The organism is Salinicoccus halitifaciens (assembly GCF_021026095.1).
Taxonomy (GTDB): Bacteria; Bacillota; Bacilli; order Staphylococcales; family Salinicoccaceae; genus Lacicoccus; species Lacicoccus halitifaciens.
The window spans coordinates 1-41,312 of the sequence record NZ_JAJNCU010000006.1 but is presented as its reverse complement, the minus strand read 5'-3'; the positions used below and the strand labels follow the sequence as shown (position 1 = coordinate 41,312).

49 protein-coding genes, 1 pseudogene, 1 riboswitch and 1 other annotated feature are annotated in these 41,312 nt (G+C 51.3%); of the genes and pseudogenes, 37 read left to right on the top strand and 13 right to left on the bottom strand.

What is annotated here, in order from left to right; genetic code table 11:
- Positions 1–90: 90 nt before the first annotated feature.
- Positions 91–642: a M15 family metallopeptidase gene (locus LPW40_RS11565; protein ID WP_230822407.1), complete on the bottom strand. Its 552-nt coding sequence runs from the start codon at positions 640–642 to the stop codon at positions 91–93.
- Between the two features lie 201 nt (positions 643–843).
- On the opposite strand from LPW40_RS11565, the gene LPW40_RS11560 reads away from it, so the two are divergent.
- A complete protein-coding gene (locus LPW40_RS11560; RefSeq protein ID WP_230822406.1) occupies positions 844–1,170 on the top strand; it encodes a GRAM domain-containing protein in 327 nt (108 codons plus the stop codon).
- A 54-nt stretch (positions 1,171–1,224) separates the two neighbouring features.
- Complete coding sequence (locus LPW40_RS11555; RefSeq protein WP_230822405.1) at positions 1,225–1,785, top strand: thioredoxin family protein; 561 nt, start codon at positions 1,225–1,227, stop codon at positions 1,783–1,785.
- A 221-nt stretch (positions 1,786–2,006) separates the two neighbouring features.
- Here LPW40_RS11555 and LPW40_RS11550 read toward each other — a convergent pair whose 3' ends face one another.
- Genes LPW40_RS11550 through LPW40_RS11540 form a run of 3 tightly spaced genes read right to left on the bottom strand, consistent with a single transcriptional unit; the run spans position 2,007 to position 3,955 of the window.
- On the bottom strand, positions 2,007–2,480 hold the full coding sequence (locus LPW40_RS11550) for a hypothetical protein (RefSeq protein ID WP_230822404.1): 474 nt from the start codon (positions 2,478–2,480) through the stop codon (positions 2,007–2,009).
- A gap of 9 nt (positions 2,481–2,489) precedes the next feature.
- Positions 2,490–3,254 carry an ABC transporter permease gene (locus LPW40_RS11545; protein WP_230822403.1) on the bottom strand — a complete coding sequence of 255 codons (765 nt, stop codon included), beginning with the start codon at positions 3,252–3,254 and terminating at the stop codon, positions 2,490–2,492.
- The gene (locus tag LPW40_RS11540; protein WP_230822402.1) at positions 3,254–3,955 is read right to left on the bottom strand and encodes an ABC transporter ATP-binding protein; all 702 of its coding nucleotides are present in this window, start codon (positions 3,953–3,955) and stop codon (positions 3,254–3,256) included. Before LPW40_RS11540 ends, LPW40_RS11545 begins: the two co-directional genes overlap by 1 nt.
- Positions 3,956–4,005: 50 nt before the next feature.
- On the opposite strand from LPW40_RS11540, the gene LPW40_RS11535 reads away from it, so the two are divergent.
- The 5 genes from LPW40_RS11535 (at position 4,006) to LPW40_RS11515 (ending at position 9,425) form a co-directional block, all read left to right on the top strand.
- Positions 4,006–4,854, top strand: coding sequence for a DUF72 domain-containing protein (locus tag LPW40_RS11535; RefSeq protein WP_230822401.1), 849 nt, complete (start codon positions 4,006–4,008; stop codon positions 4,852–4,854).
- A 12-nt stretch (positions 4,855–4,866) separates the two neighbouring features.
- A complete protein-coding gene (locus tag LPW40_RS11530) occupies positions 4,867–5,688 on the top strand; it encodes a sulfite exporter TauE/SafE family protein (RefSeq protein ID WP_230822400.1) in 822 nt (273 codons plus the stop codon).
- Positions 5,689–5,700: 12 nt separating this feature from the next.
- Positions 5,701–7,020 (top strand): bifunctional metallophosphatase/5'-nucleotidase, encoded by a 1,320-nt coding sequence (locus LPW40_RS11525; RefSeq protein WP_230822399.1) that lies wholly within the window; start codon positions 5,701–5,703, stop codon positions 7,018–7,020.
- A 45-nt stretch (positions 7,021–7,065) separates the two neighbouring features.
- Positions 7,066–7,230: riboswitch (Lysine riboswitch) on the top strand.
- 65 nt (positions 7,231–7,295) lie between these two features.
- Complete coding sequence (locus LPW40_RS11520; RefSeq protein ID WP_230822398.1) at positions 7,296–8,882, top strand: Na+/H+ antiporter NhaC family protein; 1,587 nt, start codon at positions 7,296–7,298, stop codon at positions 8,880–8,882.
- A 120-nt stretch (positions 8,883–9,002) separates the two neighbouring features.
- A complete protein-coding gene (locus LPW40_RS11515; RefSeq protein ID WP_230822397.1) occupies positions 9,003–9,425 on the top strand; it encodes a YutD family protein in 423 nt (140 codons plus the stop codon).
- A 40-nt stretch (positions 9,426–9,465) separates the two neighbouring features.
- Here the strand turns inward: LPW40_RS11515 and LPW40_RS11510 are convergent, their stop codons facing one another.
- Positions 9,466–9,753: a DUF3055 domain-containing protein gene (locus LPW40_RS11510; RefSeq protein ID WP_230822396.1), complete on the bottom strand. Its 288-nt coding sequence runs from the start codon at positions 9,751–9,753 to the stop codon at positions 9,466–9,468.
- Between the two features lie 132 nt (positions 9,754–9,885).
- Between LPW40_RS11510 and LPW40_RS11505 the strand changes: the two genes are divergently transcribed.
- The 5 genes from LPW40_RS11505 to LPW40_RS11485 all read left to right on the top strand — a co-directional run bounded on the left by LPW40_RS11505 (position 9,886) and on the right by LPW40_RS11485 (position 12,957).
- Positions 9,886–10,260, top strand: coding sequence for a DUF86 domain-containing protein (locus LPW40_RS11505; protein WP_413776008.1), 375 nt, complete (start codon positions 9,886–9,888; stop codon positions 10,258–10,260).
- Position 10,261: 1 nt separating this feature from the next.
- Positions 10,262–11,020: a TIGR01457 family HAD-type hydrolase gene (locus tag LPW40_RS11500; protein ID WP_230822409.1), complete on the top strand. Its 759-nt coding sequence runs from the start codon at positions 10,262–10,264 to the stop codon at positions 11,018–11,020.
- 1 nt (position 11,021) lies between these two features.
- Entirely contained in the window at positions 11,022–11,981 is a 960-nt protein-coding gene (locus LPW40_RS11495) for a 2-hydroxyacid dehydrogenase (protein ID WP_230822394.1), read from the top strand.
- 22 nt (positions 11,982–12,003) lie between these two features.
- Entirely contained in the window at positions 12,004–12,321 is a 318-nt protein-coding gene (locus tag LPW40_RS11490) for a cupin domain-containing protein (RefSeq protein WP_230822393.1), read from the top strand.
- 93 nt (positions 12,322–12,414) lie between these two features.
- Entirely contained in the window at positions 12,415–12,957 is a 543-nt protein-coding gene (locus LPW40_RS11485) for a biotin transporter BioY (protein ID WP_230822392.1), read from the top strand.
- 6 nt (positions 12,958–12,963) lie between these two features.
- On the opposite strand, the gene LPW40_RS11480 is transcribed toward LPW40_RS11485, so the two are convergent.
- The gene (locus LPW40_RS11480; RefSeq protein ID WP_230822391.1) at positions 12,964–13,248 is read right to left on the bottom strand and encodes a DUF1462 family protein; all 285 of its coding nucleotides are present in this window, start codon (positions 13,246–13,248) and stop codon (positions 12,964–12,966) included.
- Between the two features lie 115 nt (positions 13,249–13,363).
- Between LPW40_RS11480 and LPW40_RS11475 the strand changes: the two are divergent.
- From LPW40_RS11475 to mnhG (LPW40_RS11410), 14 genes and pseudogenes are all read left to right on the top strand, one after another.
- Positions 13,364–13,588: pseudogene (locus LPW40_RS11475) on the top strand (NifU family protein); the annotation flags it as partial.
- Between the two features lie 61 nt (positions 13,589–13,649).
- Positions 13,650–13,913 carry a DUF1450 domain-containing protein gene (locus LPW40_RS11470; protein WP_230822390.1) on the top strand — a complete coding sequence of 88 codons (264 nt, stop codon included), beginning with the start codon at positions 13,650–13,652 and terminating at the stop codon, positions 13,911–13,913.
- A 62-nt stretch (positions 13,914–13,975) separates the two neighbouring features.
- Positions 13,976–14,335 (top strand): HesB/IscA family protein, encoded by a 360-nt coding sequence (locus LPW40_RS11465; RefSeq protein ID WP_230822389.1) that lies wholly within the window; start codon positions 13,976–13,978, stop codon positions 14,333–14,335.
- A 133-nt stretch (positions 14,336–14,468) separates the two neighbouring features.
- A complete protein-coding gene (locus tag LPW40_RS11460) occupies positions 14,469–15,680 on the top strand; it encodes an NAD(P)/FAD-dependent oxidoreductase (protein WP_230822388.1) in 1,212 nt (403 codons plus the stop codon).
- Between the two features lie 63 nt (positions 15,681–15,743).
- Entirely contained in the window at positions 15,744–16,064 is a 321-nt protein-coding gene (locus tag LPW40_RS11455) for a YuiB family protein (RefSeq protein WP_230822387.1), read from the top strand.
- 13 nt (positions 16,065–16,077) lie between these two features.
- Positions 16,078–17,559 carry a leucyl aminopeptidase family protein gene (locus LPW40_RS11450; RefSeq protein ID WP_230822386.1) on the top strand — a complete coding sequence of 494 codons (1,482 nt, stop codon included), beginning with the start codon at positions 16,078–16,080 and terminating at the stop codon, positions 17,557–17,559.
- On the top strand, positions 17,556–17,942 hold the full coding sequence (locus LPW40_RS11445) for a PaaI family thioesterase (protein WP_269063326.1): 387 nt from the start codon (positions 17,556–17,558) through the stop codon (positions 17,940–17,942). Before LPW40_RS11450 ends, LPW40_RS11445 begins: the two co-directional genes overlap by 4 nt.
- Before the next feature lie 308 nt (positions 17,943–18,250).
- Complete coding sequence (locus tag LPW40_RS11440) at positions 18,251–20,668, top strand: Na+/H+ antiporter subunit A (RefSeq protein ID WP_230822385.1); 2,418 nt, start codon at positions 18,251–18,253, stop codon at positions 20,666–20,668.
- Complete coding sequence (locus tag LPW40_RS11435) at positions 20,665–21,096, top strand: Na(+)/H(+) antiporter subunit B (protein ID WP_230822384.1); 432 nt, start codon at positions 20,665–20,667, stop codon at positions 21,094–21,096. Before LPW40_RS11440 ends, LPW40_RS11435 begins: the two co-directional genes overlap by 4 nt.
- Entirely contained in the window at positions 21,096–21,434 is a 339-nt protein-coding gene (locus LPW40_RS11430) for a Na(+)/H(+) antiporter subunit C (protein ID WP_230822383.1), read from the top strand. The genes LPW40_RS11435 and LPW40_RS11430 overlap by 1 nt, the downstream gene beginning before the upstream one ends.
- Complete coding sequence (locus tag LPW40_RS11425) at positions 21,427–22,911, top strand: Na+/H+ antiporter subunit D (protein WP_230822382.1); 1,485 nt, start codon at positions 21,427–21,429, stop codon at positions 22,909–22,911. Before LPW40_RS11430 ends, LPW40_RS11425 begins: the two co-directional genes overlap by 8 nt.
- A gap of 5 nt (positions 22,912–22,916) precedes the next feature.
- A complete protein-coding gene (locus LPW40_RS11420) occupies positions 22,917–23,393 on the top strand; it encodes a Na+/H+ antiporter subunit E (RefSeq protein WP_230822381.1) in 477 nt (158 codons plus the stop codon).
- Positions 23,393–23,668, top strand: coding sequence for a Na(+)/H(+) antiporter subunit F1 (locus LPW40_RS11415; protein ID WP_230822380.1), 276 nt, complete (start codon positions 23,393–23,395; stop codon positions 23,666–23,668). The genes LPW40_RS11420 and LPW40_RS11415 overlap by 1 nt, the downstream gene beginning before the upstream one ends.
- Complete coding sequence (gene mnhG, locus LPW40_RS11410) at positions 23,655–24,035, top strand: monovalent cation/H(+) antiporter subunit G (protein ID WP_230822379.1); 381 nt, start codon at positions 23,655–23,657, stop codon at positions 24,033–24,035. Before LPW40_RS11415 ends, mnhG (LPW40_RS11410) begins: the two co-directional genes overlap by 14 nt.
- A 54-nt stretch (positions 24,036–24,089) precedes the next feature.
- On the opposite strand, the gene mnhG (LPW40_RS11405) is transcribed toward mnhG (LPW40_RS11410), so the two are convergent.
- From mnhG (LPW40_RS11405) to LPW40_RS11375, 7 genes are read right to left on the bottom strand one after another with little or no spacing between them, the layout of a single operon-like run.
- Positions 24,090–24,461: a monovalent cation/H(+) antiporter subunit G gene (gene mnhG, locus LPW40_RS11405; RefSeq protein ID WP_230822378.1), complete on the bottom strand. Its 372-nt coding sequence runs from the start codon at positions 24,459–24,461 to the stop codon at positions 24,090–24,092.
- Positions 24,454–24,753 carry a Na(+)/H(+) antiporter subunit F1 gene (locus LPW40_RS11400; RefSeq protein WP_230822377.1) on the bottom strand — a complete coding sequence of 100 codons (300 nt, stop codon included), beginning with the start codon at positions 24,751–24,753 and terminating at the stop codon, positions 24,454–24,456. Before LPW40_RS11400 ends, mnhG (LPW40_RS11405) begins: the two co-directional genes overlap by 8 nt.
- Positions 24,750–25,229, bottom strand: coding sequence for a Na+/H+ antiporter subunit E (locus LPW40_RS11395; protein WP_230822376.1), 480 nt, complete (start codon positions 25,227–25,229; stop codon positions 24,750–24,752). Before LPW40_RS11395 ends, LPW40_RS11400 begins: the two co-directional genes overlap by 4 nt.
- A complete protein-coding gene (locus tag LPW40_RS11390; RefSeq protein ID WP_230822375.1) occupies positions 25,230–26,723 on the bottom strand; it encodes a Na+/H+ antiporter subunit D in 1,494 nt (497 codons plus the stop codon). It abuts the gene before it with no gap.
- Complete coding sequence (locus LPW40_RS11385; protein ID WP_230822374.1) at positions 26,716–27,060, bottom strand: Na(+)/H(+) antiporter subunit C; 345 nt, start codon at positions 27,058–27,060, stop codon at positions 26,716–26,718. The genes LPW40_RS11390 and LPW40_RS11385 overlap by 8 nt, the downstream gene beginning before the upstream one ends.
- The gene (locus LPW40_RS11380; protein ID WP_230822373.1) at positions 27,060–27,557 is read right to left on the bottom strand and encodes a Na(+)/H(+) antiporter subunit B; all 498 of its coding nucleotides are present in this window, start codon (positions 27,555–27,557) and stop codon (positions 27,060–27,062) included. The genes LPW40_RS11385 and LPW40_RS11380 overlap by 1 nt, the downstream gene beginning before the upstream one ends.
- Positions 27,541–29,943, bottom strand: coding sequence for a Na+/H+ antiporter subunit A (locus tag LPW40_RS11375; protein ID WP_230822372.1), 2,403 nt, complete (start codon positions 29,941–29,943; stop codon positions 27,541–27,543). The genes LPW40_RS11380 and LPW40_RS11375 overlap by 17 nt, the downstream gene beginning before the upstream one ends.
- Positions 29,944–30,134: 191 nt before the next feature.
- Here LPW40_RS11375 and LPW40_RS11370 point away from each other — a divergent pair, with 191 nt between their 5' ends.
- The 11 genes from LPW40_RS11370 to trpA all read left to right on the top strand — a co-directional run bounded on the left by LPW40_RS11370 (position 30,135) and on the right by trpA (position 40,911).
- Positions 30,135–30,725, top strand: coding sequence for a peptidylprolyl isomerase (locus LPW40_RS11370; protein ID WP_230822371.1), 591 nt, complete (start codon positions 30,135–30,137; stop codon positions 30,723–30,725).
- Positions 30,726–30,909: 184 nt separating this feature from the next.
- Entirely contained in the window at positions 30,910–31,113 is a 204-nt protein-coding gene (locus LPW40_RS11365) for a hypothetical protein (RefSeq protein ID WP_230822370.1), read from the top strand.
- Between the two features lie 257 nt (positions 31,114–31,370).
- The gene (gene ygs / locus LPW40_RS11360) at positions 31,371–31,751 is read left to right on the top strand and encodes a S1 domain-containing post-transcriptional regulator Ygs (RefSeq protein WP_097042494.1); all 381 of its coding nucleotides are present in this window, start codon (positions 31,371–31,373) and stop codon (positions 31,749–31,751) included.
- A 259-nt stretch (positions 31,752–32,010) separates the two neighbouring features.
- On the top strand, positions 32,011–33,204 hold the full coding sequence (locus LPW40_RS11355; protein ID WP_230822369.1) for an ornithine--oxo-acid transaminase: 1,194 nt from the start codon (positions 32,011–32,013) through the stop codon (positions 33,202–33,204).
- 79 nt (positions 33,205–33,283) lie between these two features.
- On the top strand, positions 33,284–34,528 hold the full coding sequence (locus tag LPW40_RS11350; RefSeq protein WP_230822368.1) for a Glu/Leu/Phe/Val family dehydrogenase: 1,245 nt from the start codon (positions 33,284–33,286) through the stop codon (positions 34,526–34,528).
- Positions 34,529–34,680: 152 nt separating this feature from the next.
- The gene (locus LPW40_RS11345; RefSeq protein WP_230822367.1) at positions 34,681–35,925 is read left to right on the top strand and encodes a Glu/Leu/Phe/Val family dehydrogenase; all 1,245 of its coding nucleotides are present in this window, start codon (positions 34,681–34,683) and stop codon (positions 35,923–35,925) included.
- 61 nt (positions 35,926–35,986) lie between these two features.
- Positions 35,987–36,211: a binding site (T-box leader), on the top strand.
- A 282-nt stretch (positions 36,212–36,493) separates the two neighbouring features.
- Complete coding sequence (gene trpD, locus LPW40_RS11340) at positions 36,494–37,555, top strand: anthranilate phosphoribosyltransferase (RefSeq protein ID WP_230822366.1); 1,062 nt, start codon at positions 36,494–36,496, stop codon at positions 37,553–37,555.
- Entirely contained in the window at positions 37,552–38,316 is a 765-nt protein-coding gene (gene trpC / locus LPW40_RS11335; protein ID WP_230822365.1) for an indole-3-glycerol phosphate synthase TrpC, read from the top strand. The genes trpD and trpC overlap by 4 nt, the downstream gene beginning before the upstream one ends.
- Positions 38,313–38,924: a phosphoribosylanthranilate isomerase gene (locus LPW40_RS11330; RefSeq protein ID WP_230822364.1), complete on the top strand. Its 612-nt coding sequence runs from the start codon at positions 38,313–38,315 to the stop codon at positions 38,922–38,924. Before trpC ends, LPW40_RS11330 begins: the two co-directional genes overlap by 4 nt.
- Positions 38,925–40,133 (top strand): tryptophan synthase subunit beta, encoded by a 1,209-nt coding sequence (gene trpB, locus LPW40_RS11325; RefSeq protein WP_230822363.1) that lies wholly within the window; start codon positions 38,925–38,927, stop codon positions 40,131–40,133.
- Positions 40,126–40,911 (top strand): tryptophan synthase subunit alpha, encoded by a 786-nt coding sequence (gene trpA, locus LPW40_RS11320; RefSeq protein ID WP_230822362.1) that lies wholly within the window; start codon positions 40,126–40,128, stop codon positions 40,909–40,911. The genes trpB and trpA overlap by 8 nt, the downstream gene beginning before the upstream one ends.
- Positions 40,912–41,312 lie beyond the last annotated feature (401 nt).

Here is a 41,312-nt window from a genome sequence, read left to right as displayed (position 1 = left end):
TTTATATAAAAATCCCCGGATTAAAATTCACATTTTAATCCGGGGATTTTTGGTTATGGGCGGGGACTTATGTCCCAGCCCCTTTTCTGATTAATATGCAAATTGGTAATAACCCTGGTTGTACCAGTACTGGAGATCCTGGACGCTCATGCCGTAGTCGAGCTGCAGGTGGGGGTAATCCGGGAATGAAGTCCAGTCGCCGCCCCAGCTGAAGCCGACACTCTTCGCTATGTTGCCGACGTCCTCCCAGTCGGAGACGCCGTTGCCGTTTACGTCACGGTCAAGCGACCAGTAGGCATTGCCGTAATGGTCCGTCAGCACAAAATCGATCGCAAGGCCGTAATTATGATAGGATTCGCCGCCGCGCGCATTCGTCACGATCGGACCTTCCGTCGTCCGGCCCTGATTGTAGAGGGCATCCTGGTGTTCAAATGAACGGTAACCGTCCGTATATCTGATCAATATGCCCTGATCGGCGGCAATCTGCTTTACAAGTGCCGCTTTTTCAGCGACCTCCGGATGCAGGCCGTAATAAACGCCCTCTGAAGCAGCTTCCGCTTTTCCGCCGTATGTAAGCGACAGCGTGAGCAGGAGTGCAGCTCCCAGTAAAATTTGTGAATACTTCTTGAATGAATGTTGCAAATAAATGTCCCCTTTCACAATTTTGTTACATTTTCACGGTAACATAGTGAGGAATCGGGGCAATGCTTCTTAACAATATGAAATTCAATTGTAATGACGGTGTAATTTTTGAGGCAGATATAGTGAGAATATGTAAAAATCTGTTACCAATGGTATGTTATAATACCGTTTATACATTTACTTACGAGAGGGGGATTCATCGTGGCTGAAGATATCGTCAAAAAAGGTACGGCGAATTTGTGGCACGGCATCCATGCGGTCAAGGGGCGTTTATTTCTGACTGCAACACGTCTCATCCATGATCCCGCCATGATGCAGGTGAAGAAGACCCGGACGGAGATCATGCTTGAAGATGTCGAGACGGTGAGCATCGTGAACAACATGCTCGGGAAGATTCCGATACCGAACGGCATCCGGGTGCAGACAAGGGACGGCGAGGAATTCCAGTTCGTGGTCAACCGGCGCAAGGACTGGGTGAGGAAGATCGAGCGGATGATTGAGGAACTGCCGGACACGGCAGTCAAATGACTGGGCACTGCACCTGAATATGATAAAATTAAAGGTGTAATGATTGAAGGAGGAATGAAAGTGAACTTGAACGACTGGTTTGAAAAGGGACTGACATTCGATGAGTATGAGAAGGAACTGACGACTCACGAAGAGAACTATATGAAGATTTATGAAAACTTCACGCTGCCTGAAGATGAAGCGTTCTTCAGACAGACGGCCGAAAGCGGCATCAGGGCCATCATCATTGCAGAACCGTGGTGCGGCCACTGCATGATGAACCTGCCGATCTTCAGGAGACTCGCTGAAAAAGGCGGTATCGATACGAGAATCTCCCTCCGTGACACGCATACAGAGCTGATGGATGCATACGAGACGGACGGCAAGCGCGTGATTCCGATTATCGTGCTGATCAACGAAGACGGACAGGAAGTCGCGAAGTGGGGGCCGCGTGCGCCGGAAACCACCGAAATTCAGAAAGAAGTGCTGAGGGATATGCCTGAAAAAGGTTCGGACGAATATGATAAGATGTTCAAAGTGAAAGTCCGTGAACTGTCCGAGACATTTGCAGGCAACGAAGTGCTGTGGCAGCATGTTGCCCAGGATATGAAAAAGACGATCAAGACGGCGATATAAGAAAAAGCCTGCCCCTTTTTGAGGGGCAGGCTTTTTAGGTTGAAGCGGGGCTGTGCTGCTCACTTAACGCGAAATCCGATGCTGAGTGAGCAGAAAAGCGTCCCCGCTGCTCATTCAACCTGAAATCCGATGTTGAGTGAGCAGTAATATCTCCGAGCTGCTCATTCACCATGCAAATCCATCATCGAGTGAGCAGCAGGACTTTATTACAGTACTCGTCATCACTCATATTTCATCCCGGAGCCGTAAACTTCCAGGCTGTGGAAGTCGGCGGGGCCGGTCTTCACATAAAATACCGCGGGCACTGCGATTTCCGTGCAGACGACCTCACCCGGCTCAGCTTCGCCCTCTGCGACGGGTGTCAGTTCAAAGTTGAACTTCAGCACGCCGTCATCTTCCTCCACGGAAGTGAGTGTGAAGCCGCAGCCGTTCTCCATGATGGAGACTTCAAAAAGGAGTGCCTCCTCAAAATCCACATCTTCCAACCTGATATCGGCACCGGTCTCCTCAATCGAGGTCATGAGCATATCTTCATCATGGATCAGTTCCGCACCGTTCTGGAATTCCTGCACCGGGACCGACCGGGATTTGGCGATGACTTCAAATCCGGCCCCCGCTTCCTCCCCGCCGCCCCGGCAGCCGGACAGCACCAGGAAGAGGGCAGCTGCAAAAAGAAGCGGTAATTTCCTATACATACAAATCACCTACTTTTCCGACGGCCGGAGCCCGATGTACTGCAGGCGCTGGTTGAATAATTTCGGATAGGACATGTAGCCGACCATGACCGAGGACAATGCGGCGGTGGTCAGTATGAGGAAGAGGATCAGCAGCTGGTACATCACCGCTTCAAGCGGGTCCGCACCGCCGATGATCAGTCCGCTCATCATGCCGGGGAGCTGCACGAGGCCCATCGTCTTCATCGCCTCGACGGTGGGGATCATGCTCGTCCGTATCGATGATTTCAGGCTCCTTGAAATCGCCGCCTCGGGGGCCCCGCCGAATGACAGTATCAGTTCGATCACTTCTTCGCCTGCGACAAGTTCATCCTTGAATTTGTTGAGGAATAAAAGAGATAATACCATGCAGTTGCCGATCACCATGCCGCTGATCGGGATGATCTGTTCCGGTTCTGCCGGAATGATGCTGAAGCCGAGCAGGATGCCCATCGAGACGGCTTCGACCACGAACAGCGTGAATATGATGATTGCGGTGATCCCCGGGATCCCTGTCCCTTTCTTTACCACATTCTGGCTCGCTGCGGCAATCATCAGGAGGATCATCAGGATGATGAAGATGACGGAATCACTTTCGAAGACGAAAGTCAGTATGTATCCGATGATCAGAAGCTGGATGACCGACCGCACCGTCGCTATGATGATATCCTTCTCGAGCCCGAGTTTTAGAAATAAAGTCAGTCCGAGCGGGATGGCCACAAAGATCAATGACAGTCCAAGCTGTAAAAATGACATCAGTGTTCCCCCTTTACAAATGACCGGATTTCAGGGTTTTCGGTCCGGTCGATGAATTCGGCCGGGCCGTATTCGATGAGTTCGCCCTTCCTCAAAAACCACATATCATGGCTGACGCGCCTCGCCTGCTCCAGATCATGGGTGATCCAGATGACCGTGACATCCTGTTCGGACTGAAGGCGCATGACGAGCCTTTCAATATCCCGCACAAGCACATAGTCGAGGCTTGAAGTGATTTCATCAAGTAGGAGGACCTCCGGCCTATGTACAAAAGTGCGGGCGAGTGATATGCGGCTCCGCTCACCGCCGGAAATCTCCCTGACGGGGCGGGTGAGGAAGGATGCATCCAGCTCGACCATGTCGAGCAGTTCGGCTGCACGTGCTTCCCCGAGCACTTCACCGTGCACCTCGCACGGCAGGTTCAAATTGTCGTAGACGGTGCCGTGGATCATGGGGGAACTCTGAAATGCCATGCTGACGGTTTTCCTGAGCCCGCTGATATCATAATCGAAAATGTCCTTCCCCCTGTACAGCACCTCCCCCGCGTCGGGCGAGAGCAGGCCGTTGATCATCTTGAGGCAGGTCGATTTTCCGGCACCGCTCGGCCCGACGAAAGTGGTGATCCTGCTTTCACGGAACGATCCCGTGATATTATGCAGAATATCATTGTGACTCACGTTCTTGAATTCTATAATGGGCATTATGAGTTTCCTCCTTTAAATATATGGTAAAATACCAGTAAGGTGATTTGATGATATATATAGGATTGACGGGCTGGGGAGACCACGATGATCTGTACACCGGCCTGACGAATAAAAAAGATAAATTGACTACATATTCCAGTTTCTTCCCGATAGTCGAGCTGGATGCGACTTATTATGCCATCCAGCGGACCTCCGTGGTCGAGAAATGGTGCAGCGAGACGCCGAAGGAATTCAAATTCATCGTCAAGGCGCATCAATACATGACCGGTCACAGTGATTACAGGTCCCACTATGCCTCAATCAGGGAAGTGTTCAAAGCGTTCAAGGATATGTTATACCCTATGGCGGAACAAAACAAACTCGGCTTCGTCCTGCTGCAGTTCCCGCCGTGGTTCGACTGCACGGGAGAGAACATCCGTTACGTGAAATTCGCAAAAACGATGCTCGAACCATTCAAGGTGGCGGTCGAATTCAGGAACCAGACATGGTTTAAAAGTGAATTCAAGGAAGAGACACTGTCCTTCCTGCATGACAACGACATCATCCACAGCATATGCGATGAACCTCAGGCAGGTATCGGAAGCATACCATTCGTCAACCGGGTGACGGATGAGACGGCATTCATCCGCCTGCATGGACGCAATGTCCATGGCTGGACGCAGAAAGACCTCACCCAGGAAGAATGGCGGAATGTCCGCTACCTCTACGACTACAGCAAAGAAGAGCTTGAATGGCTGAAGAGTCAGGTTGAAATCCTCAGACATAAGACGAAAGACATCTATATCGTCTTCAACAACAACTCCGGAGGCCATGCGAGCGGCAATGCACAGAATTTCATAGAGATGATGGGAATCAGATATACCGGGTTGTCACCAAAACAATTGAGATTATTTTAAGGGGTAGTGCATATGGAATATCTAATATTGATATTAATCGGTCTGTCTGCAGCTGCTTTGGGTTCATTGGTCGGTATCGGCGGGGGCGTCATCATAGTGCCCCTGCTGATATTTTTCGGCATAGATAACGATATCATTTCGGATGTCACGCCTCAGTCCGCTGTCGGCACTTCGAGCATGGTCCTGATCTTCATCGGGCTTTCTGCCCTGATGTCCTACGGGCGCAGCAACCAGGTCGACCGCAAGAACGGGCTTTTATTCATGGCGGGCATCGTCCCGGGCGCGCTTGCCGGGGCGTACTTGAGCGGCCTGTTCACGACCGAGAGCTTCAAGCTCTATTTCGGACTGTTCCTCATACTGCTGAGTGTGATCCTGATCGTGAGGGACCGCATCAAACCCCTCAGCATGTTTCAGGATGAGCGGTATGTACGGCCGCATGTGGACAATATGGGTAACGTCTACCATTACGGCTTCCCGCCGTATATCGCAATCATCGGAAGCTTCATCGCCGGCCTTACGGCAGGTCTGTTCGGCATCGGCGGCGGTGCGATCATGACCCCGATGATGCTCATACTGTTCCGCATGCCGGCATCCATTGCGATCGGCACAAGCATGCTGCTCGTCTTTTTCGGTGCACTGTCTTCTGCAACCGGCCATCTGCTGCAGGGCAACGTCAACTTCCTGCATACCCTCTTCCTTGTGCCTTCCGCATTCGTCGGTGCGAAAATCGGTGTATACCTCAATCAGAAATTCGATTCTGATACGGTGGTTGCTGTCCTTAGAACGGTCCTGCTGCTGCTCGGTATATATATGATTATACAATCTTTTCTATAGGAGAGTGACATCATGGAAATAAAGCTCTTTCATACGAATGATATCCACAGTCATCTTTATAATTACTTGAAGATAAAGAATTATCTGCTCCACCAGAAAAAGAGATATAAGGAAAGAATGATGTATGTGGATCTCGGGGACCATGTCGACCGCTCGCACCCTTATACGGAAGCGACGCTCGGAAAAGGGAACATCGACCTTTTGAACCAGGCGGGATGCGATGTCGCCACACTCGGAAATAATGAAGGGATCACCCTTGAAATCGATGATCTGAAATCATTGTATGACGGGGCCGGGTTTGACGTCGTGTGTGCAAACCTGCTTGAGAGCGGCGAACGGGAGCCTTACTTCGAGCCGTATGTGATCAAGGAAATCAACGGCATAAAATTCGGATTCATCGGACTCACCGTTGAATTCACACCCTTCTATAAAGCGCTCGGCTGGAATGTCTCCGATGCTTTCGAATGGGTGGAGAAGTGTGTGGACCATCTGTCGGGCAGGGTGGACTGCATCGTGCTGATGAGCCACCTCGGAAAGTATGACGACGAGACGATCGCAATCCGCTTCCCCGAAATCGACGTCATCCTCGGCTCGCATACACACCATCATTTCGACAAAGGTGACCGGGTCGGGCCGGTGCTCATCGGGGCGGCGGGCAGGTTCGGGGATTATATCGGCGAAGTCACGCTGAACTTTGAAGGCAGAAAGCTCGTCCGGAAGTCCGCACGTCTGATCGAGACGGACCTGCTTGCACATATCGATGATCCCTACTATGAATATGGCAGGGACTTGATGCGGGAGAGGGTCATACAATGGAATGCCCTGCCGATACCGAGGCATCTTTACCATACAAGCCGCTTCATCACACGCCTCGCCGCGATGATCCGTAAATTCACGGACACCGATGTGAGCATCGTGCATACCGGGCTGATCGCCAAAAGTTTCGAAGGCGGCACATTGACGGATTATGAACTCCATAAAGTGCTGCCCCATCCGATCAATGCAGTCAGGATAGAAGTCACGGGGCGTGAGCTGAAGGATATATTCAGGCAGTCCATGCGCAATGAGTTCCGCGATGAAGTGGTTCGGGGCATGGGCTTCAGGGGTGACATATTCGGCAGTTTCGTGACGGATAACATCGGCTACATCCATTCGAAGCGGGAATATTTCGTCGGTGGTGAACGTGTCCGGGACCACGGGCACTACACCATCGGCACGCTCGACATGTACACGTTCGGCCGCATCTTCCCACATTTCAAATCTTCGAGGAAGACCTATATGATGCCCGATTTCCTGAGGGATATCGTGAAGCGCTACAGTGATGATCTGTAGCTTGCCGTTTAAAACTTTTATGCTATAATATGAATGTTAATCGAATAGAAAAGTAGAGGTTGCGACCATTATCAGTACGGATGACGAGCAGGCATGCGCTGGAGTCTTCCTGAAAGGAATGGTGGCCGAAGGGGGTTTTTGGCGGAAAATCCCCTGGGACCCGGCTTAACAGGCCTGGTACTGTCATTAATATGATGCGCTACACGGATACATACCTTGTCACGTGGCGCTTCATGGCCTCACGTGACTTTTTTATATTTTAGGAGGAAAATTTAATGGAGAGCTTTTTAGCATGGGAGTATATGCCGCTGATTCCGCCGCTTCTGACACTGGTCCTCGTCCTGTTGACCCGCAAAGTCGGCATCAGCCTGGGAGCGGGCATCATCACGTCGGCATTCGTCGTTGCGGGCGGAAGCATCATGGAATCACTCAGGCTTCTATGGGAGGCGTTCATCGGCATCTTCATAGATGAAGGCAGCATCAATACATGGGAAGCATTCATCCTGATATTCCTGACGATGCTCGGCATCATGACCGCTTTCATGAACATGTCGGGTGGTGCAAAGGCCTTCACCGGCTGGGCACTGGATAAATTCAGAACAAGGCGGAGTGCGGGGCTCGCAACCGGCCTCCTCGGCATCATCGTCTTCATAGATGATTATTTCAGCGCCCTGATCACGGGCCAGGTGGCAAGGCCACTGACCGATAAGCACAGGATATCCCGTGCAAAACTTGCATATTATGTGGATACGACGGCGTCCCCGGTCTCGGTGATCGCGCCGGTATCAAGCTGGGGTGCCGGCATCATGGGCCTTGTCGCACCGCTGCTGCTTGCGGCGGGCCTCACGTCCATTTCACCGTTCCAGGCATTCCTTTATATGATCCCGATGAATTTCTACGTGATCACGGCGATTGCCATGATGTTCATCGTCATACTGATGCGCTTTGACATCGGTCCGATGCGGGAGCAGGAAAGGCGCGCGATCGTCGACGGCGAAGTCATCGACCACGGCAGGGAAGTGCCGGGCAATGTCGATGAAGATCTGCCGTCCGTGAACAACAGTTCAGCCCGGGCACTGCTTGTGCCGATGATCGGGCTTGCCGTGACCGTCATCGTGATGATGTTCATCACCGGCGGACTTGAAGCGGGGGCATGGGATTTATTTTCCGTCCTTGAAAGTACGCTTGTGACGCACAGCCTGATCGCCGGCGGCATCGTCGGCCTCGGACTCAGCCTGTATTATTACTTCAATTATACGAAGAACAACGACCGTTTCGGTTCAGGCCATATATGGCTCGGCGTGAAAAGCGGCTTCAAGGCCATGCTTCCGGCGATGGTCGTGCTGACGCTTGCATGGATGATCGGCAACCTGATCAGCCAGCTCGGTACGGGCGAGGTGCTCGGCGCGATGGTCGAGGAATCGAACCTGCCAGCCGGCATGCTGCTCGGCGTCGTCTTCGTCGTGGCATGCATCATGGCACTGGCCACGGGGACGAGCTGGGGTTCGTTCGGTATTTTGATCCCGGTTACGGGTGAAATCATGATTTCACTGGGCGAGACGGAGCTTTTGATCCCGGCCGTTGCGGCAGTGCTCGCGGGTGCGGTTTTCGGCGACCACTGTTCCCCGATCTCCGACTCAACGATTTTGTCATCGACGGGTGCGGGAAGCAACCATATCACCCACGTATTGACACAGCTGCCATATGCGGTGCTGTCGGCTGCGATTGCGCTTGCAGGCTACATCGTGCTCGGCATCACCTCGAGTGTATGGATTTCGCTTGCAGTGATTGTTGCACTGCTCGGCGTTGTCGTCGTGATTTCAAAACTGGTATACAAACCGATAGAAAAACCTGCTTCATGATATGAAGACCTCTTCCCCCGGAAGAGGTTTTTTCATCGCTGTATACAAGGGTCTGAATTTTATGATAATATGAAAACACTGAAGCATGGGTGATGAAGGAATGAAAGAGGTGCAGTGGCCATGATCACGATAGATCATATGAATTTTGAACTGATTGAAAATTACAGGGATGCCTTTGACGAAGAACAGTTCAAGGCGAAATACAGCGAGGTGCTGAACAAGTATGATTATATCGTCGGGGACATCGGTTATGAGAAGCTCAGGCTCACCGGGTTCCACCGTGACAATAAGAGGAAGGTGGAGCGGGATAAGAAATTCAGCGCCATCCAGGATTACCTGAGCGAGTACTGCAATTTCGGCTGCCCTTACTTCGTCCTCAGGAAAGTGACGAAAGAAGAGCTGAAGGCAAGGGAAGCTGACGGGGAAGTGCAGGACGGGGAGACCGCAGCCGGGGATCCGCCTCCTGAAACCGGCGATGCTCCGGCATCACCGGGCCAGGTGAAGGATAAGACCTATGCCGCCCTGAAGCAGCTGGAGGAATGAAGGCCCGGGAAACCGGGCCTCTTTTTAAACCGCACGGTCTTTATTCCATATCCCCCATATCGGTCACGATGACCTGCCTTAAAAAGTCCTCGACTTCTTCGCCCTGTTCGGGCTCCAGGCCGAGGATATGTGCGGTGTAGCCCTCTTCGTTCAGGTCATCCGTGCCGATGATGCCGAAACGGCTGCTCTGGGTGTTTAAAACGAGTGCTTTCCCGAAGAATCTGCCCGTATGGATGATCGCAAGGTCATACCTGCCGTGGTCGCCTGCAAATCCGACGTATCTTGCGTGTGTATCCTCGGTGTCATCATACAAGAAAAAGTCGATCATGATTATTTCCTCCGCTTCTACTGTGCTTTGCAAATTATGCTATCATAATATTATCATGACGACAAAGAATGTAGAGGAGTGTAGGCTTTGTATTTTGTAGACCGCGATTTACTCAATGAAAGGCTCGATTACATCGGAAGGCTCACAAAGGAATTTGAAGATGCCGAAGGATTTGAACTGGAACGCATCTGTCATATGCTGATCGAGTCGACGGTGGATGTCGGCAATATGATCATCGACGGCTTCATTCTGCGCGATCCGGGAAGTTACCTGGATGTGATTGAAATACTGAAGACCGAAGGTGCGATTCCGGAAGAAGACCAGAATGATTTCAAGGCGACTTTCGAATGGCGGAACAGGCTCGTCCGGGAGTACACCGATCTTGATCATGAAAGCATGAAGGCGGATTTCAGAAGGCATCTCAATGCCTATGAGCAGTACGGCTCAAGGATTCAGGCATTCGCAGAAAATGACGGTCAGGCAGTGACCGCGTTCAAAGGTGAATGAGATGTACAAAGGCTACCTTATAGATCTCGACGGCACGATGTACAACGGCAGTGCGCCCATCGAAACGGCACGCGTTTTCGTCTCGGAGCTGGAGAAGAAAGGCATCCCCTATGTTTTCCTGACGAATAATGCGACGAAATCGCAGGAAGAAGCGGTGCAGAAGCTGATCGGCATGGGTGTGGAGACATCCCCTGAAAAGATGTACACATCCGCAATGGCGACGGCCGCCTACATCAGCGCACATCACCGGGGCGAGACCGCCTACGTGATCGGCACACCTTCCCTGAAGGGCATACTGGAAGATGCGGGCATCACCCTGACTGAAGATGAGGCGGACCTCGTCATCATGGGGCTCGACCCCGAAATCAATTACAGGAAGCTCAAACATGCCGCCCTCCTGATCGGCGGCGGCGCTGCATTCATTGCAACGAATCCGGACAGGCGTTTTCCGACGGAAGAGGGCATCGTGCCGGGCAACGGTGCACTGCAGCAGGTCCTGGTCGAAACGACCGGGGTCGAGCCCGTCACCATAGGCAAGCCGAGTGCATTCATCCTGGAGGGCGCATTGGAGCAGCTTAAGCTTGAAAAGGATGAAGTGGCGCTGATCGGTGACAATTATGATACGGATATACTGACCGGGATCAACGGGGGTGTCGATACGATCCATGTGGACACAGGCGTGAGCCCGGCGGAGGAAGTATTGAAGAAAGATGTTTTACCAACACATATCATAAACAATTTATCTGAATGGAGCGTATGACATGACACAAAAAGTGGTCGTTACAAGACAGATCAAAGAAGAACATTTAAAACAGCTTGAAGAAAAATTCGAAGTCTTCATGTGGGACAGCGCCGGCGACCCGATGCCGAGGGAGAAGTTTTTGGAAGAGATGGAAGATGCCGATGCGGCACTTACGATGCTCAGTGAAAAAGTGGATGCCGAAATGTTCAATACGGCAAAAAACCTGAAAGTCGTCTCGAACCTTGCCGTCGGCTTCGACAACATCGACCTTGATGCCGCGGCGGAAAATGGTGTGACGATCACCAATACACCGGAAGTATTGACCGAAACGACTGCTGAACTTGCATTTACACTGATGCTGACTTCGGCACGCCGGATCATCGAGGCCAACCGGGAGCTTGAGCGCGGTGACTGGACGGGCTGGAGCCCCTACCATATGGCAGGTACCGATGTGTACGGCAAGACGGTCGGGATCTTCGGCATGGGCGCGATCGGCGCGGCTTTCGCAAGGCGCCTGAAAGGCTTCGACTGCCGTGTCATCTACCATAACCGCAGCGAGTCGAAGTATGCAGCCGACCTGGATGCAGAGCTGGTCCCATTCGATGAACTGCTCGAACAGTCGGATTTCGTCCTGTGCGCGGCCCCGCTCACCGATGAAACGAAATACAAGTTCGATAAGGAAGCGTTCGGTAAGATGCAGGAACACGCGCACTTCATAAACATCGGGCGCGGTGCGCACGTCGTGGAGGCGGACCTGAAGGAAGCCGTGGAGTCGGGTGCAATTGCGGCGGCTGCCCTGGATGTATTCGACGGCGAACCGATTTCAAAGGATCATCCGTTCATCGGCATGAAGAATATGACGCTCCTTCCGCATATCGGCAGCGCCTCCGTTGCAACAAGGGATAACATGGTGCAGCTGTGTGTGGATAACATCACGCGTGTACTCGAAGGTGAACAGCCGCTTACCGAGGTGAAGTAATCTTTTTAAGGGAGAGATGACCATGGAAAAAAGCACTGTCGGATCCGCCCGGACTTTCGATGAAGAACGATTCACCAAGATCGATGTTTTCAAAAGCAGGAACAGCTCGATGTTCATGTTGAATTTCATGCCCGGCCAGACGATGAAATCCCACAACCATCCGGGGAAGGAATTGTATCTCCATGTACTTGCCGGGCACGGTGAATTCCTGATCGAAGATGAAACGGTCAAGGTGACCGAAGGGGATGTCATCCATCTCGAAGCGGATGAAATGATCGGCTTTGAAAATGGCGATGCACGCACTTCGATTTACGTCACGATGAACAGGATGCCTGGTTAAGATTCCCACCCTATTGTTAACCTTTTTAATTTTAAGGTTAACAATAGGGTTTTTTCATGGTATGATATGAAAAACAATCCAGGAGGAATCATAATGAAAACAAAACATTTGGTGTTCGTCGCATTATTCGCAGCGCTGATCGCAGTCGGTGCACAGATCAGGGTGCCGATCGGCCCCGTGCCTTTCACCCTGCAGATGCCGATGGTGCTGCTCACGGCACTCATACTCGGTTCGAAGCTCGGTGCATTGTCGACTTTGGTGTACATGCTCGTCGGATTGATCGGTGTGCCGGTGTTTGCAGGGAGCGGGGGGATTGGTGCACTCCTGTCACCAAGCTTCGGCTTCGTCCTCGGGTTCATCCCGGCTGCATATATCGCAGGAATCGGGGTCAGGGAGGGACAGCCGCTCCACCAGTCGCTGATCTATACATACCTTGCCCTTATTGTGACCTTCATATTCGGGATCGTCTATTTCACCTTTATCATGAACACCGTCATCGGTACGCCGGTCGGGCTCATCGAAGCGCTGATGGTTACAGTCGTGCCTTTCATCATCAAAGATCTGATCGTCGGCACATTGACAGTGATGTTTGCACGTGTATTGAAAGCACGCGGGATTTTGAGGATCGCGCATTGAAGTTTGTCATCCCCGGGCTTCAAACCATCTGATGATAGTGTCCGGATCTGTAGTCCCGTCTGAAGCGATTTCATCATTTATGGTGACGAGTGGGCAGACAAGGTCCCCTTCATCAAGCTGTTCGATCAGGTTCTCATCGTGATCCGTCAGATTGTCAGTCTGCCGGATGTCGATGAAGTTGAAGAACAGATCATCATGCGGCCGGATGCCGGGGAGGGAGGCCCGGAGTGCCCCATAGAGGCCGGACTTTCCGTCTTCCTGCCGTCCGTACACATTGATGACAAATTTCATATGAACATCCTCCTTTAAGATGATGGATTTTTATAGTGAAATCTATTATAATACAGGTATATTGAAATCTGTATCAAATGATTGGAGGAATATACCAATGGCAACAACACAAGATACGATGTATGAACAAGTCGAAGTAGTTATAGAGAAGTTACGCCCTTTCCTGCTGAGGGATGGCGGCGACTGTGAGCTGGTGGATGTGGAGGACGGCATCGTCAAGCTGCGTCTGCTCGGTGCATGCGGTACATGCCCAAGTTCAACAATCACACTTAAAGCAGGTATTGAAAGAGCGATGCTCGAAGAAGTGCCAGGGTTCGTTGAAGTTGAACAAGTATTCTAAACTGATCGTTGGGACTTAAGCGTCCCGACGGTTTTTTATTTTAATGGAAGGAGGGGCAGGAATGTATCCGATGAATCTGGTTGAGTTCTGCAACGCGAATATGCAGAAGGGGTCCGGTGAAGTTTTCAGACAGCTTGATGAGGACAACGATATAGATGTGCTCGACTATGAGTGCACGAACAACTGCGGCATATGCTCAAAAGCCATGTTTGCAATCGTCAACGGCCAGCTTGTCGGGGCACAGTCCGCTCCGGCGCTTCTGGATAAAGTATATAAACAGGTCGAACGTCAAAAACAGGCTGATGACGAGTGGGATTTTTTGTAAGGACGGAAAGTTTGAGCTATAAAATATCTTCTTATATAATGGAGACAACGGAGGGTGATAATATGACTCAGATTGAACTCACTGAGAGTGCAGCATATGAAGTGAAGGATATGCTTGAAAAAAATGATATGGCGGACGGTTACCTCAGATTCAAAGTGGAAGGCGGCGGATGCACGGGCCTGACTTACGGCATGGCGGCGGAATTTGAAAAATCGGAACGCGATGAAGAGTATGAGTTCCACGGCGTCAAAGTGATTGTGGATAAGTATGATGCCCCGGTGATCAACGGGACGGTCATCGATTTCAAACAGTCGCTCATGGGCGGCGGATTCACGATTGACAATCCAAATGCCTCATTATCCTGCGGCTGCGGCGCTTCATTCAGGACCAAGACTCATGCAGGTGCACCGGAAGATTGTTAAAAAATTATCAAAAAGCCTTGAAATATTATATGTTAATCGCTAATATTAATAATGATATTAATATTAGCGATCTTATTTGATATAGATGAAATTACCATGTTTTTTAATTTATTAGGAAAAGGTGACTATAATTATGAGTTTTGAGAGAAAGAAGATTCTTGTGCTCGGTGCCGGATATGCTGGATTGTCGACTGTGACCAGACTTCAGAAAATCCTGAGCTTCCAGGATGCAGACATCACGCTGATTAACAAGAATGAATATCATTATGAAGCAACATGGCTGCATCAGGTCGCTGCCGGTACAATTCACTGGGAAGAAGCGGCGTATCCCATCACGAGTGTGATCAATACTCAGAAAGTCAGATTTGTACCTGCTGAGGTGACGGCCATCGACCGTGACGCGCAGCGTGTCGAAACGAACCAGGGTGAGTTCGAATACGATATCCTGGTCGTGGCGCTCGGCTTTGAAAGTGAGACATTCGGCATCGAAGGTATGGATGAGTATGCTGAAACGATCACCAACCCGGAGACGTCCGTCGCAGCAAGACAGGAGATCGAAAGGAACTTCGCGAAGTACAAGACGTCCAACGACCCCCGCGATATTTCGATACTGGTCGGCGGTGCAGGATTCACGGGTGTCGAGTTCCTCGGTGAGCTGACTGAGAGCATCCCGGCACTTGCAAGCCAGTACAACATCAACTATGAGGATGTCAAGATCACCTGTGTCGAGGCGGCACCGTCCATGCTTCCGATGTTCAGTGATGAACTGACCCAGTATGCGGTGGACTTCCTTGAAAGCAAGGGCATTGAATTCAAAATCGGTACACCGATCGTTGCAGCGAACGAAAAAGGCTTCGTGGTGAAAGTGAACGATGAAGAAACCCAGCTTGAAGCGAGCAGTGTCATCTGGACGGCGGGCGTACGCGGCAACAGCCTGATGGAGGAATCGTTTGAAGGTGCCAAACGCGGACGCGTCATCACCAAACCTGACCTTACGATCGAAGGCTACGATAATATATTCGTAATTGGTGATGTGGCGGCAGTCATGAACGGGGAAGGCGAAAATGCCAGACCTTGGCCGACGACTGCACAGATTGCGATGCAGATGGGCGACCACGCTGCGAAAAACATAAAAGAGAAACTGGATGGGGAAAAGATGCATGGATTCAGTTTTGACGACAAAGGTACAGTATGTTCCCTTGGACCGGATGAGGGCATCGGCGTCGTGTTCGGCCGTGAAGTCAAAGGCCGCAGGGCGGCGTTCCTGAAGCGCGTCGTCGATACGAGAGCCGTATTTAAAATCGGTGGTCCGTTCTTAGCTTATTCCAAAGGTAAATTCCTATAAAAAGTGATGAACAGGCATGGGCGAGTTTCTTGCCCATGCCTGTTTTTTGGAGGTTCAAAACAAGTGGCAACGATAATTCAACTGGTCATCTCTATGATTTTATTTTTCGTGCTTTTCTACGGCATCAGCTTTATATTGAACATGATTTTGAAGGTGACATGGCTGATGGTGGTCGTTTATCCGTTCATCATCGTCCTATTGATGGACGGCATATCGACCTTCCAGTATTTCACCCGTCCCGGGGCATCTTTCCAGGCAGCCTATGAAGGTATTGCAGGACTTTCTTTACCTGATATACTGATGCTTGGAAGCGGATTTGCCGGAGTGGTCCTTGCTGGGGTGACAATACGTTATTTGAGGAATGCGGGTTACAAAATGTTCTAAGGGGAGAAGTGCAATGAATTTTAAATTTCAGGAAAGATATGAAGCATCAAAAGATCCAATCATAATTGGTCTTCCGGAGCGTCCCGAAAATCTGCCGAACTTTGATGAGGTGGACTCTTTATTGAACGGGGTGCTTCGTGAGCTCATCAATGAAAGGGTTTTATCGACGGAATTCGGGGAGATCACATCCACAGGTGTGACGATCCAGACGGAAGTGAAAAAGGTGGTGGCGATCGGCCTCGGGAAGACCGGTGAGCTGACGAGCCACAGGATACATAAGGTGTTCGGCCGGCTGTTCCAGTACTTGAAGAAGAAGGAAGCGGCGAGCGCCTCCCTGATGTTCGATACGTTCGGCCACGATGTGAGGACGACTGCCGAAGCGATCGGCTACATGTCCAACGTCAGCATATTCGAATATACGGGTAAAAAGCATCAGGATGAAAACCCGTTCCTGACCGACTTTGAATTGACCATCACATCAAAAGAACCGGTCGAGGAATATGTGTCATACGGCAGGGTGATCGGGGAGAGCGTCAATTTTGCGCGGGTGTTCTCGGAGACACCCCCGAATTTCATGACGCCGGAAATAATGACGGAAAAGATTTCTGCGGCATTCAAAGGCAGCAGGCATACGAAAATCGACATCAAGGACGAGTTCGATCTGAATGATGAAGGCTATGGCCTCATCACCGCCGTCGGCAAGGCATCCGACAATAAACCCCGCCTGGTGACGGTGGAATACCGCCATCCGGATGCCTATGATGTGAAGCCTGTCGCACTTGTCGGCAAAGGCATCACCTATGATTCCGGCGGTTATTCGATCAAAGGCAAGACCGGCATGCCGGGTATGAAATATGATTTGAGCGGGGCTGCGAATGTCCTCGGCATGATCCACGGCATCATGGCACTTGAGCTGCCTGTGCATGTGGTGGCGACTGTCGTGCTTGCCGAGAATATGATCAGCGGGAATGCGATGAAACCGGATGATGTATTCACGTCGCTCAGCGGCCAGACCGTCGAAGTGAAGAACACGGATGCGGAAGGCAGGCTGGTCCTCGGGGATGCGGTCCATCACGCCTCCCAGTACTCGCCGCGCGTCATCATGGATTTCGCCACCCTGACAGGGGCGGTGATTGCGGCGATCGGTGAGGAACGTACAGGTGTGTTCACCAATAAAGGCGGCGATCTCATCGCACCGATAGCCGGACTTGCAGAAGAGACGGGTGAGCGGCTTTGGAGGCTGCCGCTTGATGATATAGAAGAGCAGAAAGTGAAATCATCGGCAGTCGCAGACCTCGTGAACCACGTTGAAAAGCCCGGCAGGGCATCTTTTGCGGCATGTTTCATCAGACAGTTCGCAAATGGCAGCCCTTGGATCCATTTCGACATCGCGGGCACTGCGACACAGTCCAAAGCGAATGCCTACGGTCCAAAAGGTGCGACGGGCGTATTGATCAGATCAGTGATCAAAGCGGTGGAGGGTGATTTGATATGACAGGAAAAGAGCCTTCGAACCTGCTTGAGTTTTTGAACATCGAAGTGGTGGAGGAATCGGATGGGCACATGGTGATGTCCATGCCGATCACCCCGAAAGTGCATCAGACGAAAGGTTTCATCCACGGCGGGGCGAATGTCGTGCTTGCAGAGACGGCGGCATCCGTCGGGGCGTCCAGGCTGATCGGGAATGATGAGATTGCATTTGGCATGGAAATCAATGCCAACCACCTGAGGACGGTCCGGGACGGCATGATCTATGCGACGGCCAGGATGCGCCACAGGGGAAAGAGCACACAGGTATGGGAGATAGACATCACGGATGACGATGATAACCTCACATGTGTTTCAAGATGCACGATGGCTGTAAAGAAGAAAAGATAAATGTGTAATGAGTCCCATTAGTATAAAATAACTCATAAAAACAGTATCAATACACTTACAAATCCATTTTTATTGTACAAATCACCGGATTTTTTGTTATGATGGTTTTTGTAAGAAATGGACAGTCGGCGGCGACTGTCGATAACTGAAAATTCTTAATCAAATCTATATGCGCAATATAGTGAAATCTGGAGGAGTCTGTCACCAAGGCATAACTATGCCTTTTTTGACGAGGGCTTCTTTTTTTATTTGGAATGCCCTTGAAAATAAAAGAAATGATCTTTATCAGAGATATTGGGGGAACAGAGATGACTTTTTTACATTTTGCAGTACTTGCACCCTTCTTATTTGCTGTACTGGTGCCATTTTTATTCAAATACATTAGGAAGATCCACACGGGCTGGTTCGTATTATTCGTACCACTCATTCTGTTCATCTATTTCCTGTCGTTCATATCAGTGACTTCAGATGGACGGGATGAGCTGCAGCGGATGGAATGGGTGCCGTCACTCGGCATCAACTTCGATTTGTATGTCGACGGCCTGAGCCTGTTGTTCGCTCTGCTGATCACCGGGATAGGGACGCTCGTCATCCTCTATTCGATCTTCTATCTGGCAGGGAAAAAGGAAAGGCTCAACCATTTCTACGTCTACATACTGTTGTTCATGGGCGCAATGCTTGGTGTGGTCCTTTCCGACAACATCATCGTGCTGTATGTATTCTGGGAGATTACAAGTATTTCATCAGCGCTGCTGATCAGCTACTGGTACTCGAAGAAAGCATCGGTGTACGGTGCACAGAAATCCATGTACATCACGGTCTTCGGCGGGCTTTCGATGCTCGGGGGCTTCTCGCTGCTTTATGTGATGGCCGGCACTTTCAGCATCAGGGAGATGGTCGGGAATGCCGATGTCATATTGGGGCATGATCTGTTCCTTGCAGCGATGATACTTGTCCTGCTCGGTGCATTCACGAAGTCGGCACAGTTCCCGTTCCATATCTGGCTGCCGGATGCGATGGAAGCACCGACGCCGGTCAGTGCGTACCTGCACTCCGCAACCATGGTCAAGGCGGGAATCTACCTTGTGGCACGTATGACGCCGGTGTTCGCCGGTGGTGCCGAATGGTTCTGGATCATCACATCCTTCGGTATCTTCACCATGTTGTGGGGCGCCGTCTCGGCGGTGAGGCAGAAGGACTTAAAAGCGATACTCGCATTTTCAACGGTCAGTCAGCTCGGTATGATCATGAGCCTGCTCGGTGCGGGATCGGCCGCGTTCTACTATATGGACGGGGATAATGCGTTGTATACGACGGCGATACTTGCCGCAATTTTCCATCTGATCAACCATGCAACGTTCAAAGGCAGCCTGTTCATGGTGGCGGGAATCGTCGACCATGAAACGGGTACAAGGGATATCAGGAAGCTCGGCGGCCTGATGACCATCATGCCGGTCACGGCCACTATTTCATTCATCGGTCTTGCAGCGATGGCGGGCCTCCCGCCGTTCAACGGATTCCTGAGCAAGGAGCTGTTCTTTACGGGGATCACGAATGTCGTGCAGTACGATATGTGGAATGGTGATACGATCGGCATGATTCTGCCGGTCGTCGCTTGGATCGCAAGCATATTCACTTTTGCCTACAGTGCAATCATCTTCTTCAGGACGTTCAGGGGCAAATTCAAGCCGGAGGCACTTCCAGTCAAGAAAGTTCACGAAGCACCTGCAGGTCTGCTGATCAGTCCGATCGTGCTGGCTGTTGCAGTGCTGCTCATCAGCATCTTCCCGAATATGCTGGCTTATACGATCATCGAACCGGCGATGATGTCGATACTCCCGGGCATATTGAGCGAAGGATCGGCATTCTATGTGGATATATACCACTGGCACGGCATCAACCTTGAGCTGATGATGACGGCGGGTGCGGTCGCACTTGGAATCGTCGTCTACATCACGATGGACAAATGGTCGAAGCTCGGCATCTATCAGAGGGAGCGGGATATCATGACGGCTGCCTACGACAATGGCTATGATTTATTGATCAAAGGCTCGCAGATATTGACCCGTGCCCAGATGACGGGCATGCTCCGGGATTACCTGGTGTATATGCTGCTGTTCATCGTCGGCATCATGTTCTATACGATGTTCCGCTTCGAAGGCTTCCATTTCGGTATGGATAATGCAAGTGACATCGACATCTTCATGTACTTCATCCTGGGTGCACTCGTCATCACGGTGCTGCTGCTTCCGAAAGTGAACAACAGGATGACTGCAATCATACTGGCAGGATTTGCCGGTTTCCTGGTCGCCTTCATATTCACGGTATTCAGGGCGCCGGACCTTGCACTGACGCAGCTGATGGTGGAGACCGTCTCGGTTCTCCTGTTCATGGCAGTGTTCTATCACCTGCCGAACCTGACCAAGGATGACATCACACCGCTGACCAAGACGATCAACATCGTCATCGCAGGCCTTGCGGGGCTCATGGTCACACTGGTGTCGATCAGTGCCTTCACATTCGGTCAGACGACGTCGCTTGCTGCGATATCCGAATACTATATAGAGAATTCCAAAATACTGGCCGGCGGATACAATATGGTCAACGTCGTCCTGGTCGACTTCCGTGGCCTGGATACCATGCTTGAGCTGCTCGTGCTCGGCATAGCGGCTTTGGGCGTGGTATCACTGATCAAATTAAAAGTCAGGGAGAGTGATGATGTATGATAAAAGAACCGAATGATATGATGTTCCGCGTCTTCATCAGAATGATCGCGATCATCGTCGTGACCTTCTCCATATATCTCTTCTTCTCCGGGCATAACGCGCCGGGGGGCGGGTTCATCGGCGGTCTGATGAGCGCCATCGCAATACTCGTGATTTATCTTGTGTTCGGCATCGACCGCATCAAGGCAGCGCTGCCGTTCAACTACACCTATATGATGAGCATCGGGCTGCTGCTTGCCGTATCGACGGGCATCATTTCCTGGATTGCCGGCTATCCTTACCTGAAGCAGTTCTTCGACTACTTCCAGCTGCCTTTCTTCGGAGAGGTGGAGCTGACGACCGCACTGATCTTCGATCTCGGCGTCTACCTGCTGGTTGTGGGTGCTGCGATGACATTCATACTGACGATAGTGGAGGATGATTCTTAATGGAAATACTAATGTCGGTAGTCATCGGCATATTGTTTGCCGTAGCCGTTTACCTGATGTTCTCAAGAAACATCATCCGGGTGCTCATTGGAACCCTGCTCCTGTCCCACAGTGTCCATCTCATACTGTTCACCATGGCAGGTCTGCAGAGGGGCGCACCGCCGCTGTTGTTCCTTGAAGCGGAAGCATATGCGGATCCACTTCCGCAGGCGCTGATCCTGACAGCGATCGTCATCAACTTCGGTATCACGGCATTCGTATCCGTGCTCGTCTACCGGACGTATCAGGAGCACAAGACTGTGGATCTTTACGACCTGAGAGGAGAGAAAGATGAGTAACTTGATCATTTTACCTATAATATTTCCATTCATCATCGGAGCAGTGCTCGTCTTCTTTGCCAAAAAATCCAGGGCACAGAGAATCATCAGTGGTGTAAGTGTGCTTGCCATGGTGGGCCTGTCGGCCTATCTGGCGGTCATGGCCTACCAGCAGGACACGGTCATACTGGAGGCCGGTGACTGGGCGGCACCTTACGGTATCACGCTCGTGCTGGACAACCTGGCAGCACTCATGCTCCTCATAACGAGCATACTCGGTGCATCCTGTCTTTTCTTTGCATTCGGGACGATTTCAAAACAGCGTGAGAGATATTATTTCTACCCATTCTACTTCTTCCTGCTGGTCGGGGTGAATGGGTCATTCCTCACGGGGGATATATTCAACTTATTCGTATTCTTCGAAGTCATGCTGCTGTCCTCCTATGTCCTGATCGTCAACGGGGGCACGAAATACCAGCTGCGTGAGTCGTTCAAGTATGTCATTTTGAACATCTTCGGATCCGCCCTGTTCGTCATGGCGGTCGCGTGGATCTACTCCATCACGGGTACGCTGAACTTCGCGCACCTGTCCGAGAGGGTGGCGCAGCTTGAACAGCCGGGAATCCTCACCGTGGTGGGCGTGATGTTCTTCATCGTATTCGCCGCCAAAGGGGCACTTTTCCCGCTGTACTTCTGGCTGCCGAGAGCATATTTCGGCCCGCCTGCCGCACTTGCGGCGCTGTTCGGGGGTCTGCTCACGAAGGTCGGGATCTATGCGATCATCCGCATGTTCACGCTGATTTTCTATCATGAACCGATGTTCACGCATAAAGGCCTCATCGTGACGGTCGCCGGGTTCACGATGCTGTTCGGGGTGCTCGGTGCCGTGTCGCAGTTCGACTTCAAGCGCATACTGTCCTACCACATCATATCCCAGGTCGGGTATATGGTCATGGGACTCGGCATCTTCACACCGCTCGCGGTGGCCGGTGCCATCTACTACATCGTCCACCATATGTTCGTGAAGACTGCGCTCTTCCTCCTTGCGGGAGCGACGGAGAAGATCACTGGCACCACGAACATCAAGGAGATGGGCGGCCTCATCAAGTCGCACCCTGTGCTGACCTGGTCGTTCTTCATCGCCGCGATCTCACTTGCAGGCATACCGCCGCTCAGCGGGTTCTTCAGTAAGTTCCCGATCATCCTGGGCGGTTTCCAGGAAGGCCAGTGGGTCATTTCAGGCGTGGCGCTGCTTGTCGGCCTGCTGACACTCATCTCCATGATGAAAATCTTCGGGTATGTCTTCTGGGGCGAGAATAAACTGACCGATCGCCAGTACAATACATCAGTGACCAATCTGTTGATACCAATCGCACCACTCGTGGCATTCTCAGTCATACTGGGACTTGCAGCTGAACCGATCTTCACATATTCACTGCACATCGCAGAACAGATTCTGGAGCCGTCGAATTATGTGGATGCGGTACTTAAGGAGTAGATGATATGGCATTTCAATTCATGGTTAATTTGTTGATAGCGGTTATTTGGATGTTTTTGCAGGATAGTTACACGATGCCCAATTTTGTTTTCGGGTTCCTCATCGGTCTCCTGCTTTTGTTCCTGCTCAGAAGGTTCATGGAGTTCGACTTTTATTTCGAAAGGGTCATTGCATTCGTAAGGCTTGTATGGATATTTCTGATCGAGATGATCAAAGCCAACATCGATGTTGCAAAAGTCGTGCTCCGTCCGCGGATGAACCATAAGCCGGGCATCATCGCAGTGGAGACTTCCCTCGAGACGGAGCTGGAAATTTCGACACTCGCTGCATTGATCACTTTGACGCCGGGGACCGTATCCATGGATTTCTCTTCGGACGGCAAGACGATCTACGTCCATTCCATCGATGTGGATGATCAGGATGCAATGGTGGCACAGATCAAAGGATCGTTTGAAAAAGCGATCAAGGAGGTGACGAAATAATGTTCGATATCATTTTATACGCGGCACTTATAGTGACTTCTGCATCACTGCTCGTCGTACTCGCCCGGGCGGTCCTCGGGCCGACGACAAGCGACAGAATCCTTGCACTGGACACACTCGGCATGATGCTGATCGGCATCATCGGCCTGGTCATGATGCTTCAGGAGACCATCGTCTATGACGATATCGCATTAGTCGTCGCCATCATCGGATTCGTCGGAACAATCGCCATGGCGAAATTCATTGAAAGAGGTGTGGTCATTGACGATAACTGAAATCATTGTGAGCTTCTTCGTCATAGTCGGGGCCTTCTTCATATCCGTCAGTGCCATCGGCCTCATCAGGCTGCGTGATGTCTACTCAAGGACGCACGCAGGGGGCAAGAGCTCCACGCTCGGCGTGATGAGCATCATGTTCGGGGCCGTCATCTTCTTTCTGGTCACACAGGGCGATTTCAATTTTAAATTGCTTCTGACGATCGTATTCGTCCTCATGACGGCGCCTCTTGCAGCACTTGCGGTCAACCGTTCGGCCTACAGGACAAACGTGAAGCTCGAGGAAGCCACTTCGATTGATGAGCTTGGCGATGCGATGGACATCGAACGGGAAAAGGAAAAATTGAAAAGAACTTCCGGAGAATGAAAAAAAGACATTTGATGCCGCGGCATCAAATGTCTTTTTTGTGTTACTGAAGAATTATTTCACGATATCCCTGTCCGGATCATTTTCAGCATCCGGATCCGATTCATCCCGCTTCAGATCATTCAGAACGGTCAGCTTGTAAGGCTTCACGTCGGCGTGGAAGGCGCTGCGGGACAGAAGGTGGCTCGACACCGGTGCCGTCAGTAGGATGAACAGTGCGCCGAGGAGCAGGTTGGTCTCGATCAATCCGTCGATATACCAGAAATACAGGAAAGCGCCCGTCATGATCATGATGACTCCGAGCGTCGTGCTCTTCGTCGTGGCATGCAGCCTTGAATACATATCCGGCAGCCGGATCATGCCGACCACAGCAAGCGCAGTCATCAGCGTGCCGCCGATCAGGAAGAACGCGATCAGACTATTCATCAGAATCTCTATCATCATCTATAATCACATTCCTTTCCAGGTATTTGGCAAATGTTATGGTGGACAGGAATGCCAGTGTACCGATGAGCAGTATGATCGGGATGAAATATACCGAGCCGAGGGTGATCGCGGTGATGGCGATCATCCCCATGAGCATCACCCCGAATGCATCCAGTGCGACGATCTTGTCATGCAGCGTCGGCCCGACGATGATCCTGTACGACAGGCCGACGAGGGACAGTGCGAATATGATTCCGCTTGTCAGTATTACAATCTCCAGGAAGGTCGTCATGGTTTGCTCACCTCTTCAATCAATTTCTCAAAACGGTTTTTGATCAGTGAAATCTCCGCATCCACATCCAGGGCATTGATTCCGTGGATGTAGATTGTGGAATAGTCATCCGAGATGGCAACGATCACAGTGCCCGGCGTTAAAGAAATCAACGCCGAAAGCAGGGCGATCTCCCACTCCTCCTCAAGGTCGCAAGGGTAGGCGAAGAAGCCGGGATGGATGTCGATTTTCGGGCTGACGATGATTTTCGTCAAGTCATAGTTGGCTTTGATGAGTTCAATGGCGAACACGAAAATCAGCTTCAGGGAATAATAGACCCTGATCAGGTAGAATCTGCCGGGCAAAAAATCCCTGATGATATAGACCGGGAAAATTCCGATCAGATAACCGAGGGCAAGCGACCCGAGCGAGAGATCTGAAACGATCAGCACCCAAAGGAATGCGAGCGTGATATTGATTAAAATTTGTAATGCCAATTAATCCACCCCCAACAAATAACCGGAATAGGATGAAGGTTCATATAATGACTGTGCTGCGCTGTCGAAGAGCGGGTAAAGGGCATCCGCCCCGAAACCGAAGGCGACCATGATGATCACCATCAGGAATGACGAGAATAAAAGCTTGTCATAACTGATCGGCTTCAATTTGGTGAAGTCCATGCTCTCACCCCAGAAGACCGAGATGAATATCCTGAGGATCGAATACAGCACCACCAGGCTGGAAAGGAGTACGATGATGCCTGAGACGGCATGGCCGTTATCGAACAGCGACGTCACGATGAACAGCTTGCCGTAGAAACCCGGCAGGGGCGGAACCCCTGCGAGGCCGAAAGCCGAAATCAGGAGCATCCACCCGGTCACCGGATGGATCTTCATCAGTCCGCCGAGCTTGGTGATGTCACTCTCCCCGGTCCTGTAGATGATGAAACCGACAAGGAGGAAGAGGCCCGCTTTTATGATGATGTCATTGATCAGATAGTATGTGGCACCGACAGTGCCTGCCTCATCCATCATTGAAATGCCGGCGACGATGATTCCTATGGCGATCAGTATGTTGTAGATGACGATCTTCTTCATGTCGGAATAGGCGATTGCCCCGATCGACCCCATCACAATCGTAAGCACCGCGAGCAGCATCAGCATCTGATGCGTGAACTCGACATTATCGATGAAGAATAATGAATAGACCCGGGCTATGGCATAAACACCGACTTTCGTCAGCAGTGCACCGAACAGTGCCATGATGGGCATGGGCGGTGCAAAATACGAGCCGGGCAGCCAGAAGTAGAACGGGAACAGCCCGGCTTTGGTCGCGAACACGAACAGCATGACGACGGCGATGAGTGACATGATGGACGCATCGCCGTCAAATGCGGACAGTTTATTATGGATATCCGCCATGTTCAATGAGCCGACTGCCGAATACAGGTAGGCGACGGCAAGCACGAAGAAGTTCGAGGAGAGGATATTGACAAGCAGATACTTGAATCCTTCCTGAAGCTGGATTTTCGTGCCGCCGGTCGTGATCAGCACATATGAGGCGAGCAGAAACACTTCGAAGAATACGAACATGTTGAATATATCGCCTGTCGTAAAGGCACCGTTGATGCCGGAGATCATGAACATGATCATAGGGTAATAAAAGAAACGCTCCCTCGCCGCGTCAATCGACTGGAAGGAATATACGACGACGGCAAAAGTGACGATCGACGTCGCAAGGACGAGCAGCGCCGCAAGCATATCCACAACAAGGCTGACGCCGAAGGGTGCTTCCCAGTTGCCGACGTGGGTGACGATGATGCCGTATTGTGCGACATAGTATACTATGACGATCGACACGATGACCATGAGGAGGGCCGTCAGCGATGCGATGACCCTGTGCAGATAAATGTTGGTCCTGCCGATGGCGAGCAGGATGATGCCGGCCAGGACAGGGATCATTATGGGCAGTATGGGTATGATATCAGTCATCTTCTCTAGGCACTCCTTTTAGTTGTTCGACATCGTCGGTACCAAGCTCCCTGTAGACACGTATCGCAACGACGAGCATATAGGCCGTCAGCGCGAAAGTGATGACGATGACGGTGAGCAGCATTGCCTGCGGCAGCGGGTCCGTATACTGCTGGACGGAATCGTCCAGCACCGGGATGCCGCCCCGTTTGAGCCCGCCCATCGTCAGAAGCATGAGCAGTATGCCGTGGCTTAAGATGCCGGTGCCGAGGATGATGCGGAGCAGACTCTTCGAGAGCATGAGGTACACTGATGCACCGATCAGCAGGCCGGCGAGTACAATGATTAAAATCTCCATTATTCCTTATCCGCCCCTTCAGCATCCGACATGAACTGCTCGGAAGCGAGCAGGGTGATGATCAGCAACGTCGTGCCGGCTACGGTGATGTATACACCGACATCGAATATCACAGCTGTATGGAGCGGCACTTCACCGAACACAGGGAGCTGCAGATACGTATACTGATGTGTGAAGAGCGGGGTGCCGAAAAACATCAGGAGCACCGGGATGATGAAGGATATCGCAAGTCCGAGTGTAATCGTCCTTTTATCATCGATCGGAAGCATTTTACGCAATGTCTTCAGATCATATGCCAGCAGGAGGAGTATGATCGCCCCCGCCGCCAGCAGCCCGCCGACGAAGCCGCCGCCGGGTGTATAATGTCCTGAGAAGAATAAATTGATCGAGAAGGTGATGATGACAAGGAATACCACTTTCGCGGTATATTTCAGGAACACGTCATTCATCTGTTTATGAACTCTGTTGTAACCCAGTTTTTTAAGGGTGCTCTTCATATTTATTCTCTCCTTCCTTATTGACTCTGAGTTTCAATAGTACAAAAACGCCGAGGCCTGCAATGCCGAATACGAGCGTTTCGAATAAAGTATCGAGGCCGCGGAAGTCAACGAGGATGACGTTGACCATGTTGCCGCCGGCCGCAAGGTCGTAGACGTTGTCGATATAGAACTGGCTGATCGAATCGAACAGGCGGTTGGAATATGCCGCAAGTCCGATCACCGTCGCGACGATGCCCACCGCTGCAGAGATCATCAGGTTATTCAGCTTGAATCTCCTGTGCTCTTCATGCCGGCTGCGTTTCGGCAGATGGAAGAATGCCAGCAGGAAAAGTGCTGTAGTGATGGCTTCCACCGCAAGCTGCGTCAGCGCGAGATCCACTGCCCTGAAAAACACGAACAGGAGGGAAAGTGAAAACCCGATCGTACTGAACATGATGATGGAGACCATCCTCGAACGCGTGATCAGCATCGCGGCCACCGCTGCAAGGATGATGAGTATGATCAGCATCTCAGGCAGGGCGATGGGTGCGGTGACCCCCCAATCGAATGAAATATCCGTATTGATCAGGGTGATGAGTGAAAATATGACGAATGCACCGAATATATAAATCAGATAAGACCGTATATAACCCGTCATATATCCGTCGGTGATCCTTTCTGCACCAAGGCGGCTGTAAATCAGGCCCTGGTCATATAGATAGTTGAGTGTGAAGGCATCGGTGCCAAGCCTGTAGACCGGCTTCCAGACATCCCTGAAGAGATACATCAGTGTACCGGCGGCTATGATGGCAATCGTCGACCACAGCGCCGGGCTGTCCCAGCCGTGCCAGTGGTAAATCTCGGTGTTCAGCGGTTCCGAAGTGTTCAGGATGCTCATCGCCGCCGGATCGATGATCGAGCCGGACAGGATGTTCGGGAACAGCCCGAAGACTACGACGAGAATCGTCAGTATCATAGGTGAAATCAGCATGAGTGCAGGGGCTTCCTGAGGCTTCTTGGGTGTGGCGGGCATCTGTTTGCCCATGAAAATGCCCCTGATCAAAATGATCGAGTAGACGAATGTGAAGATGCTGCCGACGATCGCAAGCAGCGGGAACAGCACGCTCACATCGGCAAGCACGCTGAAGTCCGCTTCCCGGAGTGCAAACATCGCCTCCAGAAACAATTCTTTGGACAGGAAGCCGTTGAATGGGGGTATTCCTGCCATGGACAGTGATGTGATGAGGGTCATGGTGAATGAGATCGGCATGATCGTCATAAGGCCGCCGAGCTTCTTCAGGCTTCTTGTGCCAGTTTCGTGGTCGACGATGCCGATGATCATGAACAGGGCACCTTTGAACGTCGCATGGTTGATCAGATGGAACACGGCTGCGACGACGGCAACAGTGAACAGCCCTTCGGCCGCACCGGTCTGAACGGCGAGCGCGCCGGCCCCGAGGAGCGACATGATGAGTCCAAGCTGGGAGACGGTGGAGAAAGCGAGTACGGCTTTCAGGTCATCCTGCTTGATTGCATTGAATGCAGCCCATACGAGTGTGATGAGTCCGACTCCGAGGATACTCCATACCCACAGTTCGGAAAATGCGAACAGCGGAGTGAACCTTGCAACCAGGTACAGTCCCGCTTTGACCATCGTCGCCGAGTGAAGGTAGGCGCTGACCGGGGTCGGTGCCTCCATCGCGTCCGGCAGCCAGATGTAGAACGGGAACTGCGCAGACTTCGTGAAAGCCCCGAAAAGGATCAGGACGATCGCAAGCATCGTCATCGGGTCTTCCTGGATGGCCGGCACCTGTTCGATCATCCCCCTGATACTGTATGTATCCGTGATCAGGCTGAGGATGATGAACCCCCCGAGCATAAGGAATCCTCCGAACATTGTGATGAGCATCGACTTCTGCGCACCGTAGATGGAGCGCTCCCTTGTGAACCAGTAGGCGATGAGGAGGAAACTGGATATTGAAGTCAGTTCCCAGAATAAATAAAGCATGAGTACATTGTCATTCAGGACCACACCGAGCATCGCGGTCATGAATATCAGCAGGTATACATAGAAGTTGCCGAGCTTTTCCTGCTGTGAGAGGTAACCGATGGAGTAAAGGACCACAAGTGTCCCGATGCCGGCAATGAGTATGGCGAAAAGCAGGCTCAGGCCATCTATATAAACATCGAAATTCATGCCCACCCTCGGCATGAACTGCATCGTTTCATAAATCACCTGATTGTTGCTGACGGCCGGTATCAATGTGGCCAGGTAGACGGTGATGACGGCGGGAATGGGCAGGACAAACCAGCCAAGATGGATTTTTTTGTAGAACCTGTATAATATGCCGATGCCCACAGCAGCAATGACGGGCAGTAAAATAGCAAAGTGTATCAGCGTCACTTGTTCTCCTCCTTAGCGTTTTTTGCAATATAAAATTATTATACATTAATGATACATCTAAATAAATGTATACAGTTTGAAAAAAATGAACTTTTTGTAGTAATATATACGGAGAGATTAACTTTTTATCTTTAAAAATTCACGAAATCCAAACGTGAATTTGAAATTTTTGAAATCCTAGGAGGCTATTTATGACTTACCCACAATTAACGGATTCATTGGGCGAGAACGAAGTACAGGCAGTAATAAAGACCAACCACGGTGATGTGACTGTCAAACTGCTCAAGGACATCGCTCCAAAAACAGTCGAAAACTTCACCACCCACGCAAAGAACGGCTACTATGACGGCCAGATATTCCACCGTGTGATCAAGGACTTCATGATCCAGGGCGGCGACCCGACAGGCACGGGCATGGGCGGCGAGAGCATATGGGGCGGAACGTTCGAAGACGAATTTTCAACGGAGGCGTTCAACCTTTACGGTGCACTGTCCATGGCGAATGCGGGACCGAGCACGAACGGCAGCCAGTTCTTCATCGTCCAGCTGAAGGAAGTGCCTTCCCAGATGCTCTCCCAGCTCGAAGGCGCAGGCTATCCCGAGGAAATCATCGAAGCGTATAAGACACAGGGCGGCACGCCATGGCTCGATCAGAGGCATACGGTATTCGGCCACGTGATCGCGGGAATGGATATTGTGGAAAATATAGCCGAAGTGAAAACAGGGGCACAGGACCGCCCTGTAGATGAAGTGAAGATAGAAACCATCGAAGTCACAGAATAATATACGATCATCCGGAGCCGGCTCATTCCAGAGCCGGTTTTTTATTTTAAAAAAGACCGGAAACCATCCGAAATGACCGGGAAGACGGAAGTCAAAATCAAGTTCTCACAAATTGGTCACTAATCGGGTGTTTAATATAAAAAGGGATTTGTTATAATGACTTGGAAAAGGTGAGTGATGTAATATGATGGATTTCCTATATTTCCCGGACGATCCGATGGAATATATCCCTGCAGCATTTGCTATGCTGATATGTTTTCTGGTTGCGTATGCCGCATACCGGATCATCAAATCCTACTCTAAAAATCAGGAAGAGAAGATGAAGAACTTCGAAGAAGAAGTGATGAGGAAGCTCGAGCAGAAGGAAGCCGATGAATCCGGAAGGTGACATCGGAGTATACACGCCGGTTCAGCGCCGGACCCTTTAAAAGAGGGTGAGGATATGGACTGCTGATTGAAATAGCTCACCATATTATAAAAATATAAGAAAAGTGGAAGAGGCATCCTGCAAGGCGGGGTGCCTCTTCCATATTCACGGCGGCTTCAGGCGTCCCCCGAGAGACAAATTTTCTTTCCATTAGATTATATATCCATGATATGGTAAAATGACAATTGGATAGAGCTTATGTTAGCGGGGTAATGAATGTGACAAAAAAATACCGCAAAAACCAGTTTGTAAAAGTTAAAGTTACTGGTATCCAGCCCTACGGTGCTTTTGTCAGAACCCCTGATAATCAAGAAGGACTCATTCACATCTCCGAAGTGATGAATGATTACGTTCACAATGTCAGCCAATATTTATCAAAAGGGCAGATCGTCAAAGCCAAAGTGCTCAGCGTCGGTCCGGACGGAAAATTGAATCTGACATTGAAGGAGAACGAATATTTCAAGAACGAAGAAAAGAAGAAAGACAAACGTTCGATAATAGAACAGATCAAAGACTCAGAGGAATACGGGTTCGAGTCCCTTCGACAAAAGATGCCGCAGTGGATACAGGAAGCTAAAATGCGGATGCAGGATAAGTGAAAATTATCTTAAAGGCAAAATCTACAGTTCATTCTGTAGATTTTTTATTTTGCCAAAAAAAGTCCCGCGCACTTGACTGAATATTAAAACTTGAAAAAACCTTCTGGAATTGTCATTATAGAGGATGGGAGTTTATCGCCGGTTGGAAATATATCAACAGAGTTTTGCGCACAACAGGTTTTGACGGGGCCGTCCATGGCGGTCTGAAGCATTTACCAGGTACAGTATTACATAAAGTGAATATGAAGGGATGAGGCAATTGACAAAATCAAGTGAAATCATTGAAATTACAAACAAGTACGGTGCACCGAACTACAATCCGCTGCCGATCGTCGTATCGGAAGCTGAAGGCATATGGGTGAGGGACCCTGAGGGCAATGAATATATGGATATGCTCAGTGCATATTCTGCGGTCAACCAGGGGCACAGACATCCGAAGATCATCCAGGCGCTCAAAGATCAGGCGGACAGGGTCACCCTGACATCGAGGGCATTCCACTCGGATAAACTCGGTCCATGGTATGAAAAAGTCTGCAAGCTTGCAGGCAAGGAGATGGCACTGCCGATGAACACGGGTGCCGAAGCTGTGGAAACTGCAGTCAAGGCTGCCCGCCGCTGGGCATATGAAGTCAAGGGCGTGGAAGACAACAAGGCAGAGATCATAGCGATGAACCAGAACTTCCACGGACGTACACTCGTACCGGTATCCCTGTCTTCGGAAGCGGAGTACAAACGCGGTTACGGTCCACTCGTTGAAGGATTCAAGCTTGTTGATTTCGGCGACATCGACCAGATCAAAGAAGCGATCAATGAAAATACGGCAGCCATCCTCCTCGAGCCGATTCAGGGTGAAGCGGGCATCAATATACCGCCTGAAGGTTTCTTAAAGCAGGTCAGGGAAGTGTGTGATGAGCATAATGTATTGTTCATCGCCGATGAAATCCAGTCCGGTCTCGGCCGTTCGGGCAAGCTCTTTGCATGTGACTGGGATGAGGTCGTCCCTGATATGTACATCCTCGGCAAGGCGCTCGGCGGCGGGGTGTTCCCGATTTCCTGCGTACTTGCGGACAGTGAGGTGCTGAGTGTGTTCAATGCGGGCTCGCACGGTTCCACGTTCGGCGGGAACCCGCTTGCATGTGCAGTGTCGGAAGCGGCGCTCGATGTGCTGATCGACGAGAAACTGGTTGAAAAATCACATGAACTCGGTGAATATTTCAAGGCTGAACTGCTGAAAATCGATGATGACAGGATCAAGGACGTCCGCGGCCGCGGTCTGTTCATCGGGCTCGAGCTGACTGAATCGGCACGCCCGTACTGTGAAGCACTGAAGGAAGAGGGCATCCTGTGCAAAGAGACGCATGAGACTGTCATACGCTTTGCACCGCCGCTCATCATCGAGCAGAAAGACCTGGATACAGCGATTGAAAAAGTTAAAGCTGTATTGGCCAAATAGCCTTTTCAAAAGCGCCCAGTATGATACAATAGAGGGTATAATAACAGTGAAAACAGTTTCATAAAAGAGGCGGATATTAATGTCAGAGAATAGGAATTTAGTTACTTCCACACAGGCCATCATCGCTGAAGCGCTGGAGAAACTCGGCTTCGATGAAGGCATGTATGATTTGATCAAGGAACCTTTGAGGGTTCTCAGGGTACGCATACCGGTGCGCATGGATGACGGTTCAGTCAAAGTGTTCACGGGTTTCCGTGCCCAGCATAATGATGCGGTCGGGCCGACCAAAGGCGGCGTCAGGTTCCACCCGAACGTCACCGAGGAGGAAGTCGTCGCACTGTCGATGTGGATGACTTTGAAGGCGGGAATCGTGGACCTGCCATACGGCGGCGGTAAGGGCGGGATCATCTGCGACCCGCGTGAGATGAGCATCGAAGAGGTTGAACGCCTCTCACGCGGATACGTGCGTGCAATCTCCCAGTTCGTCGGACCGGCCAAGGATATTCCGGCACCGGATGTATTCACGAACTCGCAGATCATGGCATGGATGATGGATGAGTACAGCATGCTTGATGCATTCAACTCCCCGGGCTTCATCACCGGTAAGCCGATCGTGCTCGGCGGCTCACAGGGCCGTGACCGTGCAACAGCGATGGGTGTCGTGCTGTGCCTCGGATACGCGCTTGAAAAGCGTGGTAAGACTTTTGAAGATGTAAGAATAGTGATCCAGGGATTCGGCAACGCAGGCAGCTTCCTGTCGAAGATCCTGTACGATTACGGTGCGAAGATCGTCGGCATCTCCGATGCCAACGGTGCACTGCATGATCCGGACGGCCTGGATATCGACTATCTGCTTGACCGCCGTGACAGCTTCGGCATGGTGACGAACCTGTTCGATGATATCATCACGAACGAAGAACTGCTCGAACTCGATTGCGACGTACTCATTCCGGCGGCGATCGAAAACCAGATCACCGAAGACAACGCCCACAACATCAAGGCGGACATCATCTGTGAAGCGGCAAACGGGCCGACGACGAAAGGTGCGACAGCCATACTGCATGAAGCGGGCAAGCTGCTTGTGCCGGATGTGCTCGCATCAGCGGGCGGCGTGACCGTGTCATACTTCGAGTGGGTCCAGAACAACCAGGGATATTACTGGGACGAGGACGAAGTCAACGAAAAGCTCGAAATCAAACTTAAAAAAGCGTTCAATGAAATTTATGATCTGCATGATAAGCGCCACATCGATATGCGCCTTGCTGCATATATCGTCGGTCTTAAGCGTACGGCCGAAGCTGCAAGGTACAGAGGCTGGGCGTAAACAGAGGAAAAGCCGGGGAGATGCACTTCCCGGCTTTTTATCATGACAATTTTTAGAAAATACAATAAATATATTGAAAAGTAATGAATGGTATAGTAATATTATAGTCTAATATGTATGTTTATTCACAAAAAAGCAGGGGGATTTCTCTAATGGCTGAAACTTCTAATCTTATACAATCAACACAGAAAGTGTTACATAAAGCATTGGACATGCTTGGTTACGATGAAGGCATGTATGAGCTCATCAAGGAACCGTCCAGGGTGCTGACTGTTCGCATACCGGTGCGCATGGACGACGGTTCGGTGCAGGTCTTCACAGGCTACCGTGCCCAGCACAGCGATGCAGCGGGTCCGACGAAGGGCGGAATCAGATTCCACCCGGATGTCGACCGTGATGAAGTGATTGCACTTTCCATGTGGATGACTTTGAAAGCGGGCATCGTCAACCTGCCATACGGCGGCGGTAAAGGCGGCGTGATCTGCAACCCGAAGGAACTGAGCCAGAGGGAGATCGAAGGCATCGCACGCGGCTACATCAGGGCGATTTCACAGTTCGTCGGACCGCTTAAGGACATCCCTGCACCGGATGTGTACACGAACGCACAGGTCATGTCATGGATGCTCGATGAGTACAGCATGAAGCACAATGACAACCCTCTTGAGTTCATCACAGGGAAACCTCTTGCGCTCGGCGGTTCAAAAGGCAGGAATACTGCAACCGCCATGGGTGCCGTGATCTGCGTGAAAAAAGCACTTGAAAAAAGGAACATCAAAATGGAAGATGCGCGTGTCGTGGTCCAGGGCTTCGGCAACGCGGGCAGCTTCATTTCGAAGATCCTCTTTGATGCAGGTGCGAAGATCGTCGGCATTTCAAGATCGACCCGTGCACTTTACCATGAGGACGGCATCGATATCGACTATATCATCGAAAACAAGGATAAAGGCATCGATGCCGAAGCGATCGGCGTGGAGGTCCTGACGAACGAGGAACTGCTCGAGAGCGAATGCGATATCCTGATCCCCGCAGCAATTGCGAATCAGATCACGGTGGACAATGTCCACAACATCAAAGCCGATATCATCGTCGAGGCGGCAAACGGCCCGACGACGGAAGAGGCGACGGAGATCCTGACCGAGCGCGGCAAACTGCTTGTGCCGGATGTGCTCGCATCAGCGGGCGGCGTCACCGTATCCTATTTCGAATGGGTGCAGAACAAGACCGGCTACTATTGGGAAGATGATGAGATCCAGGAACTGCTTGAGGAAAAGATGAGCAAGTCCTTCGATGAAATTTATGACTTCCATGAAGCAAGGCAGGTCGACATGCGTCTTGCGGCTTATGTGGTGGGCATCAGGAAGACGGCGGAAGCCATCAGATACCGCAACTGGGCATAAAAATAAATTTTATACTTGCAATTATCAGAAATTTGTTTTAAGATGGTTTGCAACAGTAAAAATAAATGATTTTTGGGAGAAGAGTAGCAGGTTTTCCTGTTTCAGAGAGCCGGTGGTCGGTGTGAACCGGTGCAGTGAATTTGTGAATGGACTTCCGATATGAACCGGTTTATACCGGCGTCTGACCAGCGTTAACAGGGATTTCGGCATAATTCATTATGCTGCATATAAAGTGGACTGCAGTACGCAGTCAATTAAGGTGGCACCACGGCTCCCCGTCCTTTTTCGTACAGGATTCGGGGAGCCTTTTTTAATAATTTAATAACAGATATTGATCAGAGTAAGTATACCAGTATCGTCTGCGACAGAGAGATGCCCGGTGGTGAGAGGGTGTCCGGCGGTATTGGTGGAATGGGCCTGATGGACGATATCGCGTTTTGTCGACGTTACAGACATCGAGAGAAGCACAATGCTTAACAGAGGTGGCACCGCGGTAACCCGTCCTCCATTGGTCATATGACCGGTGGGGGCTTTTTTTATTCAAAAATAACAAATGGAGGTTTTTATAATGACACAATCAGCTGTACACATCACTAATGAGACGATTTCGGTTTACCCATATATTTTAAAGTTATCACGCAAGGAAGATCTGACGTTCGATGAGATGTATGATGCCTTTGATGCAGTGCTGGAAGGCCGGGCTTCAGACAGCGAAATTGCGTCCCTCCTGATGGGATTGAAGGAGAAGGGTGAGACGGTCGGGGAGATCACCGCATTGGTCACGGTCTTGAAAGACCACGCGACGAAGCTGCCGCACCATGTGCCGGGCGTCATCGACAACTGCGGCACCGGCGGCGACGGTTCGAACAGCTTCAATATCTCGACGACTTCCGCATTCGTCATCGCGGGCGCAGGCGTGAAGATCGCAAAGCATGGCAATAAGAGTATTACGAGCCTGACAGGCAGTTCGGATGTATTGTCGGCCCTCGGTCTGAAGCTCGATTATTTCCCGGGAAAAGTCGCGGTACAGCTTGATGCGACGGGCATCGCATTTTTATTCGCCCCGTTCGTGCATCCGAAGATTAAGCAGATCATGAAGGTGAGGAATGATCTGAAGGTGCCGACGGTCTTCAACATGATCGGGCCGCTGATCAATCCGGTGGATCTGGACTATCAGTACCTCGGCATCTATAAGCGGGACCAGGTCGAGACGATGGCACATGTGCTGAAGTCACTCGGCAGGAAGCGCGCAGTCGTCGTCAACGGCGCACATTCGATGGATGAGGCGAACCTCGCCGGGGAAAACAGGATTGCGATACTGAAAGACGGCGAAGTGCGGACGCATATCTTGAAGCCTTCAGATGTCGGCCTGCCTGAGTATGATATGGAAGAACTGAGGGGCGGCGACGGGCATGTGAACAAACAGATACTGCTCGATGTCCTGAAGGGTGATGCGACGGCTGCACAGAGGGACACGGTGCTTTTGAATGCAGGCATCGCCATCTTCACGGCTGAAAAAGCGGAGTCCATCAAGGCAGGCATCGAAAAGGCGAAGGAGAGCATCGACTCGGGCAGTGCGAATGAAAAGCTTCAGGAATTGATCAAATATACAAATGAGGGTGTCAAATGACTATACTGGATAAGATTGTGGAAGCGAAAAGAGAGAGATTGAAGGAGTATCCGGAAACTGTGGAGCAGACTTCCGGAAGGAAGCCCGTAGCTTTCAAAGCAAGGGTGGAGGCGGAGGATGAACTCGGCATCATCAGCGAAATAAAAAGGGCATCGCCGTCCAAGGGTGACATCAATACGGATCTTGCGCCGGTGGATCAGGCGGGGCTGTATGTCGAGGGCGGTACGAACGCAATCAGCGTGCTGACCGAAAGCGACTTCTTCAAAGGGTCGATGAGTGATCTTGCCGATGTGCGGCAGGTGGTCGATGTGCCGATACTGAACAAGGACTTCATCATCGATGAACGGCAGATCGTGGACGCATACAACCACGGCGCGGACATCATCCTGCTTATCGTGACGATACTGGATGATGAGACGCTTGCACGTTTTCACAAGACGGCGCGGGACCTCGGGATGGAAGTGATCGTGGAAGTGCATGATGAAGAAGAGATGAAGCGGGCGTTGAAAATCGATCCTGAAATCATCGGCATCAACAACCGCGACCTTAAGACGTTCCTTGTGGATCTCGACAACACTGTGAATTTGATCGATAAGTATTATGATGAGGATATTTTATTCGTCGCGGAAAGCGGCATGGAGACCCGCGCGGATGCACAGAAGATGGCCGACGGGAAAGCCCGGTGCCTGCTTGTCGGCGAGACGCTGATGCGTGCGAAGCATCCGGTGGAGATCATTAAGGAATTGAAGGTGGAAATATGACGAAGGTGAAGATTTGCGGGATGCAGACGCTTGAAGATGCACAGTACGCCGTCGATGCGGGGGCGGACTTCATCGGATTCGTCCTTGCACCGAGCAAGAGGCAGGTCACGATTGATGAAGTGGGGCGGATATTAGACAGCCTTGATAAAAAGGGCGTAAAAACCGTCGGGGTGTTCGTCAATCCGTCCATGGAGGAGGCACGCGGGGCGCTGGAAAAGGGACTCGACTACATACAGTTCCACGGGGATGAGACCCCGGGCTTCGTGGAAAACTTCAAGGGACATGCGATCAAGGCGTTCCCGAGCAATTCCGAATTCACGAATAAAGAGAAATTCGCCTATCCGGCGGAGTTCATCCTGGTCGACAGTCCAAGGAAGGAATACTACGGCGGTTCGGGTTCCAGTTTCGACTGGGAAGCGTTCGACCAGGAGGGCCTCGACAGGGCGCGCTTTGCGCTTGCAGGCGGACTGAAACCTGAAAACGTCGGGGAGGCGATCTCGGTGTTCGAACCGTCCCTCGTGGATGTTTCAAGCGGTGTGGAATCGGACGGCATAAAAGACCCGGAAAAGGTCAGCAGCTTCATAAAAAATGTTAAAGAGGTGTCATAGATGGTATTATCATATGAATTTCCGGACAGCAAAGGCAAGTACGGCGAGTTCGGAGGCAGGTATGTGCCTGAAACGTTGATCGGTGCATTGAATGAGCTGGAGGCGGAGTACAATAAAGCCCTCCAGGATGAAGCGTTCCTGAATGAGCTCGATGAATATTTGACGGAATTCGTCGGACGGGAGACACCGCTTTATTATGCAAAAAATTTAAGCGGTCATATCGGCGGTGCGAAGATCTATCTGAAGCGGGAAGATCTGAACCACACCGGCGCGCATAAGATCAACAACACGGTCGGCCAGGGGCTGCTCGCCAAACGCATGGGCAAAAAGAAAATCATCGCAGAAACCGGTGCCGGACAGCACGGCGTCGCAACGGCGACAATCTGTGCCAACCTCGGCCTTGAGTGCACGATCTTCATGGGCAAGGAGGATGTCAGGCGCCAGGAGCTGAACGTCTTCAGGATGGAACTGCTCGGTGCTGAAGTCGTCAGCGTCGATGCAGGACGCGGCACATTGAAGGATGCGGTCAATGCAACGCTCCGCCACTGGGTTGCAAATGTGGATGATACGCACTACATCCTCGGTTCCGTGCTCGGGCCGCACCCGTTCCCGCAGATCGTTCGTGACTTCCAGAGCGTGATCGGCAGCGAGACGAGGGAACAGATCATGGAGAAGGAAGGCAGGCTGCCGGACAGCATCGTTGCATGCATCGGCGGCGGCAGCAACGCGATGGGCATGTTCTATCCTTTCATCGAGGACGAGGGCGTCGAACTGATCGGCGTTGAGTCCGCAGGCAAAGGGCTCGACACGGATGAGTATGCAGCATCGATCTCAAAGGGCCGTGTGGGTGTGCTGCACGGTGCGAAGATGCATCTGCTGCAGGATGAAGCCGGGCAGATCGAGGAGGCGTACTCCGTATCGGCCGGGCTGGATTATCCGGGCATCGGACCGGAACACAGCCACCTCCATACGACCGGCCGGGTGAATTACGTCTCCCGGAACGATATGGAAGCACTCGCAGCCTTTGAGCTGCTGAGCCGGAAAGAAGGCATCATACCGGCGCTTGAGAGCGCCCATGCCGTGGCGGAAGCCATCGAGGTTGCCAAAGGCAAGAGTTCCGATGAGGTCGTCGTCATCTGCCTGTCGGGCCGCGGCGACAAGGATGTCAGCGAAGTCAAACGTCTGTTAAGGGGTGGAGAGAATGAGTAAAACAAAAATTGATCAAGTTTTTGAGAAGTTGAAGGAAACCGGAGACAAGGCGTTTATTTCATACATCATGGCAGGCGACGGCGGGCTCGATAATCTGAAAGACCAGATAAAGGAACTTGAAGAAGCCGGGGTGGATATCATCGAACTCGGCATCCCGTTCTCGGATCCGGTCGCTGACGGCCCGGTGATCCAGCAGGCGGGGATCCGCGCACTGGATGCAGGCGTCTCGCTCCAGAAGATTCTGGACGAGCTGAAAAAGATCAAAGATGATATCAACGTGCCGATCGTGCTGATGACTTACATCAACCCGGTCCTGAACATCGGCTATCAGGCATTCGCAGAAGATGCCCGCAAATCCGGAGTCTCAGGCGTGATACTCCCGGATGTGCCGTTCGAGGAGGAAGGCGAAGTCAGCACGCATCTGCGCGATAATGATATCGCACTCGTCAGGCTCGTCACACTGACCAGTGATGAGGAGCGGATCCGTGAACTTGCTGAAGGAGCGGAAGGCTTTTTGTACGCGGTCACGGTAAAGGGGACGACCGGCGGCCGCACATCATTCGGCGAGGATACTTACGAGCTGCTTGAGAAAATCAAGGGCATCGCCGATGTGCCCGTATGCGCAGGGTTCGGCGTCTCCAACCGGGAGATGGCCGAAGCACTCGGACGCCACTGTGACGGCGTCATCGTCGGCAGCAAGATCGTCGACATGCTGCACAAGGGTGAGGAGGACGGCATCAAGAACCTCATCCCTGAAAAAAGCAATGCAGTAAAATAAACTTCATGACGGCCGGCAGGGGTGTACCTCTGCCGGCCGTTTTTGCGTCATGGGGAGGTGTTTTTCGGCATAACTCCCTTCTTTGCGGCCGACTTATGTCACTGGGAGGCGTTTTTCGGCATAACTTCCTTCTTTGCGGCCGACTTATGTCGCTGGGAGGTGTTTTTCGGCATAACTCCCTTCTTTGCGGCCGTCTTATGTCACGGGAAGACGTTTTGTGACATAACTTCACTCATCACGGCCGACTTATGTCGCTGGGAGGCGTTTTTCGACATAAATTCCTTCTTTGCGGCCGACTTATGTCGCTGGGAGGCGTTTTTCGATTATGTCCATATAGTTGTGTAATAAGAATAAAGAGCCACACCTGTGCTCTGTAGTACAATGTTAGTTGGGACACCATC

Excerpts from the sequence above, each read along its gene's own strand:
- LPW40_RS11555 (WP_230822405.1), top strand. The coding sequence starts at position 1,225 with ATGAAAGTGAACTTGAACGACTGGTTTGAAAAGGGACTGACATTCGAT.
- LPW40_RS11550 (WP_230822404.1), bottom strand. The coding sequence starts at position 2,480 with ATGTATAGGAAATTACCGCTTCTTTTTGCAGCTGCCCTCTTCCTGGTG.
- LPW40_RS11545 (WP_230822403.1), bottom strand. The coding sequence starts at position 3,254 with ATGTCATTTTTACAGCTTGGACTGTCATTGATCTTTGTGGCCATCCCG.
- LPW40_RS11540 (WP_230822402.1), bottom strand. The coding sequence starts at position 3,955 with ATGCCCATTATAGAATTCAAGAACGTGAGTCACAATGATATTCTGCAT.
- LPW40_RS11535 (WP_230822401.1), top strand. The coding sequence starts at position 4,006 with ATGATATATATAGGATTGACGGGCTGGGGAGACCACGATGATCTGTAC.
- LPW40_RS11530 (WP_230822400.1), top strand. The coding sequence starts at position 4,867 with ATGGAATATCTAATATTGATATTAATCGGTCTGTCTGCAGCTGCTTTG.
- LPW40_RS11525 (WP_230822399.1), top strand. The coding sequence starts at position 5,701 with ATGGAAATAAAGCTCTTTCATACGAATGATATCCACAGTCATCTTTAT.
- LPW40_RS11520 (WP_230822398.1), top strand. The coding sequence starts at position 7,296 with ATGGAGAGCTTTTTAGCATGGGAGTATATGCCGCTGATTCCGCCGCTT.
- LPW40_RS11515 (WP_230822397.1), top strand. The coding sequence starts at position 9,003 with ATGATCACGATAGATCATATGAATTTTGAACTGATTGAAAATTACAGG.
- LPW40_RS11510 (WP_230822396.1), bottom strand. The coding sequence starts at position 9,753 with ATGATCGACTTTTTCTTGTATGATGACACCGAGGATACACACGCAAGA.
- LPW40_RS11500 (WP_230822409.1), top strand. The coding sequence starts at position 10,262 with ATGTACAAAGGCTACCTTATAGATCTCGACGGCACGATGTACAACGGC.
- LPW40_RS11495 (WP_230822394.1), top strand. The coding sequence starts at position 11,022 with ATGACACAAAAAGTGGTCGTTACAAGACAGATCAAAGAAGAACATTTA.
- LPW40_RS11490 (WP_230822393.1), top strand. The coding sequence starts at position 12,004 with ATGGAAAAAAGCACTGTCGGATCCGCCCGGACTTTCGATGAAGAACGA.
- LPW40_RS11485 (WP_230822392.1), top strand. The coding sequence starts at position 12,415 with ATGAAAACAAAACATTTGGTGTTCGTCGCATTATTCGCAGCGCTGATC.
- LPW40_RS11480 (WP_230822391.1), bottom strand. The coding sequence starts at position 13,248 with ATGAAATTTGTCATCAATGTGTACGGACGGCAGGAAGACGGAAAGTCC.
- LPW40_RS11470 (WP_230822390.1), top strand. The coding sequence starts at position 13,650 with ATGTATCCGATGAATCTGGTTGAGTTCTGCAACGCGAATATGCAGAAG.
- LPW40_RS11465 (WP_230822389.1), top strand. The coding sequence starts at position 13,976 with ATGACTCAGATTGAACTCACTGAGAGTGCAGCATATGAAGTGAAGGAT.
- LPW40_RS11460 (WP_230822388.1), top strand. The coding sequence starts at position 14,469 with ATGAGTTTTGAGAGAAAGAAGATTCTTGTGCTCGGTGCCGGATATGCT.
- LPW40_RS11450 (WP_230822386.1), top strand. The coding sequence starts at position 16,078 with ATGAATTTTAAATTTCAGGAAAGATATGAAGCATCAAAAGATCCAATC.
- LPW40_RS11445 (WP_269063326.1), top strand. The coding sequence starts at position 17,556 with ATGACAGGAAAAGAGCCTTCGAACCTGCTTGAGTTTTTGAACATCGAA.
- LPW40_RS11440 (WP_230822385.1), top strand. The coding sequence starts at position 18,251 with ATGACTTTTTTACATTTTGCAGTACTTGCACCCTTCTTATTTGCTGTA.
- LPW40_RS11435 (WP_230822384.1), top strand. The coding sequence starts at position 20,665 with ATGATAAAAGAACCGAATGATATGATGTTCCGCGTCTTCATCAGAATG.
- LPW40_RS11430 (WP_230822383.1), top strand. The coding sequence starts at position 21,096 with ATGGAAATACTAATGTCGGTAGTCATCGGCATATTGTTTGCCGTAGCC.
- LPW40_RS11425 (WP_230822382.1), top strand. The coding sequence starts at position 21,427 with ATGAGTAACTTGATCATTTTACCTATAATATTTCCATTCATCATCGGA.
- LPW40_RS11420 (WP_230822381.1), top strand. The coding sequence starts at position 22,917 with ATGGCATTTCAATTCATGGTTAATTTGTTGATAGCGGTTATTTGGATG.
- LPW40_RS11415 (WP_230822380.1), top strand. The coding sequence starts at position 23,393 with ATGTTCGATATCATTTTATACGCGGCACTTATAGTGACTTCTGCATCA.
- mnhG (WP_230822378.1), bottom strand. The coding sequence starts at position 24,461 with ATGAATAGTCTGATCGCGTTCTTCCTGATCGGCGGCACGCTGATGACT.
- LPW40_RS11400 (WP_230822377.1), bottom strand. The coding sequence starts at position 24,753 with ATGACGACCTTCCTGGAGATTGTAATACTGACAAGCGGAATCATATTC.
- LPW40_RS11390 (WP_230822375.1), bottom strand. The coding sequence starts at position 26,723 with ATGACTGATATCATACCCATACTGCCCATAATGATCCCTGTCCTGGCC.
- LPW40_RS11385 (WP_230822374.1), bottom strand. The coding sequence starts at position 27,060 with ATGGAGATTTTAATCATTGTACTCGCCGGCCTGCTGATCGGTGCATCA.
- LPW40_RS11380 (WP_230822373.1), bottom strand. The coding sequence starts at position 27,557 with ATGAAGAGCACCCTTAAAAAACTGGGTTACAACAGAGTTCATAAACAG.
- LPW40_RS11370 (WP_230822371.1), top strand. The coding sequence starts at position 30,135 with ATGACTTACCCACAATTAACGGATTCATTGGGCGAGAACGAAGTACAG.
- LPW40_RS11365 (WP_230822370.1), top strand. The coding sequence starts at position 30,910 with ATGATGGATTTCCTATATTTCCCGGACGATCCGATGGAATATATCCCT.
- LPW40_RS11350 (WP_230822368.1), top strand. The coding sequence starts at position 33,284 with ATGTCAGAGAATAGGAATTTAGTTACTTCCACACAGGCCATCATCGCT.
- LPW40_RS11345 (WP_230822367.1), top strand. The coding sequence starts at position 34,681 with ATGGCTGAAACTTCTAATCTTATACAATCAACACAGAAAGTGTTACAT.
- trpD (WP_230822366.1), top strand. The coding sequence starts at position 36,494 with ATGACACAATCAGCTGTACACATCACTAATGAGACGATTTCGGTTTAC.
- trpC (WP_230822365.1), top strand. The coding sequence starts at position 37,552 with ATGACTATACTGGATAAGATTGTGGAAGCGAAAAGAGAGAGATTGAAG.
- LPW40_RS11330 (WP_230822364.1), top strand. The coding sequence starts at position 38,313 with ATGACGAAGGTGAAGATTTGCGGGATGCAGACGCTTGAAGATGCACAG.
- trpB (WP_230822363.1), top strand. The coding sequence starts at position 38,925 with ATGGTATTATCATATGAATTTCCGGACAGCAAAGGCAAGTACGGCGAG.
- trpA (WP_230822362.1), top strand. The coding sequence starts at position 40,126 with ATGAGTAAAACAAAAATTGATCAAGTTTTTGAGAAGTTGAAGGAAACC.